Here is a 53,179-nt window from a genome sequence, read left to right as displayed (position 1 = left end):
AGGCGAAAGCTCGAACATATGAAGACCTTTGGAAGGCCGTCGGACATGTCTGCAGCCTGTTCACACCGCAAGAATGCTGGAACTACTTCAGATCAACAGGATGCGTTGCATACTAATCGCCCGCTGCTCTAACCAAACAGATGCGGATAAAGGCCGGTCAGGCCAAAGATGATGAGATAGGCCGCCACGATATAGTTGAGCGTGCGCGGCGCGATCAGAATGATGATCCCGGCGATCAGCGCGACCAGCGGCTGAATGAAAATGACGTTGTCTGCGGTCATGAAACTCTCCTCGAATCAAGGCCGACACGGCCATGGCAGATCATAAGCATGACCTTGGCGATTGGCTGAAGGAAATCTGGAGTATGAGCGATCTCTACTGGAAATACACCAGAATCATTGCGACCAGATAGGAAGGAACAACGCCGATACCGATCACATAGGGAAGTTCCGAAAGACGCGTTTGAGGGAGGGAACGCAGGCGCAGGCGCAACGGGATCTCGATGGAGAAGAGGAAATAGACAAAGCCGCCGAACATGACCGGGCCGTACCAATACACTATCTGTTCCAAGGCCATATCGCTCGAAATCAGCCACATGAGGTAACGAATGATTGCGATGTAGACCAGGCACTGGATAATCGAAGCGACGACGCCAGCCACTGGTCTTCCGATCCACAACAGGGCGGCCGGCAGATAAAACAGAAAGGCGACCAGCAGCGTCGGCCAAAAGCTTCGCGGTTTCGCCTGTTGCCGGGTCATGGTCGGACACTGCGGTTCACAAACAAAAGGCGGGCCACGAGCCCGCCTAGAAAGTCAGCTTCTTTTGCACCGGCCTAGACGGCGTTCTGCAGCGTTTCGAGATGATCGAGGTGCTCGGCGATTCGTGTTTTGTCCGCATCGGTCTTGGCGTCCGCCAGGTCTTCGCGCGTGTCCTGAATGCGCTGCTTCAGGGCTTCATTGTCGATGTCCTCGACCCGCACAGCGGATTCGGCAAGCAGCGTGCAGCCGTCGAGCAGGATGTCGGCGAAACCGCCAAAGACGACGTAGCGCTGGTTCTCTCCGGAATCGGTCGTCACCGAGACGATTCCCGGCTTGATCGTCGTCATCGTCGGCGCGTGATGAGCCATGACGGTCATTTCACCGTCGGTGCCCGGTATTATCACCTGCGACACGGCTTCCGAAAGCAGCAACTGCTCCGGAGATACGAGCTCGAAATTGAAACTGTCAGCCATCGGACGTCATTTCCCGTTCGGTCGTGGCGGCCGGGTCATTGCCGGACCCCGTCGCCGCATCAATCAGGCTGCTTCCGCAGCGAGCTTCTGTGCCTTTTCGACGGCCATGTCGATGCCGCCGACCATGTAGAAGGCAGCTTCCGGCAGATGGTCGTACTCGCCTTCGACGAGGCCCTTGAAGCTCTTGATCGTGTCTTCGATGTCGACGAACTGACCCGGCGAACCGGTGAACACTTCGGCGACGAAGAAGGGCTGCGACAGGAAGCGCTCGATCTTGCGGGCGCGGGCAACCGTCATCTTGTCTTCTTCGGACAGTTCGTCCATGCCCAGGATGGCGATGATGTCCTGAAGCGACTTGTAGCGCTGCAGGATCGACTGCACCTGGCGGGCAATGTCATAGTGTTCCTGGCCAACGATCATCGGGTCGAGCATGCGCGACGTGGAGTCGAGCGGATCCACGGCCGGATAGATGCCCTTTTCCGAGATCGCACGGTTGAGAACCGTCGTTGCGTCCAGGTGGGCAAAGGAGGTCGCAGGCGCCGGGTCGGTCAAGTCGTCGGCCGGAACGTATACGGCCTGCACGGAGGTGATCGATCCCTTGTGGGTGGTGGTGATGCGCTCCTGCATAACGCCCATGTCGGTCGCCAGCGTGGGCTGGTAACCCACGGCCGAAGGAATACGGCCGAGAAGCGCGGACACTTCGGAACCCGCCTGGGTGAAGCGGAAGATGTTGTCGACGAAGAACAGCACGTCCTGACCTTCGTCACGGAAATGTTCAGCGATTGTCAGACCCGAAAGCGCAACGCGGGCGCGGGCGCCGGGCGGCTCGTTCATCTGGCCGAAGACCAGGGCGCATTTCGAACCCTCGACGGATCCGTCGTTTTCCTTCGGATCCTTGTTCACGCCGGATTCAATCATTTCCCAGTAAAGGTCGTTGCCTTCACGGGTGCGCTCGCCAACGCCTGCGAAGACGGAGTAACCGCCGTGCGCCTTGGCGACGTTGTTGATCAGTTCCTGGATGAGAACCGTCTTGCCCACGCCGGCGCCGCCGAACAGGCCGATCTTTCCGCCCCTTGCGTAAGGCGCCAGCAGATCAACGACCTTGATGCCGGTGACCAGGATTTCAGCTTCCGTCGACTGATCGACATAGGCCGGAGCTTCCTGGTGGATGGCGCGGGTGTCGGAGGTCTTGACCGGGCCTGCCTCGTCAATCGGCTCGCCGATGACGTTCATGATGCGGCCGAGTGTCTCGGGACCAACCGGAACAGCGATCGGCTGACCCAGGTCCACGACCTGCTGACCGCGGACCAGACCTTCGGTGGAGTCCATCGCGATGGTGCGGACGGTGTTCTCGCCGAGATGCTGCGCGACCTCGAGGACCAGGCGAACGCCGTGGTTGTCGGTTTCCAGTGCGTTCAGGATCGCCGGAAGATGGTCTTCGAACGCGACGTCGACGACAGCGCCGATCACCTGCGTCACGGTGCCGGTTACACCGGCTTTTGTGGTTGCCTTGGCCATAATCGTACTACCTCATTCAAGAGTCTCAGAGCGCCTCGGCGCCCGAAATGATTTCAATCAGTTCCTTGGTGATCTGCGCCTGGCGCTGGCGGTTGTAGCTCAGCGTCAGCTTGTCGATCATCTCACCGGCGTTGCGGGTCGCATTGTCCATGGCGGACATGCGCGCGCCCTGCTCGGACGCATTGTTTTCCAGCAACGCGCCGAAAATCTGCACGGCGATGTTGCGCGGTATCAGATCATTGAGGATCGATCCGGCGTCCGGCTCGTAGTCGTAGACAGCCGACGCGTCCTGATCCGCATCGTCGCTCTCGCCGGCGGGGCTCGCCGGAATGAGCTGCTGGGCGGTCGGTATCTGGCTGATGACCGACTTGAACTCGGAATAGAAAAGGGTGCAGACATCGAACGCGCCTTCGTCGAACAGCCCGATCACCTTGCGGGCGATCTCGTCTGCGTTGACAAAGCCGATATTCTTGACTTCGCGCAGATCGACGCGGTCGATGATATGCGAACCAAGGTCGCGGCGCAGAATGTCGTAGCCCTTCTTGCCGACACAGAGGATCTTGACCTCCTTGCCGTCGGCAATCAGGGAGCGGGCGTGCTCGCGCGCCAGTCTCGCGATCTGCGAGTTGAAGCCTCCGCAGAGGCCGCGTTCGGCCGTGCAAACCACCAGGAGATGGGTCTGGTCGCTTCCGGTTCCCGTCATCAGCCGCGGCGTGTCATCCCCGTCCGACACTGCATTCGCGATGTTGGCGAGCACAGAACCCATGCGCTGGGAATAGGGACGCGCGGCTTCGGCCGCTTCCTGGGCGCGACGCAGCTTCGCCGCGGCGACCATCTGCATCGCCTTGGTGATCTTCTGCGTCGCCTTGACCGAGGCTATCCGGTTTCTCAGATCCTTGAGTGAAGGCATCCGTTATCCGTCCGTTCTCGTTGTTCAGCCGTCGGCTATCGTTCAGGCGAAGGATTTGGCAAAATCATCGATTGCTGCCTTGAGCTTTTCGGTGATTTCGTCGGTCAGCGCCTTTTCGGTGCGAATGGCTTCAAGCACGTCCTTGCCGTCGCCACGCATGTGGGACAGAAGACCCTGCTCGAAGCTGCTGACCTGGTTGAGCGGAAGCTTGTCGAGATAGCCTCTCACTCCGGCGAAGATCACAGCCACCTGCTCTTCCGTCTTGAGCGGCGAGAACTGCGGCTGCTTGAGCAGTTCGGTCAGACGCGCGCCGCGATTGAGCAGACGCTGGGTCGCGGCGTCGAGGTCGGAGCCGAACTGGGCGAAGGCCGCCATCTCGCGATACTGCGCCAGTTCGCCCTTGATCGATCCGGCGACCTGTTTCATCGCCTTGATCTGCGCGGACGAACCCACGCGGGACACGGACAGACCGACGTTCACCGCCGGACGGATGCCCTGATAGAACAGGTCCGTTTCCAGGAAGATCTGGCCATCGGTGATGGAGATCACGTTGGTCGGAATAAACGCCGACACGTCGTTGCCCTGGGTTTCGATGACCGGCAGGGCCGTCAGCGAACCGGAGCCGTTGTCGGCGTTGAGCTTCGCGGCGCGTTCGAGCAGGCGCGAATGGAGATAGAAGACGTCGCCCGGATAGGCTTCGCGGCCCGGCGGACGACGGAGCAGCAGTGACATCTGGCGATAGGCGACAGCCTGCTTGGACAAATCATCGTAGCCGATCAGGGCGTGCATACCGTTGTCGCGGAAGTATTCGCCGATCGCGCAGCCGGCGAAAGGCGCCAGGAACTGCATCGGAGCAGGATCGGAAGCGGTCGCGGCGACGATGATCGAATATTCAAGCGCGCCGCGCTCTTCGAGAACCTTCACGAACTGCGCGACGGTGGAGCGCTTCTGGCCGACAGCGACGTAGACGCAGTAGAGCTTGTCTTCTTCCGGACCGTTGTCGTGGATCGGCTTCTGGTTGAGGAAAGTGTCCAGAATGATGGCGGTCTTGCCGGTCTGGCGGTCGCCGATAACGAGCTCGCGCTGGCCGCGGCCGATCGGGATCAGCGCGTCGATGGCTTTCAGTCCGGTCGACATCGGCTCATGCACCGAGCGGCGCGGAATGATGCCAGGCGCCTTGACGTCGACGCGCGAACGCTGGGTCGCCTTGATCGGACCCTTGCCGTCGATCGGGTTGCCGAGGGCGTCGACCACGCGGCCGAGTAATTCCTTGCCGACGGGAACGTCAACGATGGCGCCGGTCCGCTTGACGGTGTCGCCTTCCTTGATGTCGCGGTCGGAACCGAACAGCACGACGCCGACATTGTCGACTTCGAGATTGAGCGCCATGCCGCGAATTCCACCGGGGAATTCCACCATCTCGCCGGCCTGGACGTTGTCCAGACCGTAGACGCGGGCAATGCCGTCGCCGACGGACAGAACCTGTCCGACTTCGGAAACTTCCGCTTCCTGGCCAAAGTTTTTGATTTGATCTTTTAGAATTGCGGAGATTTCCGCGGCGCGGATGTCCATCAGCCGACCTCTTTCAGTGCAAGCTTAAGGGTGGAGAGTTTTGTTCGAATGGATGTGTCAATCTGACGCGACCCGATCTTGACGATCAGACCGCCGAGGATCGACGGGTCGACGGTGACATTGGCTGCCACGTCTTTTCCGGTCACGCTTTTCAGCGCTTCCGCAAGTTCTTTTTCCTGGGCCGCCGTCAGCTTGCGGGCGGAGACGACCTCCGCCGAAACTTCGCCGCGATGCTTTGCGGCAATGGCGCGGTAGGCCCGGATAATGCCCGGAATGGCGAAAAGCCGGCGATTGCGCGCAACGACGCGCAGGAAGTTTCCGACCAGACCCTGGAATTCCGCCTTTTCGGCGATGGCCGAGATGGCCTTGAACTGCTCCTCTGCGGAGAAGACCGGGCTTTCGATCAGCCGGCGAAAGTCCTCGCTCTCGCTAATCATGGTCTCGAGACGGGTCAGTTCGTCACCAACGGCTTGTTCGGATTTTCCTTCCAATGCCAGCTCGAAAAGCGATGATGCATAGCGTTGCGCAACACCGGATATGAGCGAAGTTGTGTCTGCCACGGGCACAATTATCTCTGAACTGAATTCGAAGATATGGAATCAGAATCCTGAGATTCTGCAAATCTTTGAATTTGTTTCGATTTTTTCCGGCGCGAATTGAGTTTCCACAATGCCCCGCCGGAAATTCGAGCCTCGTCTAGCATAGCTATGTGGGAGTCGCAACACGCTTTGACACATGCTTTTGGATGAGCGTGGACAAAAGAGTCGCTCAACGCTGGCAAAAACCGCAAACGCCGGAAATGCGGCGGTTCAGGGCCTTTCAAGGAAAATGGCCGCCGCGGATGCGACAGCCATTGTTTCATACTCTCCGCTTTTGGCTTTGAGCGGTCAATAGACCGGATGTGGAGGCGGAGGGGGCGGGTTATGCGGAGCCTTGACCACGATGACCGTCGGATGACCATGCGGCGGAGGCGGGGGCGGAGGAGCCGGCTGATGCGGCAGGACGACGACCACGGCGCCATGATGCGGCGGAGGGGGAGGCGCTGCATTGGCGCTTGCCAGTGGAACGGCGGTGGCTGCGATCAGCGTGCAGCCGGCGATTGCTGATAGTATTGTTGAGCGTTTCATGACTGAATTCCTCTTTGTTCGAGTTCATCAGGCAGTCGTGTCAGGTCGACAGGCTTGGCATTGGCTGTCTGAATACATTATTGATATGCTGATCGAAATCCGAAAATTCAACAGGCCTTCACGGCGTATTCGACACGCCAGCCATGCAGAATTGCGCAAGCTTAGACGAGCTGGAAGACATAGGCCAGCGGCCCTGCCGCCAGAAGCAGCTCGATCACTGTCTGCAACACCTGGATCCGCGACAAACCCCGGTCTACGACAGCAGTCACGACGCGTCCGAGCACCGTGATCGCCCAGGACGCGCCGAGCACCAGATAGACGAAGGGCTGCGCGAACATGATTGAGCCAATACCGCCAGCCAGCAGAAAACCGGCCATGACCGACCGGATCTCGGCGACCGCGTCATCCCGGCCCGCGACGGTTCCGATTCCCATTGCACGCAACGTAAGCCGCGGCAGAACGAACACCATGAGTCCCAACAGCGCCGTCGCCGCAGCGCTTGCAAAGGCCAGTGCCTCGCCGGTCGATGTGGGATAGGGAAATTCGATCATGGTGACCCTCCTGCCGCGAACGCGAATCGCTCCGTCGCGACAATAGCGCAATTACAGAAAACTCTGCGGATCGATATCGATCTGCACCCGGACCGAGCCGCGCGGCTTTGGTCCGGCTTCGATCATCCGGGCGACATAGGATTGAATATCCGACTGCTTGCGTCCGTGGACAAGCAGCCGGTAGCGATAGCGCCCACGGACCAGCGCCAGCGGCGCTTCGGCCGGACCGAGCACGCGAATGTCGGCCAGGCCAGGCGCGGCGCGGCGCAGGTCCCGCGCATGATTTTCCGCCTCGCTCCGGTGCGCGGCCGAGACAATGAGCGCGGCAAGCCGGCCGAATGGCGGCAGGCCCGCTCTTTCCCGCTCGGCGATCTCGCGTTCATAGAAGGTTTCCGGATCACCGGACACGATGGCGGAGATCACCGGATGCTGTGGCTGATAGGTCTGCAGGAAAGCGCGGCTCGCGAGACCACTGCGGCCCGCGCGCCCCGAGACCTGCGACAGAAGCTGGAAGGTCCGCTCGGCGGCGCGCGGGTCGCCATTGCCGAGACCCAGATCCGCATCGACGATCCCGACCAGCGTCATAAGCGGAAAATTGTGACCCTTGGCGACAAGCTGCGTGCCGATGACGATATCCGCCTCGCCATTGGCGATCGCCTCAAGCTCCAGGCGCAGCCGCTTCACCCCCCCCAGCATGTCGGAGGACAGCACGATGGTGCGGGCGTCCGGAAAATGCCGGTCGACTTCTTCCGCGATCCGCTCGACGCCGGGACCGCAAGCAACCAGATGGTCGAGCGCGCCGCATTCGGGACAGGCCTCGGGCGCCGGTTCGTGATGGCCGCAATGATGACACTGCAGCTGACCGCGAAACCGGTGCTCGACGAGCCAGGCCGAGCAGTTTGGGCATTCAAAACGATGACCGCAAACCCGGCATAGCGTCAGCGGCGCGTAGCCGCGCCGATTGAGGAACAGCAGCGACTGTTCTTCCCGCTCGAGCGTCTGCCGGATTTCACCGATGAGCACGGGCGAGAGAAAACCGCCGCGTTCCGGAGGGTGGCGACGCATGTCGATGCAATCGATATCCGGCAAGGCCGCCCCTCCGAAGCGTTCCGGCAGCCGGATATGATGATATTTGCCCGTATCCGCATTGACCCGGCTTTCGATCGACGGGGTCGCCGAGGCGAGCACCACGGGAAAGCGGCCGAGATGCCCGCGCACCACGGCCATGTCACGGGCGTTGTAGTGAACGCGGTCCTCCTGCTTGTAGGCGGTGTCGTGCTCCTCGTCGACGACGATCAGTCCGAGTTCACGAAACGGCAGAAACAATGCAGAACGGGCGCCGGCCACTGCCCGGATCTCGCCGCTTGCGACCTGTCTCCAGACCTTTTCACGCATGCGGGGGGTCACGTCGGAATGCCATTCGGCCGGACGGCTGCCGAATCGCGCCTCGAAACGTTCGAGGAAGGTGGCGGTCAGGGCTATTTCGGGCAGGAGGATAAGGACCTGACGGTCCGCCGCGAGGCGATCGGCCACCGCCTCGAAATAAACCTCGGTCTTGCCCGATCCGGTGACGCCGTCGATGAGCGTGGTTTTCGGCGGACTAGCTGCGACGAATTCGACGAGCTCTTCGACGGCGGAACGCTGTGCGGGGCTGAGTTTCGGCTCGGCGTAGCCGACATCCGGCTCGGCGACGACCGGCCGGGGCGGAATGAGAACGGTTTCCAGCACGTTCTGCTTCACCAGGCCCTCGACGACGCTGGCGCTTACGCCGGCGGCGTGGGCGAGCCCGGTTTTGGTCCAGGCAAAACCGTCGCCCGCCATTTCGATCACCCGTTCGCGCGCCGCCGTCATCCGCTCCGGCCGGCTCTCTGTCAAACGCAACCCCTTTTCCGGCGGCTCAGGCTCAAGCGCCGCGGGCGCCCGCAGGGCCATGCGCGCGACCATGCCCGGCGGGGACAGCGTGTAGGCTGCAACCCAGTCGATGAAACGGCGCATCTCCTCCGATATCGCCGGACAGTCGAAGACCTGGGTGATCGGCCTCAGCTTTGCAGAGGCCACGCCGTCCGTCTCGCCATGCCAGACAACGCCGGCGACCTGGCGCGGCCCGAGCGGCACCTGCACCACGTCGCCCGGCCGCGCCTGCATGCCTTCCGGCACGGCGTAGCTATAGGGACGAGGGGTCGGAACCGGCACCATGACCGGCACGGTTTCGGTTGCCGGCAGGCCGATCTGCAATTGCCGCGAATCTTTCATTGTACTGGTGACCTTGCCCCGCGATTGGGTTAAAGGGAAGCCATCAAAAAAGTCAAACCGCTTTGTCAGGCGAGGAAACCATGAAATTTTTTGTCGATACGGCCGATGTCAGCGAAATCCGGGAACTGAACGACACCGGACTGCTGGACGGCGTGACCACCAATCCGTCGCTGATCATGAAATCGGGTCGCGACATCGTCGAGGTGACGAAGGAAATCTGCGATATCGTGGACGGACCGGTCTCGGCGGAAGTCACGGCGACGGAATACAGGGAAATGCTGACACAGGCGGCGTTTCTCGCCAAGATCGCCGACAATATCTGCATCAAGCTGCCGCTCACCATGGACGGGCTGAAGGCCTGCAAGGCGCTGACCTCCGACGGTCACAAAACCAATGTCACGCTGTGCTTTTCCGCCAATCAGGCGCTGCTTGCCGCCAAGGCCGGCGCGACCTTCATCTCGCCCTTCCTCGGACGGCTCGACGATATGGGCATCGACGGCATGGAGTTGATTTCGGAGATCCGCACGATCTACGACAATTACGACTTCGACACGGAAATCCTGGCCGCCTCGATCCGCACCGTCAATCACGTCAAGGACGCAGCGCTGATCGGCGCCGATGTCGCGACCGTGCCGCCCGCGATCCTGAAGGCGCTGGTCAAGCATCCGCTCACCGACAAGGGCCTCGACGCCTTCCTGGCGGACTGGGCCAAGACCGGCCAGAACATCGGCTGATCTGACGCTATTCGAACAGGGATTCGCGACGTAGACATTCGCGGATCCTGACGATTCTCCGATATCGAAAGCAGACGCTAATACATAAACAATTGTTTTTATTGAATAATTTATAATATCTGCACTATATGGCCAAATCTGGCTTTGTTTCGGGAATCCGGGGTTTCGAGCTCTTCAAGCAAGTCTGGCTTCGTTTCGGGAATCAGGCTTTTTCATCTCTCGTGCGATTTGGCTTTGTTTCGGGAATCCCGCTTTTCGCTTGAGATCAACCAGTCCCGCCGGCTTTTCACACGATCGCTTGTAAGGTGTATGATAGCACAAAACGCCCTGAACCGCAGCAATAATGTTCTTTTTTTGTTCTGAACACGGTTGATGAACCGCGACAACCCGTCGCCTAATCTTCCTCGTCGCGCATTTCGCCGGTAATCGACAGGCCTTCGATATCCGTTGCGCCGTCACGGCGTATGACTGTCCGCGCACGCGCGCCGCAGCGCTCGGTGATGGCCTCTGCGAGAACGGTCGAATGGGTCACCACCCAGACCTGGCTGTCTGCCGAGGCGCGCCCGATCATGGCGGCGAGCGCCGGCAGCATATCGGGATGAAGGCTCGCCTCCGGTTCGTTCAGCGCAATAAATCTGGGTCGCCGATAGGACAGCAGCGCCGCCGCCAGCGCGAGAAAACGGATCTGGCCGTCCGACAGCTCCCGTGGCTTGAATATCCGGTGCGGGAAATCCGGAACGACAAGTCCGAACTCCGCCGTCTCGTCCGGTTCGGGCACAGACAGGGCTGCGCCGCCGAAGGCGTCGTAGACGGCGCGGTCGAGATCGATCGTGTCCTGCCTTGTGTGGGCGAGCGTTGCGAAGACGGCCGCGAGATTGGCGCCGTCCTCGTCGAGCATCGGCGCGGTCACCGGCCGGCAGGGCTGGCGAAGCGGTGAACCTGCGTCGGTCCTGAATCCGTGGTAGAAGCGCCATTGTCCGAGCGTGTGGCGCACCGTGCTGATTTCCGGATAATGGCCGGCGTCGCCCAGAAGGAACAGCGCCGTTTCCGAGACCAGCGGAGCGTCCGGATAATCTTCCATGCGGCCGTCCGCATTGCGCACTGAAATGTGGGCGCGCTCGCGGCGCATCATCACATGCGGTCGGCGCCCTGTGTCGACGCTGAGCTGCTCCGCCTTGACCTGCGCTTCGTGGGTGAAGCCCGCCGCCGCCTTGGGAGGGCGGAAACCGCATTCGACCTCGTAGGTGTAGACAACGCCGCGTTCCTCATCGACGATTTCGGCCGAAAGCCTGATCCGCGCCTTCTTGTGCTTCGGCGTGTCGCCGCTCCAGTAGGCCGAATAGATTCCGCCCTCTGCGGCGATCTCGTGGGCGAGCTGTCCATCAGCCGCGGCCTTGATCAGTTGCAGGGCGCGATAGAGATTGGACTTTCCGGCGCCGTTCGCCCCGACGAAGAGGTTGACCGGTCCAAGATCCATGCGAATCGCCCGCAACGACCGGTAATGTTCGGCGCGCATCGATCTCAGATACATGGAAATCGGGGGCGTCCGTCAGGATTCGAGTTTGAATCGACGGCCTGCGTCTTCGGGCAGACCGTGTACGCAATGGCGTTCGAGCGCCTTGGTGACTTCCGCCGGATCGCCGTCGAGCTCATCGGGCTGGATGAGGTGACCGATCTTGAAATTGAAGGTCTTGCTCTTCTTGTTGAGCACTTCGTGGAACACGGTCATATCGCGCAGTTCCGTCGACCAGCGCGACAGCCAGTAGAACAGGCCGGAATTGCGGGCCGACATATGCACCGGAAGGATCGGCATGTTGTACTTGCGCGCAAGGCCGACGGCGGACGGTTTCCATGGGCGCTCGTTGAGCTTGCCGTTCTCCCAGTAGGCGATGCGGCCCGACGGGAACAGAACGGTCGCCTTGCCTTCCTTGACCGCATGATTGGTCAGGCGCAGCGTTTCGCGCGCTTTCAGCTTGCTCTTGAATTCGTCGCGCCACTCGACCGGGATGATGATCTCCACGTAACGCGGATTGACGCGAAGCGCGTCGCGATTCGCATAGATCATCATGTCGGGACGGCGTACTTTCAGCAGATCGAACACCGCGACGCCGTCGGCGATGCCGGTCGGGTGATTGCTGACGAGAACAAATCCGCCTTTTTCAGGAATCCGCTCGCCATTCTCAACCTTGATTTCGAGATTGAGCATGTCGCTGGCGAACTGCATCGCGTCATAGCCGGGTAGATTGGCGATGGCGTCGGCGAACTCGATCGCCTGGCGGTAGTGCAGGATCATATAGAGCATCGGCCGCAGAACCGGCCAGAACGGGTTGTTGACGATCTTCTCGCCGCGCTCTGCGATCAACTGATCGACGATATGGCCCGGCTGCCCGTATGAATAAAGGGCGATCCGGTCTGCCAAAGAATCGAGGCCCGTCAGTTGAAACCGCTTCTGTGACATGATGGTTCCCCGCTAGTACGCTATGAGTCTATTACAGCCGAATGTGTACTCATAATGACACGCGCGGGCGCCTCCCCTTACAACTGGATATACTGACGTTGCACAGTCATTTACGCATTAACTTAAATCTAACGCCTCGGCTGGACAATAGTGTCTTCTGAGGGGCCGGATATCATATAATGCCATGAATCGGGCTTGGCTAGTGTAGTAGAATCGAAGATCCATCCATCATTTCAACAGTCTGCTGCAGGAACTTCAGATTCGGGCCGCCAGCCGAATCACCTACTTCACGGAGCGTAAATGATTCCTTTTTCAAATTGAATTCCGGCGCCCATGAAACAAGATGAATTTTTAGTACATGCAAGGCCGGATCTGCTGACGCAGGCGCAGGCCTGGCTTGAGCACCTGTCTTCCGAGCGCCGACTGGCCGGCAACACGCTGGAAGCCTATGAGCGCGATCTGCGCCAGTTCTTCGCCTTCCTGACTGGTCATCTTGGCGGCGCGCCCAACCTTGCCGACCTGTCGGAACTCAGACCCGCCGATATTCGCGCCTTTCTTGCCGCGCGGCGCGGCGACGGCGCGGGAAACCGCACCGTTGCCCGCGGGCTTGCGGCGATCCGGTCTTTCTTACGCTTTTTGCAGAAACGGAGACTGGTCAACGCCGCCGGCGTCAACGCGATGCGCGCGCCGCGCCAGCCCAAATCCCTGCCGCGACCGATGACGGACGCCCAGGCCGTCGCTTTGACCGAGTTCGACAGCCAGCTTGCCGAAGAACCCTGGGTCGCGGCGCGCAACGCAGCCGTAATGACGCTGCTCTATGGCTGCGGCCTGCGCATATCCGAAGCGCTTGCGCTGACGCCGTCCGACCTGACCGCAGACAAAACATCGTTGAGCGTAACCGGCAAAGGCGGCAAAACCCGGATTGTCCCGCTTCTGGAGGTCGCCCGGGAGGCCGTCGCGGACTATAGCAGGCTCTGTCCCTGGACGCTGGAAACCGACGCGCCGCTGTTTCGCGGCGTACGCGGCGGCGCGCTGCAACCCGCAATCATCCAGAAGGAAATGCGGAAAATGCGCAGCGCGCTTGGCCTGCCGGACAGCGCCACCCCGCATGCACTGCGTCATTCCTTCGCCACCCATCTTCTCGCCGGAGGCGGCGATCTGCGCTCGATCCAGGAATTGCTGGGACATGCGAGCCTGTCGACCACGCAGATTTATACAGGAGTCGATACGGCCCGCCTGCTCGACGCCTACAAGAAGGCGCACCCGCGCGCCTGACACGATCTTTTAAGAACATCATGCGATTGGCCATAAAGGTTCGGGCGCAGCCATTGCCGAACATGCATTCAGATCGCCCGACCAACACATTGCGCAGGAGCCTTTCATGAAACCGCTATCAGGCCATTTCGATGCAGAGCCGCGCATGCGGATGCTCCTCAAAACCCTGTCAGCGGCGCATCTGGCGTTTCTTGTCTCCTTTGTCGCAATCCTCGCTTCCGCCGTCGAAACCGCGCGGGCGCAGGAAATCGTCTGTCAGGGCGAAAACCTGATGCCATCGCTCGAAGCAGATCATCCGGAAGCGATTGCAGCGATCGAAGCGGCGGAAGCCGAAACCGTCAACGGCAAAGGCTTGCTCTGGCGGATCGAAAAGGACGGCGTCGAACCGTCCTGGCTGTTTGGAACCATGCATGTCGCAGATCCGCGCATCACGGCGATGACGCCAGCGGCGCGAGAGGCGTTCGACAAGGCGGACGTCATAGCCGTCGAAGTCAAGGAGATCGGCGAGAATCCGGAAAAGCTTGCTGGCGTCCTGTTCGGCAATCCCGAATTTTCCGCGCTTCCCGATGGCCAGACCTTGGGCGACATCCTCGACGAGGAGGAAACGGCCGTGCTCAAGGTTGCCCTGCGCCGAAAAGGCGTGCCCTATATTTCGGTTTCCAAAATGCGGCCCTGGCTTGTGATGAGCATGCTTTCCACGCGCGACTGCGATGCAAAATACATGCAGGCCGGCGCCATGCTGCTGGATATGAAACTCGCCGGAGACGCCGCCGACAGCGGCAAGAAACTGCTGGGGCTTGAAGCCATCGAGGAACAGTTCAGGGCGATCAACGCGGCGCCGCTGGACTCACAGGTCGACATGCTGATAGCCACCGCGGCCCTGGACGATCGTATGGAGGATCTCCACGAAACCATGACGGCGCTCTATCTGGAACGCCGGATAGCAGCCATCATGCCCATGCTCGCCCAGATGTCGAAAATCTATGGCTTTCCGGACGGAGACGCCCAGACCGCGATTTTCGAGGATGAGCTTATCAACAAGCGCAACCGCACGATGGTCGAACGCGCAGGGCCAATTATCGACGAAGGCAACGCTTACCTCGCCATCGGCGCCCTTCACCTGCCGGGCGATGACGGGCTTGTCGAATTGTTGCGCAAGAGCGGCTATACGCTGACGGCCGTGGACTGATCCGGATAACCGCCCGGGCGAGGATCACATGTGGATCGTCTTGTCCCAGGCGCCGAGCGCCGCCTCCTTGACGGATTCCGACATCGTCGGATGAGCGTGACAGGTGCGCGCCAGATCCTCGGCGCTGCCGCCGAACTCCATCGCCACACAGGCCTCATGGATCATCTCTCCGGCGCCGAAGCCGATAATGTGAACGCCGAGGATCCTGTCGGTCCGCTTGTCTGCCAGCACCTTGGCGAAGCCGTCCTGCTGCAGCATGGCGCGCGCCCGGCCATTCGCCGAGAACGGAAACTTTCCGACCTTGTAGTCGACGCCCGCAGCCTTCAGCTCCTCTTCGGTCTTTCCGACGGAAGCGACTTCCGGCTGGGTATAGACGACGCCCGGAATGACATCGTAATTCACGTGTCCCGCCTTGCCGGCGATGATTTCGGCGACCGCGACGCCCTCGTCCTCCGCCTTGTGGGCGAGCATCGGTCCGGCGACCACATCGCCGATCGCGTAGACGCCGGAAACATTGGTGCGATAGTGATTGTCGATTTCGACCCGGCCAACCTTGTCGGTTTCAATGCCGGCTTCGTCGAGACCGAGACCCTCCGCATAGGGTTTGCGTCCTGTCGAAATCAGCACCACGTCGGGCTCGAGCGTCACCGCTTCGCCGCCCTTGACCGGCTCGAACGTGACCCTGGCGCCGTCGCCGGCCTTTTCGACCGCCGTAACCTTGGCGCCAAGCTGGAATTTCAGGCCCTGCTTGGCGAACAGTCTCTGACACTGTTTAGACACCTCCGCGTCCATAGGCCCGAGGATCTTGTCGAGGAACTCCACGACGGTGACTTCGGCGCCCAGCCGCGACCACACGGATCCGAGCTCCAGCCCGATGACGCCGCCGCCGACGACGACCATCTTCGCGGGCACCTTGTCAAGCTCCAGAGCGCCGGTCGAGGAAACGATGACCTTCTCGTCGATCTTGACGTCGAGACCGGGAATGCCGGCAACGTCCGATCCCGTGGCGATCACGATGTTCTTCGTCTCAAGTTCGCTGACCTTGCCCTCGCCATCGGTCACCGACACCTTGCCGGGGCCGGCGATCTTTCCGGAGCCCCGGTGCACGTCGATCTTGTTCTTCTTCATAAGGAAGTTGAGGCCGTCCGTGTTGGATTTCACGGTCGTGGTTTTGTGATCCATCATCTTGCCGAGGTCGAGCTTGAGATCGCCAATGCCGACGCCGAGAGCCTCATAGCTGTGGCCCGCCTCCGCATAGATTTCGGATGCGTGGAGCATCGCCTTGGAGGGTATGCAGCCGACATTCACACAGGTTCCGCCGAGCGTGTCGCGCTTTTCGACGACCGCCGTCTTGAGGCCGAGTTGCGCCGCCTTGATCGCGCACACATAACCACCGGGTCCGGCTCCGATTACGATGACGTCATAAGCCATTATGGCCAATCCTTTCGCTCAGCTATTCCTGACAGGCATAGAGTAACAGATGTTTGAATTCGATTGCCGGCAGACCCGCCTCTTCGAAAAGGGCCGACTGCGTCAGCGCCTCGTCCAGTCCCTGCATGACGACCCGCGGGCTCGCCGGCTGGTCGTGACCGGAGAGCGGCGATGTCGCGCCGTCGGCGTCGGAGGCCAACATGGGCCCCTGCCAGATCCGGCACTGCGACAGATCGTTCCCCGTCACATCGCCTTCCGGGCAGTTGTCGAGAACGACGCCGAGTTCGCCTTCGCCGGCGTCATCGGGAAAGACGTAGCCATCGAGCGCCGTATCGAGGCCGTCAACCACGACGCGGAAACTCCTGGCATTGTCGCCCCGAAACTCCAGCAGGATCGCCTGATCCGCCGCCTGATAGGCGGCGAGCACCAGAGGACAGGTCCGTCCGGTCTTGCCGCCGGCGGATGACGCCGCTCCGGTTTCCCCCACTCCGAAAAAGAGAATGGCGACCGGCGCTATGGCGGCAAGCGGTTTCATCACAGTTCCGTTTCCGTTTTCCGATCCGCGGCCGGATCAGAGATCGAGGACGAGACGTTCCGGATCTTCAAGGCTCTCCTTGACGCGCACCAGGAACGTCACGGCTTCCTTGCCGTCGACGATCCGGTGGTCGTAGGACAGCGCCAGATACATCATCGGGCGGATGACCACCTGGCCGCCGATCGCCATCGGCCGCTCCTGGATCTTGTGCATTCCGAGGATGCCCGACTGCGGCGCATTGAGGATCGGCGAAGACATCAGCGAACCGTAGACACCGCCGTTGGAAATCGTGAAAGTGCCGCCCTGCATGTCCTTCATGTCGAGCTTGCCGTCTCGGGCGGCCAGGCCGAGGCGGGCGATTTCCGCTTCGATTTCGGCGATCGACATGGCGTCCGCGTCGCGCACGACCGGCACCACGAGGCCCTTGTCGGTGCCGACGGCGACGCCGATATGACAGAAATTCTTGTAGATGATCTCAGCGCCGTCGATCTCCGCATTGACCGCCGGAACTTCCTTCAGCGCGTGGCATACGGCCTTCGTGAAGAAACCCATGAAGCCAAGCTTGACGCCGTGCTTCTTCTCGAAGAGGTCCTTGTACTTCTTGCGCAGATCCATGACGGCCGTCATGTCCACCTCGTTGTAGGTGGTGAGCATCGCCGCCGTGTTCTGGGCGTCCTTCAGACGCCGCGCGATGGTCTGGCGCAGGCGGGTCATCTTGACCCGTTCCTCGCGCGTCTCGTCTTCCGACGGCGAAGCCGGGCGGGCGACCGCCGCCGGCGCAGGCTGCGGCGACTGGTCGAAACCCTTTTCGATGGCGTCGATGACGTCGCCCTTGAGGACCTGGCCGCGCTTGCCGGTGCCTTCGACCTGCTCCGGCCTGACGTCCTTTTCTTTCATCATCCGCGCCGCTGACGGCGACGGCGGCATGTCTGTCTTTCCGGCTGCGGCCGGTTTTTCAGCAGACGCCGGCTTAGCCCCGGCCTTCGGTTCTTCCTTGCTTTCCTTTGCCGGTTCGGACTTGGCGGCGGCCGCCGCGCCTTCGGCGATCTGTCCGAGGATGGCGTCGACCTCGACGGTGTCGCCTTCCTTGGCGACGATCTCGGAGAGCGTGCCGGCGGTCGGCGCCGGAACCTCGATCGTCACCTTGTCGGTTTCGAGCTCAAGGAGCGCCTCATCGACGGCGACGGCGTCGCCGACTTTCTTGTACCAGGTTCCGATCGTTGCTTCTGAAACGGATTCTCCCAGAGTGGGAACGCGGATTTCAGTGGCCATGATATTTTTCCGTTATGTCAGTTTCGTTGCTGAGGATCGTCAGTTGCCGAGCGCATCCTCAAGGAACGCTTCGAGTTGCGCCTTGTGCTTCGACATCAGTCCGGTCGCCGGAGAGGCGGCCGCCGGCCGACCCGTATAGCGCACGCGCTGATACTTGGCGTCTATATGCGCCAGCACCCATTCCAGATAGGGATCGATGAACGCCCATGCGCCCATGTTCTTGGGCTCTTCCTGGCACCAGACCATTTCAGCCTGGCGGAAGCGGGACAATTCGTTGATCAGCGCCTTGGCCGGGAACGGATAAAGCTGTTCGAGACGCAGCAGGTAGATGTCGTCGACGCCGCGCTGTTCGCGCTCCTCGTAGAGGTCGTAATAGACCTTGCCGCTGCACATGACGACGCGCCGGATCTTGTTGTCCTTCTGCAGCTTGATCGGCTGATCCTTCAGCGTTTCGGCGTCGTCCCACAGCAAGCGGTGGAACGAGCTTTCGCTGGCCATCTCCGAAAGCTGGGAGACGGCGCGCTTGTGGCGAAGCAGCGATTTCGGCGTCATCAGGATCAGAGGCTTGCGGAAGTCGCGCTTCATCTGCCGCCGCAGGACGTGATAGTAGTTAGCCGGCGTCGTACAGTAGGCGACCTGCATGTTGTCCTCGGCGCAGAGCTGCAGGAACCGCTCGAGACGAGCCGAGGAGTGCTCCGGACCCTGGCCTTCATAGCCGTGCGGCAGGAGGCAGACGAGACCGGACATGCGCAGCCATTTGCGCTCACCGGACGAGATGAACTGGTCGAAGACGACCTGCGCCCCGTTGGCGAAATCGCCGAACTGGGCTTCCCAGAGCGTCAGCGCATTCGGCTCCGAAAGAGAATAGCCGTATTCGAAGCCGAGCACCGCTTCTTCCGAGAGCATCGAGTTGATGACCTCGTAGAGCGCCTGACCGGAACCGAGATTGTTCAGCGGGATGTAACGGTTTTCGTCCTTCTGGTCGTAGAGGACCGAATGACGTTGCGAGAATGTTCCCCGCTCCACGTCCTGACCGGACAGACGCACGGGATTGCCTTCCAGCACCAGCGACCCGAAGGCCAGCGCTTCCGCCGTCGCCCAGTCGATATTCTCGCCGGTCTCGATCATCTGCGCGCGATGATCCATGAACCGCTTGACCGTGCGGTGGACGTTGAAATCGTCCGGAACGGTGGACAGTTTGCGGCCGATGTCCTTGAGCTGCTTGACGGTGAGCGCAGTCTTGCCCCGGCGTTTTTCGTCCTGGTTGTCGGCGACCCGCATACCCGACCAGGCGCCATCCAGCCAGTCAGCCTTGTTGGGCTTGTAGGAATGGCCCGCCTCGAATTCCTCTTCGAGATAGGCGCGCCAGTCGGCGCGCATCGTTTCCAGTTCTTCCTCGGTCAACAGACCTTCGGCCATCAGCTTTTTCGAGTAGATCTCGACCGTGGTCTCGTGCGAGCGGATCCGGTCATACATGATCGGCTGGGTGAACGCCGGCTCGTCGCCCTCATTGTGGCCGAAGCGGCGATAGCAGAACATGTCGATGACCACCGGCTTGTGGAAGGTCATGCGGAATTCGGTCGCGACCTTCGCCGCGTAGGTCACGGCTTCCGGATCGTCGCCGTTGACGTGGAAGATCGGCGCCTCGATCATCTTCGCCACATCCGACGGATAGGGCGAGGACCGCGAGAAGCGGGGATTGGTCGTAAAACCGATCTGGTTGTTGACGATCACATGGATCGTGCCGGCGACCCTGTGCCCGCGCAGACCCGAAAGGCCGAGACACTCGGCGACCACGCCCTGGCCAGCAAAGGCCGCATCGCCGTGCAGCAGCAGCGGAAGGACTTTCACGCGCTCGGAAAGCGGCACGATCTCGCTGCGCCGGGCGCCGGTAAGCAGATCCTGTTTTGCTCGCGCCTTGCCCATGACGACGGGATTGACGATTTCGAGATGCGACGGGTTGGCGGTCAGCGACAGATGCACCTTGTTTCCGTCGAATTCCCGGTCCGAAGAGGCGCCGAGATGGTATTTTACATCGCCGGAACCCTCGACGTCGTCGGGCGTGTAGGAGCCGCCCTTGAATTCGTTGAAGATCGCCCGGTGCGACTTGCCCATGACCTGACTGAGCACATTGAGACGACCGCGATGCGACATGCCGAGGACGATTTCCTTCAGCCCCATGCCGCCGCCGCGCTTGATGATCTGCTCGAGCGCGGGAATGAGCGATTCGCCGCCATCGAGGCCGAAACGCTTGGTTCCCTTGTACTTGACGTCGATGAACTTTTCGAAGCCTTCGGCCTCGACCAGCTTCTGCAGGATCGCCATCTTTCCGCGCTTGGTGAAATCAACGCCCTTGTCGGGACCTTCGATGCGCTGCTGGATCCAGGACTTCTCTTCCGGATTGGAGATGTGCATGAACTCGACGCCGATCGTCGAGCAGTAGGTTCGCTTCAGGATCTCCAGCATCTCGGTGATGGTGGCGTATTCCAGGCCCAGCACATTGTCTAGGAAGATGCGCCGGTCATAGTCCTGCGGGGTGAAGCCGTAATTTTCCGGCGACAGTTCGTTATAGTCTTCCTTGGCCTCGGCGATTCCGAGCGGATCGAGATTAGCGTGCAGGTGGCCGCGCATGCGATAGGCGCGGATCATCATGATGGCGCGCACGGAATCGCGCGTCGCCTGCAGGACGTCGACATCAGCGAGCGCCGCCGATTTGTCGACGGCCTTTTCCTTCAGCCGGCCCTCGATGTGTTTTTCGACCGCGCCCCAGTCGCCGCCGAGCGCGGACACGAGTTCGCCGTTGGCCTGGATGGGCCAGTTCGGCTTCTTCCAGGATGCGCCCCTGGCGGCCTTGTGCACGGCGTCCGCGTCGTCCTGCAAGGCGCCGAAGAACGAGCGCCACTCGTCCGGCACGGAAGACGGGTCGTCCTCGTAGCGGGCATACAGGTCTTCAATGTATGATGCGTTGCTTCCGTAGAGAAAGGATGTCGCCTGGAAGGCTTCGTTGGCTTGCTGTCTTGACATCAGCCTTTTGCGGAGATTTCCGCCTCCTTGAACTTGCCGACGGCCCTGCCAGCCGCCACTCGATTGCCCCTTCCGGGGCCTCGCCTAAACCAAATTGCGGCGCATCCCGGACGCGCCCTACACTAGTCACGTTTCATATCGCAACGGAACCCTTTTTCCCGACAGGAAGGCGGAGATCCGTCACAACTCCGTTAACGGAGCCTCGCCTGCCGGCGTCAACCGCCGCACAGGCGTCTCGGGCGGCTTTCGCCGCCCGTCTTTGTCTTAGCCCTTCAGCACCTCGACGAGCGTGCTGCCGAGTTGCGCCGGAGACGGCGACACCGTGATGCCGGACGCTTCCATGGCCGCGATCTTGTCTTCCGCGCCGCCCTTGCCGCCGGAAATGACGGCGCCGGCGTGTCCCATGGTGCGGCCCGGAGGCGCCGTGCGGCCGGCGATGAAGCCGACGGTCGGTTTCTTGCGGCCCTTCTTCGCCTCGTCGGCCAGGAACTGCGCTGCGTCTTCCTCGGCCGATCCGCCGATCTCGCCGATCATGATGATCGACGTCGTCGCGTCGTCCGCCAGGAACATCTCCAGCACGTCGATGAACTCGGTGCCCTTGACCGGGTCGCCGCCGATGCCGACGGCCGTTGTCTGACCGAGCCCGGCGTTCGACGTCTGGAACACCGCTTCGTAAGTAAGCGTTCCCGAGCGCGAAACAACGCCCACGGATCCCTTTTTGAAGATATTGCCCGGCATGATGCCGATCTTGCATTCCTCGGGGGTCAGAACGCCCGGGCAGTTCGGTCCGATCAGCCGCGAATTCGACTTGTCGAGCCGCGCCTTGACCTTGACCATGTCGAGAACCGGGATGCCCTCGGTGATGCAGACGATGAGCGGGATCTCGGCGTCGATCGCCTCGATGATCGCAGCGGCGGCGCCTGCCGGAGGAACGTAGATGACGGAGGCGTCGGCGCCCGTCGCATCGCGGCCTTCTGCGACAGTTGCGAAGATCGGCAGATCCGCTGATCCGTCACCAACCTTGCCCGTCCAGGTTTCACCGCCCTTTTTCGGGTGAATCCCGCCGACCATCTTCGTGCCGTAATAGGCGAGCGCCTGTTCCGTGTGAAAGGTTCCTGTCTTGCCGGTCAGCCCCTGGACGAGAACCTTGGTTTCCTTGTTGACGAGAATGGACATTATTCTTCCTAAAGTCGGTTGAGTTCTGAAACGGTAAGATCGCTCGCGGCGTTGCCGGTGTTCAGGGTGGTCGCGGGCTCGAACATCAGCACGACAGGTTCGTGCGTCAGCGAACGCGGACGATGCTCCACCGTTTTCGGCGCCACCATGAAATCGCCTTCGCCGAGTTCCACCGAGCCGTCCCTGAAGTCGATTGCAATGCGTCCGCGCAGGACGAGAAAACCCTCGTCTTCCTCGTCATGGGCGTGCCAGTCGAAGATTTCGCCGAACTTGGCGATCTTGACCTGGGAATCGTTGACGTCTCCGACGATGTGGGGCTGGAAAACCCCGCTTATGCCTTCGGCGGCTTCGACGAGATTGATCTTGCGCGGAGGCACCTTGCTCAGGCTCCCTTGACCGCCTTGACGATCTTCTGGGCGGCGTCGTCGAGATCATCGGCGGCGATCACGTTGAGACCGCTCTCGTTGATGATCTTCTTGCCTTTCTCGACATTGGTTCCTTCCAGCCGAACGACCAGCGGAACCTTGAGGCCGACTTCCTTGACCGCGGTGACGACGCCTTCGGCGATCACGTCGCAGCGCATGATGCCGCCGAAGATGTTGACGAGGATGCCTTCCACCGCCGGATCCGCCGTGATGATCTTGAAGGCGGCCGTGACCTTTTCGGTCGTGGCGCCGCCGCCGACGTCGAGAAAGTTAGCCGGCTCTGCGCCGTAAAGCTTGATGATGTCCATGGTCGCCATGGCGAGGCCCGCGCCATTGACCATACAGCCGATATTGCCGTCGAGAGCGACGTAGGCGAGATCGTGCCTTGAGGCTTCGATCTCCTTCTCGTCCTCTTCCGTCACGTCACGCAGTTCGACAATGTCGGGATGGCGGAACAGCGCATTGCCGTCGAAGGACACCTTGGCGTCGAGAACGCGCAGTCTGCCGTTTTCCATAACGATGAGCGGGTTGACCTCGAGCAGGCTCATGTCCTTTTCGGTGAAGGCCTTGTAGAGGATCGGAAACAGCGTCTCGCCGTCCGACCGCGCTTCGCCCTGCAGCTCCAGCGCATCGCTCAGTTTCGCCGAATCCGCCGCCGTGACGCCGGTTTCGGGGTCGATCGCCAGCGTCAGGATCTTCTCCGGCGTTTCCTCGGCCACCGCTTCGATGTCCATGCCGCCTTCCGTGGAGACCACGAAAGCGGGACGGCCAACGGTGCGGTCGACGAGGATCGAAAGATAGAGTTCGCGGTCAATATCGGCGCCGTCCTCGATATAGAGGCGGTTGACCTGCTTGCCGGCGGGACCCGTCTGCTTGGTGACGAGCGTATTGCCGAGCATTTCATTCGTGTTGCCGATGACTTCCTCGACAGAGCCCGCGAGCCTGACGCCGCCCTTGGCGTCGGCGGACAGTTCCTTGAACTTGCCCTTGCCGCGACCGCCCGCATGGATCTGGCTCTTGACCACGTAAAGCGGCCCGGGGAGTTTCTTGGCGGCCGCTTCCGCCTCATCGGCGGCAAATACGGGCACGCCCTCGGCGACGGGAGCGCCAAAGTCCTTCAGAAGGGCCTTGGCCTGATATTCATGTATGTTCATGGAAGATTTCCGACTCGCGTTACGGCTGGACTATTTCAGATTGGGAGCGATGTTCATGCAGGCTTCGCACAATCCCGCAACCGCGGAGACCGAACTGTCGAAAGCCTTCTGCTCGGACTTGTTGAGGTCAATCTCGATGATCCGCTCAACGCCGTCGGAGCCGATGATCACGGGAACGCCGACATACAGGTCCTTGACGCCGTACTGACCGGAAAGATAGGCGGCGCAAGGCAGCACGCGCTTCTTGTCCTTGAGGTAGGATTCGGCCATCGCGATCGCCGACGCGGCCGGAGCGTAATAGGCCGAGCCGGTTTTCAGCAGTCCGACAATCTCGGCGCCGCCGTCGCGGGTGCGCTGGATGATTTCTTCAAGGCGCGCCTTGGTGACCCAGCCCATCTTGACGAGGTCGGTCAGCGGAATGCCTGCGACGGTCGAGTAGCGCGCCAGCGGCACCATGGAGTCGCCGTGTCCGCCCAGCACGAAGGCCGTGACGTCTTCAACCGACACCTTGAATTCTTCGGCGAGGAAGTAGCGGAAGCGCGAACTGTCGAGCACGCCGGCCATGCCGACAACCTTGTTCTTCGGCATACCGGAGAATTTCTGCAGGGCCCAGACCATCGCGTCGAGCGGATTGGTAATGCAGATGACGAAAGCGTCGGGAGCGTATTTCTTGATGCCCGCGCCAACCTGCTCCATTACCTTCAGATTGATTTCGAGAAGATCGTCGCGGCTCATGCCCGGCTTGCGCGGCACGCCGGCGGTCACGATGCAGACATCCGCGCCCTCGATCCCCGCATAGTCGTTGACGCCGGTCATCGCTGCGTCAAAACCGTCGACCGGCGAGGATTCGGCGATATCCAGTCCCTTGCCCTGGGGAATTCCCTCGGCGATGTCGAAAAGAACGACATCCCCCATCTCCTTAAGACCAGCAAGGTGGGCCAAAGTGCCGCCAATCATGCCGGATCCGATCAAAGCGATTTTATTGCGCGCCATACGATGACACCTCCGATTGTCTCAGTCTGCTGGTCATTTGTCCCCGAAGAACGGCCATGTGATTAGACTCCTCTCCAAAATTTGGCAACTTAAACTTTGGATATGAGCAAATTCAAACGGTTATATCTTTCGGGACTTACGTAAACGTAAGAATTTTGCCTATTTCCTGTTCATTCGACCCTGGCTGCGCGGGTCGCGGAAACATAGTCGAGGCTCTGCATCTCGAACAGACGAGAGGCCGTGCGGGCGAATTCGAAACCTTCCGTCCCCGTGCCGGAGCGGAACAGGTTCTCGGGATCAGCGGCCGCCGTCATGTAGATCAGGGTTCCGGAATCGTAAAGCGCGTCGACCAGGTTGATGAACCGCTTCGCCTCATTGCGCATGCTCTGATCGAGCACCGGCACGTTCTCGATGAAGATCGTGTGGTATCTCGCGGTGATGGCGAGATAGTCCCGCGCTCCGAGCGGCTGGCGGCAAAGCTCCTCGAAGCTGAAGCGCGCGACGCCGTCCGCGACGAGCGGCACGGTCAGACGCCGGCCCATGACCTCGATCGTATCCTGGCGGATTTGTTCGCCGGCGATAACCTCTTTCCAGGTCTTCGCAAAGGCGATGCGCGTCTCGTCGTTGAGCGGGTGCAGATAGACGGGCAGCCGGCGCAACTTCTCGAGCCGGTAGTCCGTTCGCGCATCGAGGTTGAATATATCGACCTCGTCCTTCAACAGATCGATGAAGGGCAGGAAGAGCTGCCGGTTGAGCCCGTCGCGATAGAGATCGTCCGGCTCCACATTCGACGTGGCGATGAGGACGCAGCCGCGGGAAAAGAGCTGCTCGAACAAGCGCGACAGGATCATCGCGTCGGTGATGTCGGTGACGGAAAATTCGTCGAAGCACAACACCCAGGCTTCTTCGATGAGCTGTTCGGCGACCGGGGGCATCGGATCGGCTTCCGGCGTTTCACCCCGCTTGTGCGCCTTCCTGTGGGCGTTGATGCGATCATGGACGTCAGCCATGAAGGCGTGGAAATGCACGCGACGCTTTTTATGAGCGGGAACCAGCTTGTAGAAGAGGTCCATGAGCATGGTTTTGCCGCGGCCAACAGACCCGTAGATATAGAGGCCGCGAACCTTGGGGGGTTCGTTCTTCTTGCGCGCGAAAAGCCAGCCCAGCGAGCTCGATTTGGAACGCAGGCGCTTGGCGCTGATTTCGGACAGCACGTGATCGAGCCTGTCAGCGAGCTCGATCTGCGCCTCGTCCTCCTGCAGCGCGTCCCTCGTCACGAGCGCCTTGTAACGCTCGACCACGGTCGTGCGTTCGGCAATATCCTTCATCGAGAGGTCACCAGTGCAAGCGCTGACCAACCGGTCATTCGGATCAGCGGCTCAGGCTGACTGGCTGTCCGGACTTCGTGGTTCCGTTGTAGGCTTCCTCACCGGACTTGTAGAGCCGGGCAAACTGGTTGCCGGAGTTGTCGGATAGCAGGACCTGATTGCCCTGGACGTCCCAGGCCGAGACCAGGGCCGCCTCGTTGCTGCAACCGCGTGTGGCCGCGCGGTAGCCGCCGGTCCATTTGGTCAACGCAAGGAACAGATCGCAATTCGATCCGCTCGCTGAAATCGTCCAGCGGCCGACCAGAGCTTCACGCGTAACCGCCGGAGCGCCTGCTGCGGCCGTCTCGAATTGCTCCTGCGACTGGCCGTCAGCCGGGGCTTCCGGGAAACCGCTGGCGTCGCCGGGCGAAGACAGTTGTCCGCTCTGCACAGTGCCCACAGGCGCCGGAGAAAGCGGTTCAGGCTTGGGCAATGGCCGGTAATTCGTGCGCTGACAGCCGGCTGTCGCGACGACGAGGCCGATGAGCATCAGCACTGCAATATTCCGCATCTTCAAATCCCTGTTCCGTATTACGCGAGACACACGCCCGTCCGGGCGCTTCCTTACCCATAATAGTCGTTAGCTTTCAATATACAATGATGGCGAAATTGTAATAAAAATGGATGAAATCGTATCACGACCCGATTCAGGGACGATCGCGGAAATCATCCGATCAGCCAGTCCCAATAGCGATATGACGCGCCGATACGATGCGCCTCTGATCATCGCCCGGTTACATTTTGCGACAAATTCGGACCCGCGCGCCGGTTGACCTTGGCGAACTTCAGAAGTGTAATCCGGTCATTTCAATTTCAAGACGTAATATTTCATGTATACGAAATCCGGACACTTAATAGTGGATAGATCAAGACGATTCACCATTTTGCTGGGCGGCGCGGCGCTGTTTTCCTCGGCGATTGCAAGCACCGGCGCCCACCAATTGCCACTGGGCGACGGCAAGATCTCGAACCGCCCGAAAATGGATTATATCTTTTCCTGCCAGCAGCGATTCAATCCCAATGCGGGCGGCGCTCACGCAAGCGGAGACTGGCTTGGCAGAACGACTTACGATCCTGATCTCAAGCCTACAGTCCCGGGCTCTGTCTCGTGGCCGGCCGAACTCAGGATATCGCTGGAAGGAGAGAAACGGGTGGTCCGGTCGAACACTTTACCGGAAACGCCGACAGGCCGATTTCCCATTCGTCCGCAGGATGAAGCCTTTGCCTATGACAGGAATCCGGGCAGTATAAGAAAGACAGACATTGCCTACTCCATGCCGGCGCTGCCGGCGACCGCAAGACGCGCGCAGTGCGCGCCGATGGGCATGATCGGGCTCACGGTCACCAACACGGCCATCTTCAATGCCCTGGATGGTCGCGGCAAGGACGCGCCGGCGCATGAAATCATGGATGCGTGCGCCGGACACCCGGAGCGCAATGGCCTGTATCATTTTCACACCATGTCGCCCTGTATCAAAGACACACGCTCGGGACCAGGCGGGCATTCAGATCTCATCGGCTATGCGCTGGACGGGTTCGGTATATACGGAAAATACGGCGAAGGCGGCAAGCGTATGAAAAACGCCGACCTCGACGAGTGCCACGGACACATCGGCAAGGTCATCTGGGATGGCGAGGAGCGGGAAATGTATCACTACCACATGACGGACGAGTATCCGTATACGGTGGGTTGTTTCCGGGGAACGCCGGCCAAATTGCCGGCCAGTCTCTCACCCGGCCGCGGCGGAATGCGCCGGCCGCCGCCCGGCGGTTTTGGCAGTCCCCCGAGACAGCCCTGACAGACCCCGGGTCAGTGCGTTTTCGACAGGCCCCGATGGGCGTCATCGCCCCATAGCCGGTCGAGTCGGGCATCGCGGCGACAGCCAAAACGATAATATTTGTAGCGAACCGGATTCTTCAAATAGTAGTCCTGGTGATAGTCCTCGGCCGGATAGAATCTCTGCGCCGGCGCGATCAACGTGGCGACCGGCGCGTCCAGTTCGGCTGAGATCGTCTTCGCCGAGGCCTCCGCCTGCTTCTGCTGGTCATCGCTTGTCGTGTAGATGGCCGTGGTGTAGCTCTCGCCACGGTCGCAGAACTGACCATCGGCGTCGGTCGGATCGACGCTGTGCCAATAGGCGTCGAGCAATGCCTCGTAACTCACCTTGTCCGGATCATATTCGACCAGCACCGCCTCGCGGTGGCCCGTGGTTTCGGTGACGACATCACGATAGGTCGGATTGTCCAGATGGCCGCCGGTATAGCCGGACGTCGTAGACACAACGCCCGGCACCTTGTCGAAGTCCGATTCCACACACCAGAAACATCCGCCGGCGAAGATCGCCTCCGCGGTATCCGAGGTTGCGGCCGTCTGCGCATGCAAGACAGGCATGGGCGAGAGCCCGTATGCGGCGACAGCGGCCAGTCCGGCGGTCATGAGTCCTGCAATGGTGAATCTGCGCATGGCGTTTCTCCCGTGGAACAGTATTGCTTTCCTGATCCAGTAGAGGCCGCGCCGCGCATTCTTCAAGTCAAAAGCACTCACGTCAGCGTGAGTTGATCGTGTCACGCGGCCGTTCAGCTGTGGCAAGTCTAAGTGGGGTCGCGGCGATCAGACGCGCCGCTCGACCAGCATCTTCTTGATTTCGGCGATCGCCTTGGCCGGATTAAGCCCCTTCGGGCATGTCTGGGCGCAGTTCATGATGGTGTGGCAGCGATAGAGCCGGAAGGGATCTTCGAGCTGGTCCAGACGTTCGCCGGTGGCCTCGTCGCGACTGTCTATCAGCCAGCGATAGGCCTGCAACAATACGGCGGGACCGAGATATCGGTCGCCGTTCCACCAGTAGCTCGGGCAGGAGGTCGAGCAGCAGGCGCACAGAATGCATTCATAGAGACCGTCAAGCTTGACCCGGTCCTCATGCGACTGCAGCCATTCCTTTTCAGGCGCCGGCGAGACTGTCTGCAGCCACGGCTCGATTGACCTGTGCTGGGCGTAGAAATTGTTGAGGTCGGGAACGAGATCCTTGACCACCGGAAGATGCGGCAGCGGATAGATCTTCACCGGACCGTCGATTTCATCCATGCCCTTGGTGCAGGCAAGCGTGTTCGCGCCGTCGATATTCATCGCGCAGGAACCGCAGACGCCTTCGCGGCAGGAGCGGCGCAGCGTCAGCGTCGGGTCTATCTTATTCTTGATGTAGAGCAGACCGTCGAGAACCATCGGTCCACAATCGTCGACATCAATGTAATAGGTGTCGATCGAGGGGTTCTTTCCCTCGTCCGGGGACCAGCGATAGACGCGGAATTCGTGCAGCTTCGACGCGCCGTCTGGCTTCGGCCACGTCTTGCCCTCGGTGATCCGCGAGTTTTTGGGAAGTGTGAATTCAACCATGACGGACCTTCCTAATAGACGCGTTTCTTGGGCGCGATGCGCGCCAACTCGATGCCGCCTTCGCTCTCGGGCGTCAGCGGATCAACATGGACGGGCCGGTATGAGAGGTCGACCTTGCCCTTCTCGTCCATACGGGCCAGCGTATGGACACGCCAGTTCTTGTCGTCACGATCGGGAAAATCTTCCCGCGCATGGGCGCCGCGGCTTTCCTTGCGCGCCTCCGCGCCGTGAACAGTCACAAGGGCGCAGACCGCAAGATTGTCCAGTTCCAGCGTTTCCACCAGATCGGAGTTCCAGATCATGGACCGGTCGGTGACCTTGATATCCGGCAGCGCGGCGTAGATCTCGTCGATGCGCTTGCAGCCTTGCTCCAGCGATTCCTGGGTGCGGAAAACGGCTGCGTCTTCCTGCATGGCGCGCTGCATGCGATCGCGCATCTCCGCCGTCGGAACCGAACCGTTGGCGTGACGCGTGCGGTCGAACCGTTCGAGTATCTTGTCCAGGCTCGCCTGCGGCACATGCGGAATTTCCGAGTTCCGGTCGATCGTCTGACCGGCGCGGATCGCCGCCGCGCGTCCGAAGACCACCAGGTCGATCAGGGAGTTCGATCCCAGCCGGTTGGCGCCGTGAACGGATGCACAGCCTGCCTCGCCAACCGCCATCAGACCCGGTTGAATACGATCGGGATCGTCGTCTGTGGGGTTAAGCACCTCTCCGTGATAGGTGGTTGGAATACCGCCCATGTTGTAATGCACGGTTGGCAGGACGGGTATCGGCTCCTGCGTCACGTCGACGCCGGCAAAAATCCGCGCTGATTCCGAAATGCCGGGCAGCCTTTCGGCCAGCACTGCCGGATCGAGGTGGTCGAGATGCAGGAAGATGTGATCCTTTTCCTTGCCGACGCCGCGTCCCTCGCGAATTTCCATGGTCATGCAGCGCGAAACGACGTCGCGCGAGGCAAGATCCTTGGCGGAAGGCGCATAGCGCTCCATGAAGCGTTCGCCTTCGGAATTGACGAGATAGCCGCCCTCGCCGCGCGCGCCCTCGGTGATCAGCATGCCGGCGCCGTAGATGCCGGTTGGATGAAACTGGACGAACTCCATGTCCTGCAACGGCAGGCCCGCGCGGGCGATCATGCCGTTGCCGTCGCCGGTGCAGGTGTGCGCGGAGGTGGCCGAAAAATACGCGCGTCCGTAACCGCCCGTGGCAAGCACCACCATCTTGGCGCGGAAAACATGCATCGTTCCGTCGTCAAGGTTCCAGGCGACGACGCCGGTGCATACGCCGTCGTCGCTCATCAGCAGGTCAATCGCGAAATACTCGATGAAGAACTGTGCGTGATGGCGCAGCGACTGGCCGTAGAGCGTATGCAGAATGGCGTGGCCTGTCCGGTCGGCCGCGGCGCATGTGCGCTGCACCGGCGGGCCTTCGCCGAAATTCTGCATGTGGCCGCCGAATGGCCGTTGATAGATCTTGCCCTCTTCCGTGCGCGAAAAAGGCACGCCGTAGTGCTCAAGCTCGTAGACGGCTTTCGGCGCCTCGCGGGCAAGATATTCCATGGCGTCGTTGTCGCCAAGCCAGTCCGACCCCTTGATGGTGTCGTACATGTGCCACTGCCAGCTGTCCGGCGTCATGTTGCGCAAGCTTGCTGCAATGCCGCCCTGGGCGGCCACAGTATGCGAGCGCGTCGGGAAAACCTTGGTGATGCAGGCTGTCCGCAAACCCTGTTCGGCCATGCCGAGCGTGGCCCTGAGACCGGCGCCGCCGGCGCCGACTACAACGACGTCAAAAGTGTGTTCGGTCAGCTCGTAGGCTTTGCTGTTACTGCTGTTCATTACCGGTCAGCCTCCGAAACCGAGCTTGAGGACGGCGAAGAGCGAAAGCGCTGCAATGAAGACCGTGAAGCATGTGTTCAGGATAAGGAGCGCAATCTTCATCCCCTCTCCGTGCACGTAGTCCTCGATGATCACCTGCATGCCGAGCCGCATATGGATGAGCGATACGAGGATCACCAGCCCCATGATGACAGCGACAAACGGATTGCCGAGCGCCGCCGTCACGGCCTCATAGGGTTCTCCCTGGTAGGCCATGATGAAAATCACAAAAAACAAGAGCAGCGGAATATTGGCGATCGCCGTCAGTCTTTGGCGCCAGAAGTGGTCAGTGCCCTCCTTGGCGGATCCCAGTCCGCGAACCTTCGCAAGCGGTGTGCGCATATCCATGACGCTGTCTCCCCCTCAACCGAAAATCAGAACGATGGCCCAGACGAGAACCGTCAGGACGCCGGACCCGATGAGAGTCCACTGCGCGACCTTTGTCGCCAGGTGTTTTTCCATGCCATGTCCGGTGTCTGCGACCAGAAACCGGATGCCGTTGAGCGTATGGAACATCAGGGCCCAGGTGAATCCGAAAATCACCAGTCGCCCGATAATCGACCCAAGCACCGCATTGGCGAATGCGAAATAGCCTGGCCCCGCCGCCGCGGCGACGAGCCACCATGCGACGAGAATCGTGCCGAAATACATCGCGGCTCCGGTGATGCGCTGCGCGATCGACACGAACATGGTCGGCGAGAGTTTGTAAATGCCCAGATGCGGAGAAAGCGGTCGGTTATGAGTGGCGTTGGCCATGGGGCCTCCGAATGATTTCAACGAACTGTCCGCGCGGCGACGGTTGCAACCACCCGGCGGGACACTGTCATTAATCGCTTCATTGCATCGCGTCAAAGCCGCCAAAAGCCGCTAAAACGATTAAATCGCTGCGAAAAATCCAGCACCCGTGTTCTAGAACGTTTCCAAATCGATTGAAAGGCGTCAGTCGACGCCAATTCGGAAAAATCGCGTTTAAAGACTTTTTTTCAGAAGCGCCGCGATTTCGACTGTCAGCGGTCGAAACGAATAATGAAGCTGGACCAGTCGGCGGTGGCGGCGATCTTTTCATACAGCTTGCGGCCGAAATCCGGGTTGCGCGGCGTGTTCAATACAAGCTTGCTCCAGCCGCGCGCTTCCGCGTCGTCCGACAGCAGGTCGATCATGGCCTTTGCGATGCCTTTGCCGCGGTGATCGTCACGGACATAGAGGTGGTCGACCTGACCCTGCCGCAGACCGGACACTGGTTCGGGTAGATCATAGAAAATCAGAAAACCGACCAGCTCGCCGTCGAGCCGCGCTCCGAGGATTTCCGCCACGCGATCCTGCAGCAGGCTTTCGGCGTAGAACTCGTCCGGTCGCCGCGGCGCGCCACGCTTCAGCGACTGGGCGTAGGCGGCGATCAAAGGGGCCAGTTCATGCGCGTTGGTCAAGCGCAGCGGTGAAATGTCGATGTCCGGTTCGGTGCTCATGATCCGTCCTGTTTGTGCCAAAGCGAAGGCTGCGTCAAGCCGCTGCAGCGCCGTGTTTGCGCCGGCGAATATCATGTCGTTAACCCTAACAAAAGCTTTACGCGCGGCGCGGTGGCTTGCAACCGGACGCCGCATTATGTTTTCTGCAACAGGATGCGGCACATCCATTTGCGAGAAATTCCATGCCGAAACGGCGTCACCGACACAATCCAACCGTTCAAGCGATCGCCTGCTGCGCAGCGATCGCCCTTTTTGGCTGCGCGGTCGGCGATCCGGCGCTGGCGAAAGACCTCAAGAACGGCAAACCTCCCCAAAACCGGGGAGCCGGGCAGGCCTATGAAGGCTCCGGCGCTGTCGGCCTGCCAACCCGCATACCAGGCATCGGCACCTATGCCGGCGCGCTGGCCGGAGAACGGTTTCGCGGCAACGGCAACTATTTCTACTACCAAGGGGCCTATGGCTACATTCCCGCGCCGCCGGCAGGCAAGGCCAATACCCAACCGCCGCAGGGAATGAAGATCATCGAAGTGGGAAAAGATACGCCGAACGAGGATTGCGACGAAGCAAGCGGCGTCTGCATCATCCGCCCATAAGGATGGAGGCCGCAGCGGCCCTTTGGAGCCGCTGCGAGATTTCTTTTATTTCCAGTCGCGGATATCGACGAACCGACCTGCGACGGCGGCGGCTGCAGCCATCGCCGGCGAAACGAGATGGGTGCGTCCGCGATAGCCCTGCCTGCCCTCGAAATTGCGGTTCGAGGTCGAAGCGCAGCGTTCTTCCGGCTTCAGCCTGTCATCGTTCATGGCAAGGCACATGGAACAGCCCGGTTCACGCCATTCAAATCCGGCCTCGAGGAAAATCTTGTCCAGGCCTTCGGCTTCGGCCTGGGCCTTGACCAGGCCGGAGCCCGGAACGACCATGGCGTTGACGCGCTCATGCACCTTGCGACCCTCGGCCATCCTGGCGGCGGCGCGAAGGTCTTCGATGCGTCCGTTCGTGCACGAACCGATGAAAACACGGTCGATTTCGATGTCGGTGATCTTCGTTCCCGGCTCCAGTCCCATATAGGCAAGCGCCCGCTTCTTCGAGGCGCGCTTTGTTTCTGCCGGAATATCCGCCGGATTGGGAACGACGCCAGTTACGGAAATCACGTCTTCCGGCGAAGAACCCCAGGAGACGATGGGCGGCAGGCTTTGGGCGTCGAGAACGATGGTCTTGTCGAAATGCGCGCCTTCATCCGATTTCAGGGTGCGCCAGTGAGCGACGGCCTGTTCCCAGTGCTCGCCTTTCGGCGACATCGGACGGTCCTTGAGATATTCGAAAGCCTTTTCATCGGGCGCGATCAGTCCGGCGCGGGCGCCGCCCTCGATCGTCATGTTGCAGACCGTCATGCGGCCTTCCATCGTCAGTTCCTTGATCGCCTGCCCGGCGAATTCGATGACGTGGCCGGTGCCGCCGGCCGTGCCGATCTCGCCGATGATCGCCAGAATGATATCCTTGGCCGTCACGCCTTCGGGCAGCGAATTATCCACCCGGACCAGCATGTTCCTGGCCTTTTTCTGGATCAGGGTCTGCGTGGCCAGCACATGCTCGACCTCGGACGTGCCGATGCCGTGCGCCAGGGCGCCGAACGCGCCATGGGTGGAAGTGTGGCTGTCGCCGCATACGATGGTGGTTCCGGGCAGGGTGAACCCCTGCTCGGGGCCGACGATGTGGACGATGCCCTGGCGGATGTCCGCCTCGTTGAAATATTGCAGATCGAACTCGGCTGCGTTCTTGGCCAGCGCCTCGACCTGAATGCGGCTTTCCTCGTTCATGATGCCGTTGACACGGTCTGGCGTCGTCGGAACGTTATGGTCGACGACAGCGAGCGTGCGGGAGGGATGGCGAACGCGCCGTCCGGTGTCGCGCAGGCCTTCGAAAGCCTGCGGGCTGGTGACTTCATGGACAAGATGGCGATCGATATAGAGCAGGCATGTTCCATCATCCTGCTCGTCCACCAGGTGGTCGTCCCAGATCTTGTCGTACAGTGTTCTTGGTTTTGTCATAGGTTCATTCCGAAAATTGCGAGCGTTTCCGAGGTATCCGTCAAGGGCGAACCCTTCTCGTTAGCCTCTGGTGATTTGATTATGACGTTCCTTGATCATTTCAGCGGTCTCATGCGGCAACTTCAAATCCGATTACCACGCCGGCGACACAATCCAGCCGGCGTTCCTATCAAATCGGAAGTTCAGTCCACGGACGCTGCACAGAGCAAGGAACTTCAGATTTGGGGCGCCGATAGGCAGCCGTGCGAATGCTTGAGCCGCGCAAAGAACCGACCAGGCAACCGCTTGTGATCATGCACAGGCAGAAACGCCGTCGACGTACGATGTCGAACGGGTCCGAAAAAGGCCAGGGCTTGTCTGATCAGTACACGCATGGTGGACGTTTCATATCAAGCTTTCTCCGCCTCGGCAATCAGGCATTGCCCTTTGCCCGGCTGGCTTTCCGAAGCCTTCGCTCCAGCGCCCGCAAGGCGAGAGACAGCCCGATCGTCAGGATGAGGTATATATAGGCGACGATGGAATAGGTTTCGAAGAATCGAAAGGAGCCTGACGCATAGACCTTGCCCATCTGGGTGAGGTCGGCGACGCCGAGGACAGAGACCAGCGAGGAATCCTTGACCAGCGCCACGAAATCATTGCCGAGCGGCGGCAGGATGGTGCGCAGGGCCTGTGGCATGACGATCAACCGAAAACGCTGCCAGCGATTGAGGCCGAGCGCCTTCGCCGCCTCCACCTGCCCCTCGTCGACCGCCATAATGCCGGCCCTGAAAACCTCCGATATGAAGGCCGAATAACCGATCATCAGGGAAATGATCGCTCGCCACAGAAGCGAAATGTCCCGCACCAGCAGCGGTTCGACCAGACCCGCGCTCTGCAGCGGCAGGGTGATCCAGTTCCATAAATGCACAAAACCCGGCGCGCCGACGAAAGCGATATAGAACAACAGGACCAGGATCGGCACGCCGCGAATGATCTCGACGTAGAAGCGCGCGGTCTGGCGAAGGACGATCGACTCCGAGAGTCCCATGACAGCGAGCAGCAGGCCGATGGCGGAGGCGAGCGCGAAGGCCACCACCGTCACGAAGATGGTGATCCACACGCCTTTGGAAACGACTGCAAAGACCTGGCGGTAGAGGTCGTCTCCGACGATGACGACCGCGATCGCCACGGCGGCGATTACGGCCGCGACGAGCCAGTAGGGAAAATCACCGTCGCCAGAGCTGCGCCTTGCGCTCATGGTCGAGCAGGGCGGGCGTCAAAGCCGCCTATTTGCCGAGCTCGTAATCCAGGAACCACTTCTTGTTCAGCGCGTCGATCGTGCCGTCTTCCTTCATTGCAGCGACCGCCGCATTGATCGGCTCGACCAGATCCGTGCCCTTGGGGAAGATGAAGCCGAAATCTTCCGTGCCAAGCGGCTCGCCAACCAGCTTGAGGGCGCCGTCGGACGCCTTCACGTAGCCTTCGCCCGCCGTGCCGTCGGTCAGCACGAGATCAATATCGCCGGTGCGCAGCGCCTGAACCTGGGCGCCGAAAGTCTCGAACAACTTGATGCGCGGGTTCTGCTCGTTTCCGTCGAGCACGTCATAGACGGCGACATAGAACGGCGTGGTGCCGGCCTGCGCGCCGACCAGGCCGTCTTCGAAGGCGGCGAACGAGGCGGCGTCGCTGAACCGCTCTTCATCGCCGCGCACCAGCATGAACATCTGCGACCGCATATAGGGATCGGAAAAATCTACCTTTTCCTTACGGTCTTCCTTGATGGTGATGCCGGTCATGCCGATGTCGTACTGACCATCCGAGACCGCCTGGATCATCGCATCCCAGCTTGTGTTCTGGTACGTAACGTTGATATTGAGCCGCTTCGCGATCTCGTTCATCGCATCATATTCCCAGCCGATCTGATCGCCGGTCTTCGGATCGATGAATTGCAGCGGCGGATAGGCGTTTTCCGTCACCACGACGATATTGCGTCCGCCGAAATCCGGAAGATCGGAGGCGAGGGCGGCGGCCGTGGAGACCGCTAGCGCGGCAAGGGCGGTGAAAGCTGTCTTGAGCAGGGTCATGGATGTCTCCCAATGAAACGAACATATCGCAGGTTGCGCCGAACGCGGCCGGCGCCGAATAGCTCATCTTTTCACGAAATCGACGGACTCTACAAGTTATACGAACGGCGCCGGAATATTCGAACCCGCAAAAACAAAACGCGCCCCCGACAGGAGGCGCGTTCGATAATCCCTGAAAGATGATGGAGGCTTATTCGCCGCTGTTTTCAGCCGGCGCTTCTTCCGCAGCTGCTGCTTCGGCGGCCGCCTTTGCGGCTGCTTCCTTTTCAGCGGCTTCCGCGGCTGCCTTCTCGGCCGCCAGCGCTTCAGCGGCTGCGATCTTTTCAGCCTCGATGCGCGCCTTTTCGTCGGCGATCGCCTTGCGCTCGGCTTCGTTCAGTTTGCGCGAGCGCACGTTGGTGTTTTCGGTGATGCGCGCAGACTTGCCGCGGCGTTCACGCAGATAGTAGAGCTTGGCGCGGCGGACCTTGCCGCGGCGCACGACTTCGACGCCTTCAACCAGCGGCGAGTAGACCGGGAAAACGCGCTCGACGCCTTCGCCGTAGGAAATCTTGCGGACAGTGAAGTTCTCGTTGATGCCGCCGCCGGAGCGGGCGATGCAGACGCCTTCATAGGCCTGAACGCGGGTGCGCGTTCCTTCCGTCACGCGAACCAGAACGCGCACGGTGTCGCCGGCGGAAAATTCCGGCAGCGTGCGTTTTGCTTCGATACGCGCGGCTTCCTCAGCCTCGATTTCACGGATGATATCCATGGCCCTTGACCTTTCTTTCTTCTGAAACAGCCAGAGCGCTCTCGAATCTCCTCTTGGTCAAAGCCTCAAGGGGCGCCTTTACGGCAGGAGCGTTTACGCCATTCTTTGCTTGATGGTTCTCGGATTGATCCGAGTTGCGGGGGCTATTACACCATGAACCCCGCCATGTCATCCCTTCTGCTCGTTTTTTTTGCGTTCGCGAAGATCCGGACGGCGACGCATCGTCAACGCCTCCGATTGCTCCCGGCGCCAGCGATCGATCTCCGCATGGTTGCCGGACAACAGCACCTCCGGGATCGACCGACCCTCGAAGGCCGGCGGTTTCGTGTACTGCGGATATTCCAGGAGATCGTCCTCGAAACTTTCCGACTGCCCGGAATGAGCGTTGCCCATGACGCCGGGCAGAAGCCGCACGATCGCATCGAGCACGACGATCGCCGCCGGTTCGCCTCCGGACAGGACATAATCGCCGACCGACAATTCTTCCAGATCGCGGCCGTCGATAACCCGCTGGTCGACGCCCTCGAAACGGCCGCAGACGATGACGACGCCGTGACCCTCTGCCAACGCGCGCACGCGTTCCTGCGTCAAAGGCGCGCCGCGCGGGCTCATGAGAAGTCTTGGCCGCGCATCGCTCTCAGGGCTGGCATGATCGATTGCGCGCGCCAGCACGTCGGCCTTCAGAACCATGCCGGCGCCGCCGCCGGCCGGCGTGTCGTCAACTCTGCGATGCCGGTCGGTCGCAAAGTCGCGGATCTGGACCGTCTCAAGCGACCAGTCGCCACGCTCGAGCGCCCGGCCGGCGAGCGATGCGGACAAGGGTCCCGGAAACATCTGCGGATAGAGGGTGAGAATGCTCGCGCGGAAACTCAACCGCCCTGCTCCGCCTGCTTGCGGCGCGGCGGACGCCGTTTGCGGCTGCCGGGGCCTGGCTCGTCTTCGTCCCCGAGACCGGCCTCGAGCGGCGAAACCGTTATGACGCGGCTTTCCATGTCGATATCGGTGACCGCGTCCCCGTTGAAAGGGATCATCACCGAACGGGCGTCGCCCTTGCGCAGTTCGATAATATCGCCGCCGCCGAAATCATGAATGGCGATCACCTGTCCGTAATCCTTCGCCTCGGCGTCGCGAACGGTCATTCCGACAAGATCGGCCTGGAAATACTCGTCGTCTTCGAGCGCATCATCCGGCAGGCGGGACCGATCGATGAAAAGCTCGGTTCCGTTCAGGGCTTCGGCTTGCTCCCGGCTGTTGACCGCGTCGAAACGCACGACGACGACCGTCTTGGAGGGCCGGATCGCCTTGACTTTATAGGCGTTGCCCTTGTCGTCGAACAGCGGCCCGTAGTCGCCAAGCGCAAGCGGGTCTTCGCCGAAGGGCTTGACCCGCACCTCTCCCCTGACGCCGTGCGGCGCGCCGATCACAGCCATGAGAACCGGTTGTTTGCCGCCCGACATCAGCAGTCAGATCCGAATGGAGCGGGAACCGCCTGGCCCGCCGCCCCGTATCGCCGCCTATTCGGCGGCGGCTTCCTCGGCCGGAGCGTCTGCGGCGGCGGCTGCTTCTTCGGCCTTAGCCTTCTGCTCATCGATACGCTCCTGCGCCTTCTTGCCGGGCAGCGCCTTGTTCGGATTGTTGCGTTCCGTACGCTTTGCAAGGCCAGCTGCGTCGAGGAAGCGCAGAACGCGGTCGGTCGGCTTTGCGCCCTGATCGAGCCAGTGCTTGATGCGCTCCTCGTTCAGTTCGACGCGCTGGGCGTCCTTCGGCAGCATCGGGTTCCACATGCCGAGCTTTTCAATGAAGCGGCCATCGCGCGGCGAACGCACATCGGCGACGACGACATGATAGTAGGGACGCTTTTTGGAGCCGCCACGGGCCAGACGAATTTTCAGTGCCATGAGTTCTATTCCTTCGTTACTCGTTCGTTTCTGTTTACGACCGCCGCGGCGGCCTGTTCCGTTCGCGTCTGCGGGCGGGCTATTTGGCCGCCGCCTCCTCGCGAAAAGCTTCGTGGTGCCGTATGACTTCCTTGATGATGAAGTTCAGGAACGCCTCGGCGAAATCGGTGTCGAGATCGGCTTCCGAGGCAAGACGCCTCAACCGTTCGACCTGTATCTTCTCCCGGTCCGGATCGGCCGGCGGCATATCGAATTCCGCCTTGAGGCGCCCGACGGCCTGGGTGCAGCGGAACCGTTCCGCAAGAATATGAATCAGCGCCGCGTCGAAATTGTCGATCGAGCGGCGCAGCTCGGCGAGCTGCTGTTGCGGATCGGTGCTCATTGTCTTCTCACTTCTTTTTCTGAACGCCGGGCAATCCGGGAAGCCGCGGGCCGCCAAGCCCCGGCAATCCGCCCGCTCCGGGCATTCCTCCTCCAAGACCGGGAAGCCCGCCGCTTCCCTTGCCGAGGCCCGCCGCCTCGGCCTGTTTCTGCAGGGCTTCGAGTTGCTTCGGATCCATCGAGGACAGATCCGGCATGCCGCCCATGCCTCCGAGGCCGCCCATGCCGCCGCCGAGACCGCCCATCATCTTGCCGAGCATGCCGCCCTTCTTGCCCTTGCCGCCCATGGATTTCATCATGTCGCCCATCTGGCGGTGCATCTTGAGCAGCTTGTTGATGTCGGCCGCGCTGGTGCCCGATCCGGCGGCGATACGCTTCTTGCGCGAATGTTTCAGGAGTTCGGGATGCGCGCGTTCGCGGCGCGTCATGGAAGATATTATCGCGAGCTGGCGCTTGAAGATCGAATCGTCGACACCGGCCGCCGCCATCTGGTCCTTCATCTTGCCGACGCCGGGCATCATGCCCATGATGCCGCCGACGCCGCCGAGCTTCTGCATCTGCTTGAGCTGGTCTTCCAGGTCGTTGAGATCGAACTTGCCGGCCTTCATGCGCTCGGCCATGGCCTGCGCTTTTTCCGCGTCGATCGATTCGGCCGCCTTTTCCACCAGCGACACGATATCGCCCATGCCGAGAATGCGGTCGGCGATGCGCTTGGGGTGGAATTCCTCAAGCGCGTCCATCTTCTCGCCGACGCCGATGAGCTTGATCGGCTTGCCGGTGACCGCGCGCATGGAAAGCGCCGCGCCGCCGCGGCCGTCGCCGTCCATGCGGGTGAGCACGAGGCCGGTTATTCCGACGCGATCGTCGAAGTTGCGCGCGAGGTTGACGGCGTCCTGACCGGTCAGGGCGTCGGCCACCAGCAGGATTTCATGCGGGTTGGCCTTTTGCCGGATATTGGCCATCTCGACCATCAGCGGCTCGTCGATATGGGTGCGGCCGGCCGTATCAAGGATGACAACGTCGTGGCCGCCGAGCTTCGCCGCCTGGACGGCGCGTCCGGCGATGTCGGTGGGCGACTGGCCGGGAATGATCGGCAGCGTTTCGACGCCGGTCTGTTCGCCAATCTGGCGCAATTGCTCCTGGGCGGCCGGACGGCGCGTGTCGAGCGAGGCCATCAGCACCTTGCGACGGTCGCGCTGGGTCAGTCGAGCGGCGATCTTGCCGGTGGTCGTGGTCTTGCCCGAGCCCTGCAGACCGACCATCATGACGACAACCGGCGCCGGCGCGTTCAGATCGATCGCAACGCCTTCGGAACCCAGCATTTCGACCAGTTCGTCATGGACGATCTTGACGACCATCTGGCCGGGCTTGATGGATTTGAGGACCTCGGAGCCGACGGCTTTCTCACGCACTTTTTCGGTGAAATCGCGCACGACTTCGAGCGCCACGTCGGCCTCGAGCAGCGCCCGACGCACCTCGCGCAGCGCGGCCGACACATCCTTGTCGGACAGCGCGCCACGGCCGGTCAGTCCGTTGAGAATGGAACCGAGGCGGTCCTGCAGGCTTTCAAACATCCATCAATCCTTCTCTTCCGAGGGTCATTCCCCGAAAGATCGTTCTTCATCCGCGTGATCGCAACCCCGGCTTGCCGATTTAGCCGGAACGGTTTGACCGGCCTCAAAGACCGGCGCAATGCAAAAACGCACCCGGGGGCGCACTGCGCTGCCGGATGTTGGCTTCCGGGATCTCTTTACACCTTTGCGGGTCCCGGTCAGCGGCTCGGAGTTTCAACTCTTCGCGGATAGTGGGCGCGGTAAACAGGATCGCGGCGCAAATGTCAAGACCAGACAGGGTGCCCGTTATTGGTGAGAATGTGTTTCACCACACCTTTCGAGCTTAACTTGTTCACCATCAAAATCTGTGCATGCTTGATCTCCTTCGGGAGGAAGGCATCAAAAGAGCGCCTGCTCCAGCACCCCTTTTGCGACATGGCCGGGATTTATGAGTGACAATGCGACACGACCCACCGATTCCGTTATGGCGGGCATCGGATGGATGGTTCTGACGACGCTGTGCTTTGCATGCGTCACCGGCATCGTGCGCTTTGTCGGTACAAGCGTGTCCGCGCCGGAAGCCGCCTTCCTGCGCTATGCATTCGGCGTCCTCTTCTTTTTGCCCATGCTGATCCGGATGATGAAGCGGCCGCCAAAACCCGCTATCATGAAACTGCACGCGATCCGCGGCACGATCCACGGCATCGCCGTGATCATGTGGTTCTACGCCATGGCCCGCCTCCCGATCGCCGAAGTCACTGCGCTCGGATATGTCGCGCCGCTGTTCGTAACCATTGGCGCCGCCCTGTTCATGAACGAAAAACTGCATGCGCGGCGCATCACCGCCCTCGTGGTGGGTCTGCTCGGCACCATGGTGATCCTCAGGCCGGGCTTGAGCGAATTTTCCAGCGGCCAGATCGCCCAGCTCTGCGCAGCCCCGCTGTTCGCAACCTCCTTTCTGCTCGCCAAGCACCTGACCGAAAAAGCCGACGTTTCCGAAATCGTGCTGATGCTCTCCATTTTCTGCACGCTGATCCTGCTGCCCTTCGCTATCTTCACATGGACGACCCCGTCGCTCTCCGACACGCTCTGGCTGGCCATTACGGCGGCGGTGGCGACCCTGGGTCATTTTACGATGACGCGCGCGTTTCGCGCCGCGCCCATCACCATCACCCAGCCGATCCAGTTTCTTCAACTGGTATGGGCGGCGCTTATCGGCATCATCCTGTTCGGCGAACCACTCGATCCCTTTGTGATGCTCGGCGGTGGCATCGTTGTCGCCGCCGCGACCTTCATTTCACATCGCGAGGCGGTCGCCGCGCGGCGCTTGGTGACGCCGCCTTCGATGGCGACGAAAGACTGATCGGATTTAAGGCATCCGTTAACCAAAACCGGTTTATCCTGGCGCTTAATTTCCGGTTGCATCAATTCAATATCACACGACCAGATCAGGACGTGACAAGCGATGGCAGAGCCGCAGCACAGTTCCGACCCGTCAGACGGCCTCGCCGCCGCCGCCGACAGGATCGGCCGCGCTCTGATGAAGCATCCGTTGTGGTTCAGCCTGTTCGTCATCATCGCCCTGGCAGCCCTGCCTGTTGCCGTATGGCTGGATCTGAGAGACCTGTCGAACACCTCGCTGAACCGGCAGGCCGGCCAGCTCAACTCGATGATCTCAGAAATTCGCGGCTACTATTCCTCCAACGTCGTCGGTCGGGTGCTGGCAAACCATGGCGAAACCACGCCGGCGCAGAATTATCGCGAAATCGACGGCGGCATCCCGATACCGGCGACGCTTTCCATTGAGCTCGGCCAAGTGATCGATGTGGTCGGCAACAGCATTCGCTATCGATTCGTTTCGGATGAGCCCTTCAAGAGCCGCGCTCCCCACAATCTGGACAGCTTCGAGACGTTGGCGCTGCAACAACTCAGGGCGGAGGGCGATCCCGACGCGAGCGTGACGGAAATATCCGGTTCGACGCTCAGCCGGCAGATCCGCATGGCGGTTCCCATTGTCATGGGAAAGGCCTGCGTCGCCTGCCACAACAGCCATCCGCTGAGCCCCCGCCAGGACTGGAAGGCGGGCGACATACGCGGCATCCAGTCGATTACGCTGGAGCAGCCGATCGCCGCGAACATCTTCTCGTTCAAATATTTGCTGCTCTATCTGCTGGCTGCAGGCTCTTTCGGACTGGCCTTCGCCTTCCTGCAATGGCGTCAGGCCGTCCAGTTCGGCCGGATGAACGACGAACTCGAAGAGGCGAACTCCTTCCTCGCCTCCGTCTCCATGAAAATATCAAAGTATCTGTCGCCGCAGGTCTACAAGTCGATTTTCAGCGGCGCCCGCGACGCCGTCATTTCGACGGAGCGCAAGAAGCTCACTATCTTCTTCTCGGACATCAAGGATTTCACGGTCACCTCCGAGCGGCTGCAGCCAGAGGAACTGACGAGCCTTCTGAACGAGTATTTCACGGAGATGGCGAAGATCGCCCATGAATACGGCGCCACCGTCGACAAATTCATCGGCGACGCCATTCTCGTCTTCTTCGGCGACCCGGAAACGAAGGGCGCCGCCGGCGACGCCCAGGCCTGCCTCGAAATGGCGATCGCCATGCAGCGACGCATGGTCGAGCTCAACCGGGAATGGCGGCGGCAGGGCATAGAAGCGCCCTTCCAGTCGCGCATGGGCATCAACACCGGTTACTGCAATGTCGGCAATTTCGGCAGCGCCGACCGGATGGACTACACGATCATCGGCGCCGAGGCCAATCTGGCGGCGCGGCTGGAATCGATCGCCGAACCGGGCGGCATCGTCATCAGCTACGAAACCTATGCGCTGGTGCAGAACACCATCAAGGCGCGCGCCCTGGAGCCGATCTCCCTGAAAGGCATCAGCCGCGAGGTCGTGCCCTATGTCGTGGAAGGCATTCACGACCTTGTAGACAAGGAAGCAGGCGACGTGATCGACCGCAATTCCAATCATTTCCATCTTCACGTGGATCTCGCCGGTCTTGATCGCGATGACAGCGAGCATATCGAAAACGCCTTGGAGGCCGCCCTTTTCGAAGTCAGGCAACGCCGGCAGGCGAAGTAGAAACGAGATCCAATTCTCACCCGCGCAAAAGCGCGGGAGACGGCGATATCAGATCAGCGTTTTAGGAATCTCGCGCTCGTGCGGGAATTCTCCCGCTGCTATGTAAGCCTCCTCATCCGCAGTCGAGACGCGCCCGAGTATGGCGTTGCGATGCGGATGCCGCCCGAAGCGTTCGATAACGCCGGTGACGATGTCGTTCTGTTCGAGCGAACGGCGGTAGGACGGGATCAGATGTTTTGGCGCCTCTTCGAGGATGGCGAGCGCGTAGGGCCTGAGCATCCGCATGCGCTTGAGGTGATCCAGCCCCTCGCAATGTCCGATGGAAATAAGATAAAACTGCTTTTCCCAGGGGTGCTTCAGCGCCCCGAAATGGCCGTTCTCGAAGGCTTCGAGCACAAGACGCGCCGCCTTGATGTCCTGGGCGTAGGCGCCGGGCGTTCCGCGCCATAGCGAACGTGGAAACTGGTCGAGCGCGATGACGAGTGCGAGCCGGCCATAGGGCGTCTGCGCCCAGTGATCGAGCAGGCCGCGCGCCGCCGCCTCGGTCAGCTCTGCAAAATCGGAGCAGATCGCTTCATCGGCCCCGCCGCGCATGCGCCAGACCCAGAAATCCCTGTGCGTTTCCAACGACGCCTCGTGCCCGTTATCCGGAAACCAGAAATCGAGAATGATGTCGGGGGATGCCTCTTTCCAGTTGACGGTCGTCATGGCGCGCCTTTTCGGGTTTCGCGCCATGTTGCGCATTCACTCTCAGGACACAACAGGCAATGGCCATGTGCATCACGCCACTGGGCGGTGGGCGCTCCTGCGCAGAAAGCCCGACACGGGAGCATTGATGAGAGCGACGCCCAAAACCGCAGCCGCCAGCCCGATGGCGACGACGGCGTCCATACGTTCCCCGAGAAACGCAACACCCAGAAGCACACCAATGCCGGCGCGCAAATAGGACTGACTGGCGACGCCCAGAGAGCCGAGCGTGCGGACGAGACGGAAATAGATCAACAGAGCAAGGCCGGTGCTGAACACGCCCAGGGTCACGGCGGACACGATTGCAGCAGTCGAGGGATCAAGCGTCCATGGCCGGTCCACGATCACGCTGACCGGTACGAGAACCGCCGTCGCCGCGACCATGGTTCCGGCCGCAATGACCGGCGACGACATATGCGCGAACCGGCCGCCATAAATGGCCGCGCATGCATAGAGAATGGCGCCGGTGACGGCCGCAAGCTGACCTGCAACCTGTTGACCGAGGCCCTGCAAGGCGTCGACGCCGACGATCAGTACAACGCCGGCGAGGCCGAGGCAGGCGCCGGTAAACCGCAGCAAACCGACGCTTTCATGTCGCGTGACAATCAGCGTTATGAAGAAGACAAAAATGGGGGACGTGGAATTGAGAACGCTGGCGAGGCTGCTCTCGACATATTGCGCTCCCCAGGCCAAGATCGTCCAGGCTCCGATACTGGTGAAGAAAGATTGGACAAAAAGCATTCGCCAAGTCGCGATGTCGCGCGGCAACCTCTCCCCCCGAACAGCCAGCACCGTCATGAGCACGAGCGCCGCGATTGAGACCCGAATCGCAATCACCGTGAGTGGCGGGATTTCCGTCACAGCGATCTTGAGGAAAAGATAGGACGATCCCCAGAGCATGGCCAGCAGAGCAAGGAGTGCAAGTTCCCGCCCGCGTCCGGCTCGCGCGCTCATTCAGCGTCGAACATGCGGCTGTCCCCATGCGGCGCGGAGGCGAGCTTCAGGAAGGTCCGGTCCTCGCGCAGGATGAATTTCTCTCGCTGAGCGAATTCATAATTCTCTCTGCCGAGCGGATCTTCGGCTAGCCGCCGGCGGTAGTCTTCATACGCCGCCAGACTCTCAATATTGTAAACGCCATAGGCCAGCGTCGCCGATCCCTCATGCGGGGCGAAATATCCGATGAGGTCCGCGCCGCACCGCGGTATCGCCTCGCCCCAGTTCCGGGCGTATTCGATGAATTGCTGTTTCTTCGTGGGGTCTATGTGATAGCGAATGAAGCAGGTGATCATGGTTCCGGTTTCTCGTTGATTCCGGAACCACTCTGGCACGATTGTTTCCGCCAATGCTTCGACGAAGATCGAACTATGCGGCTTCTTTGACGAGGTCTTCCTCACGGCCCTTCTTCGTCAGGTTGGCCCACCACAGGAGACTGTCGAGCATGGCGGTTGCGCCAGGCGTCAGAACCTGCTCGATCTCGCTCATCGGCTTGTTCTCGCCCATCGGATGGACCTTCATGAACTCGCCGCCGCCAATATGCACCGCGCCGCGCACCGGGACCATCTGCAGCTCGATCGCGATGGTGCGAAGATGATCGGTCGCAAACGCTCCGCCGACGCCGCCATAGGCGACAATCGCCGCAGGCTTCTTCATCCATTCCTTGTATGCCTGGTCGAGCGCATTCTTGAGAGAGGCCGGTATTGACCGGTTATATTCGGACGTAACGAAGATGTATCCGTCGAATTCGCCGATCTTGTTCTGCCAGCGCACGGCGTTCGGATCACTGGACGACATCCAGAAATTGGAGGCGGCTTCGTTGAAGAAAGGCAGGTCGAAGTCCTTGATATCGACGAGCTCCACTTCCATGTCGCCGCGAGATTTGGCAAAATCGGCGATCCATTGAGCCGGCTTTTCGGCGAAACGGGTGTCGCGGGTTGAGCCGATGATGACGGCTATTCGAGGCATGCTAGTCTCCTTTGGATAGGTGGTATATAATTTATACCAGCACTATTAAGGTGCGCTAAAGCGAATTGGCAAGGAGGCACTTTTTTGAAACCTGATAACCATCTCGAAACTGCCGAATGCCGCGCCATCTCGCAGATGCTTTCCCGCGTCGGCGACAAGTGGACCATGATGGTCGTGACCTTTCTCGGAAGCGAAACCCTGCGCTTCAGTGAATTGCGACGACGCATCGGCGGAATATCGCAGAAGATGCTGACGACGACCCTGCGCAATCTGGAGCGGGACGGATTCGTAAATCGGACCGTCGAACCGACCAGCCCGCCGAGCGTCAGCTATGAACTGACCGAGCTCGGCCACGAACTGCTCGAGCCGGTTTCCCGCCTCGCAGACTGGACGCGGGACAACACGCACCGCATCGAGCAGGCGCGGTCGCATTACGACCGCCTCACCGGAAAATAACCCGGCGTTCAGAGCACGTCGTAGAACCGCAGCAACAGCAGCGCCGTCAGGAGCACGAGCAGCGCGAACCAGATCGCGGCGTTGACGCGCACGGCCCGCTGGGCGTTTTTCTTCTCGAACCAGGTCCGCGGGCGCACGCCGCGCAACACGAAAGTGAGCTGGGCGGACAGATTAAGACACACGATATTGACGGCGAGCAGGGTCAGCGCGCCGAGCGCCAGATCGAGGTGACCGGCGCCCAGCATCAGCCCGACGGTCGCGGCCGGCGGCAGAAGCGCCACCGCGACCATCACGCCGACCAGCGCCGAAGAAAGCCCCGTCGACAAGGAGAGCGCCGCGGCCGCGCCGGACGCCAGGGCCAGGGCGATGCCGTCGAAACCGGTCTCAGTGCGCGCGACCAGCTCGTGACTTCCAAGATTCACCGGCAGGAGCAGCCCGAGCACAATGCAGATCGCCAGCGTGAAGGCGATGCCGGCGGCGTTGGTGAGGACGGCTCGCCCCATCAGCTTCTGATCGCCGAGTGCAACGCCCAGCGCAAAGGCGAGATTGGGCCCGAGCAAGGGCGCGATCACCATGGCGCCGATGACGACGGCCACATTGTCCTGGAGCAGGCCAATCGCCGCAACGACAGTCGACAGAGCGGCGAAAACGAAGAAATTCATATCCAGCTTCGCGCCGCGTGAAACGTCGTTGTAGAGCTCCTCGCGGCTTTCTCCGGAGGTTCCTTCCAGCGCCTTGCGGCTTTCCTCGTCCGTAATCTCCTCACGCGGCAAGCTGGCTTCCACGGGAAGGATCGTAATGCGCCAATCGCCGTTCGAAGCGACGGCGCTTTGCAACTGGTCCAGAACTTCCTGCCGGTTCCGGTCGCCGACGAGCAGGTGCACGACCTGCTGGCCGTCGTTCCCGTCGATGGCGTAGATACGGCAGTCGAGCACCTGCGCCTCTTCAGCAATCTTGAGAATGCGCTCGCGGCTGCTCTCATCCGCCGTCACGATGATCAGACGTTTGGTCATCCGGCGACCTTACCGCGTCAGGGCAAAACCCGCCATCTCCAGTGACCCCTCAAGCGCGCTCGATTAGGAACTGATAGCAATTGTTGGTCGCTGACCGCACGTGCACGAAGGCGACCGCCTCATCGGCGAAGATCGATTCCGCCTGCGCGACGATCTCCGCGGTCGGCGTTACGGCTCCTGTTCCATAGATGATCTGTTCTTCGGCATTGTAGCCGCGAACGATGTAGTTCGGGCTCTCGAGCATCTCCGGCGCCAATGCGGACGGGGCGGCTGACTCGCAGGCTTCGGCGCACAGGAACAGCGGTCCCGTCTCGGCATAGGGCTGGACAGTTTTGAACGGTCGGTAGGCGACAACGAGATAGGGTTTGCCCGCGGCGACTTGCTTCAGGCAATGTCGGCAGGGTGTGCCCACCCCCTCCGAGACACGGCGCTCTGGCGGTTTGCCGTAGGCGTCCGGACCTCCGGCCTGCAGGGCGCGTGCAGCATCTGTGGGAAGCGGTTTGAAAATAACGGGCATCGGAACCTCCTGTGAATGAGGCGCCTATGCAACGGGCGACAATCCGTCACACTCCGCTTCTTGCTGTTGAAATCCAGCTTTCGCCGGAAACCTCAGGCCTTGTAGTCGAGATCAACCGCGTCGACCCATTTCATGATCGACTTGTGCAGCCAGTCAGCCTTTTTGTGCGCTGTTTCGTGGTCGTGCGTCTGGGATTCGACTTCCGACTTCAACTCGCTCCAGCGGGAATGCAATTCCTTTTCAGTGATCTCGTGATCCTTGGCGAACAGGCCATGCAGCTCGAGTTTCTCGCGATGCGCCTTGATCCGGTCGCCAAGCGCTTTGATTCGGCTGTCAATATCGTTGCTGTCTCCACTCATGGATATACTCTCCCACTCGGACAATCTTTGCTGACATTCCCGGCGACCGCGCTGCGAACGCCTTGACGGACTGGCGGGACGGACAGCATCATCCACCCGGCCGGTTAACCCTGCTCTACAGCGACACTCTCCGCGCGACAAGAAGGAATCCGATGTTTTCGCATGTTACCGTCGGCGTGTCCGATTTCGAAAGGGCTTTCGCCTTTTACAACCCTATCCTGTCGTTGCTCGGTTTCGAACTGAAGTTCCGCGAGGACGACCAGCCCTGGGCTGGCTGGAAGGCGCAAGACGCTGACCGACCGCTCTTCGTTATCACCACACCTTTGGACGGCAAAGCAGCGACCGTCGGCAACGGCTCCATGACGGCATTCCTTGCCTCGTCGCGAACACAGGTCGACGTCGCCTACAACGCTGCCATTGCGGCAGGAGCCATTTCAGAAGGCGAACCGGGGCTCAGGCCAGAATACCATGCCAACTACTACGGCGCCTATTTCCGCGACCCGGACGGCAACAAGCTATGCGTCTGCACACATGGGCCAGAATAACCAGCGAGATATTGTCGATAACCCAGAAACAGAGTTCGTAATACGACTTTCATCAATGAACCGATCATGAGTTTCTTATGCGCATTGGGTGGTCCGGATTGCGCTCAATGAAATCGGCAACCTCCCGCAACGTCTCGGGATAGGCTTCCGCGTCCTTGAAGCTGTGAAAACTGGCGAACAGAAAGCCGGCCATGCGGAGCTTTTCAACTTTCATCCATTGCTTGAGGTCCGTTCTTCGCGGTGGTTTGAACGCACGCCCCATCCAGTGAAGATCACCCCCGCATTGCGGACACCGCGCGGTCTTGTCCCGCGGAGGAATTTTGACGGATCGGCGACATTCGAAACAGGCGTATGGAACAAGATAGTTCGGGAACCGTGGCTTGACGCCCTCAATCGATTTCGGACGAGAGCGGAAACCTTTCTTCCGCAGCAGTTCCGCCCTGCGGGCTTTTTCGTGTTTGTCGACCATGCGGATGCGCCGCGAATATCAGTTCACCTGACGCGCGCGGCCTTCCCAGTAGGGTTTGCGCAATTCCCGCTTCAGGAGCTTTCCCGTCGCATTGCGTGGCATTTGCGCGACCAAGTCAACCGACTTCGGGCACTTGAAGTGGGCGAGCCTCTGTCTCGCCCAGGCAATCACGCTTTGCGGGTCGACCGTATGGCCGGGCCGGGCCGTGACGATCGCCTTGACGGCCTCGCCCCAGTCATCGTCGGGAATGCCGATGACGGCGACCTCGCCGACATCAGGATGGCCGAAAATGGCGTTCTCAACCTCTGCAGGATAGACGTTCTCGGCGCCGGAAACGATCATGTCCTTGATGCGGTCGTGGATGAAGACGTAGCCGTCTTCGTCGATATAGCCGGCGTCGCCCGAACGCAGCCAGCCGTCGCCGCTCTTGACCGCCCGCGTGGCGTCGTCATTGTTCCAGTAGCCCGGCATGACGGTGGCGCCGCGGATCGCCACCTCGCCGATTGCGCCCGGCGGGAGCTTGTTGCCCTCGGGGTCCATGATGCAGATTTCGGCGCCCGGCATCGCCTTGCCGGCCGACAGCATGCGCGGCGAACCAGCCGGATCATGATCTTCCGGCATGAGGATCGAGACGGTCCCCGTTGTTTCGGTCATGCCGTAAACCTGCGCGAACTCGCAACCGATCAGCGCCATCGCCTCACGCAGCAGTTCGAGCGGCATCGGGGCGGCGCCATAGAAAATCGAACGCACGGCGGAAAAATCTGCGGTTTTTGCGCGCGGATGACGGACCACCAACTGCACGGCCGCCGGCACCAGGAACATTCTGCTCGCCCGATCCTCTTCAATGGCGTCGATCGCCGACTCGGCGCTGAACTCGCGGGTGATCACCGCAGCGCAGGCATTGGCGAAACCGAGATTCCATGAACCAACGCCGCCGATATGGGCGACCGGCATAGCGACGAGATTGACGTCGTCATCCTGCCAGTTGTCGTAGGAAAAATTGGCCGCGGCGGCCGCTACCCGCTGACTGAGCAGATTGAAATGGGTGAGCGTCACGCCCTTCGGCAACCCCGTCGTGCCCGAGGTAAACAGCACCAGCGTCGGCTTGTCCGGTTCGGCGCAGTCAATGCAATGCGCCGCGCGCCCGGCTTCCCGCCACTCTTCATAGGACGGCCAGGCCTCATGCCCGCCTTCCATGGCCACGAAACCCAGACTGTCTGGAAGCTGACCGGAGATTTCCCTGACGACGTCATGAAACTCGGGGCCGACGAACAGCAAGTCCGGCTCGAAGGTTTCGATGATCTGCGCAACCTCGCGTGGCGCGAGACGCCAGTTGATGGGCGCGAAAACGCCGCCGGCCCGGCCGGCGCCGATATATAGCTCGAAAGCCCAATCACTGTTTTTTCCGAGATAGGCGATCCTGACGGCGCCAGAGTATTCCAGCGCCCCGGCGACGGCGCTGACATTGGCGTCGAATTCGGCGAAGGTGGTGTCCCGGCCCTCAAACCTGTTTGCAAGCTGGTCCGGCGCCCTTTTGGCATTGGCGCGCGCAAGCGCAGACAGCGTGGTCAATGCGTCGACTTCGATCATTGACTCCTCCCAAAGCTGACCGTTTCGCATTCACCGGGAGATTAGCTTCACGCAGGTCGCGTGTCACCCGTAATCGAAACACCCCGGTTCAGCAGAACCGGGTTGGATCAAAGGGCGTGTCGCCCAGATCGCGGACCGACATGGCGCGCAAATCGGGATGGGAGAGCGGGTCGCATCTCCAACTGACGTCCGGCGCCCTGCAAACGCGCCGGACCGGCATAAGCCGTCGGATGAGATTTCGAATACTGTTTAGCATAGCTCAACCAATATCGGATCGATTTGGCCAATTACCATCGACTTTTTCTGGTCACTGTTTTAGAAAAACTGAATGAAGAATCTGAATCGCGTCCATCTTTCCGGATTGCGGGCGATCGAGGCTGTCGGGCGGCTCGGCAACTTGCGACTTGCCGCTGAGGAACTCGGCGTGACCCCGGGCGCGGTGAGCCAGCAGGTGCAGAAGACAGAGCTTCAACTTGGTCAGACGTTGTTCGACAGAAAGGCGAAAGGTCTGGAAGTGACGCCGCGTGGCCGCGAGGTGATGCGCCATCTCACAGCCGCGATGGCCGAACTTTCAACGGCGGTTTCCCTTGCCGAACAGGCAAGCAGCGACACGCTGACCGTATCGGTCGCGCCCGTCTTCGCCGGCAAGTGGCTGGTATGGCGCTTGACGGATTTCTACAAGGAACATCCTGACATCCGCGTCCGGGTCGACGCTTCCATTGCGCTCGTCAATCCTGAATTGTCGGACGTCGACGTCTGTATTCGCGTCGGCAAGGGCGGCTGGACGGACGTGCAGGCCGAAACGC

Annotated in this window: 56 protein-coding genes (1 of these 56 only partly in view); 10 read left to right on the top strand and 46 right to left on the bottom strand. The window is 60.8% G+C overall.

From position 1 onward, the window contains the following. Positions 1-128: 128 nt before the first annotated feature. The 10 genes from AAFN47_RS19575 to AAFN47_RS19530 form a co-directional block, all read right to left on the bottom strand. Positions 129-281 carry a DUF3096 domain-containing protein gene (locus AAFN47_RS19575; RefSeq protein ID WP_499810933.1) on the bottom strand — a complete coding sequence of 51 codons (153 nt, stop codon included), beginning with the start codon at positions 279-281 and terminating at the stop codon, positions 129-131. A gap of 94 nt (positions 282-375) precedes the next feature. Further along, positions 376-759 (bottom strand): hypothetical protein, encoded by a 384-nt coding sequence (locus AAFN47_RS19570; RefSeq protein ID WP_499810932.1) that lies wholly within the window; start codon positions 757-759, stop codon positions 376-378. A 74-nt stretch (positions 760-833) separates the two neighbouring features. Further along, positions 834-1,232 (bottom strand): F0F1 ATP synthase subunit epsilon, encoded by a 399-nt coding sequence (locus AAFN47_RS19565; RefSeq protein ID WP_499810931.1) that lies wholly within the window; start codon positions 1,230-1,232, stop codon positions 834-836. A gap of 63 nt (positions 1,233-1,295) precedes the next feature. Beyond that, complete coding sequence (gene atpD / locus AAFN47_RS19560) at positions 1,296-2,750, bottom strand: F0F1 ATP synthase subunit beta (protein WP_499810930.1); 1,455 nt, start codon at positions 2,748-2,750, stop codon at positions 1,296-1,298. Positions 2,751-2,775: 25 nt separating this feature from the next. After that, complete coding sequence (locus AAFN47_RS19555; protein WP_499810929.1) at positions 2,776-3,660, bottom strand: F0F1 ATP synthase subunit gamma; 885 nt, start codon at positions 3,658-3,660, stop codon at positions 2,776-2,778. 42 nt (positions 3,661-3,702) lie between these two features. Further along, complete coding sequence (atpA, locus tag AAFN47_RS19550; protein WP_499810928.1) at positions 3,703-5,232, bottom strand: F0F1 ATP synthase subunit alpha; 1,530 nt, start codon at positions 5,230-5,232, stop codon at positions 3,703-3,705. Then, positions 5,232-5,792, bottom strand: coding sequence for a F0F1 ATP synthase subunit delta (locus AAFN47_RS19545; protein WP_499810927.1), 561 nt, complete (start codon positions 5,790-5,792; stop codon positions 5,232-5,234). Before AAFN47_RS19545 ends, atpA begins: the two co-directional genes overlap by 1 nt. Positions 5,793-6,119: 327 nt before the next feature. Next, the gene (locus AAFN47_RS19540; protein ID WP_499810926.1) at positions 6,120-6,359 is read right to left on the bottom strand and encodes a hypothetical protein; all 240 of its coding nucleotides are present in this window, start codon (positions 6,357-6,359) and stop codon (positions 6,120-6,122) included. Positions 6,360-6,520: 161 nt separating this feature from the next. Next, entirely contained in the window at positions 6,521-6,910 is a 390-nt protein-coding gene (locus AAFN47_RS19535) for an AGROH133_08824 family phage infection protein (RefSeq protein ID WP_499810925.1), read from the bottom strand. Between the two features lie 51 nt (positions 6,911-6,961). Continuing rightward, entirely contained in the window at positions 6,962-9,106 is a 2,145-nt protein-coding gene (locus AAFN47_RS19530) for a primosomal protein N' (RefSeq protein WP_499810944.1), read from the bottom strand. A 137-nt stretch (positions 9,107-9,243) separates the two neighbouring features. On the opposite strand from AAFN47_RS19530, the gene fsa reads away from it, so the two are divergent. Further along, positions 9,244-9,897, top strand: a complete 654-nt coding sequence (gene fsa, locus AAFN47_RS19525) for a fructose-6-phosphate aldolase (protein WP_499810924.1) — start codon at positions 9,244-9,246, stop codon at positions 9,895-9,897. A 394-nt stretch (positions 9,898-10,291) separates the two neighbouring features. Here fsa and AAFN47_RS19520 read toward each other — a convergent pair whose 3' ends face one another. Continuing rightward, positions 10,292-11,428: an AAA family ATPase gene (locus tag AAFN47_RS19520; protein WP_499810923.1), complete on the bottom strand. Its 1,137-nt coding sequence runs from the start codon at positions 11,426-11,428 to the stop codon at positions 10,292-10,294. A gap of 18 nt (positions 11,429-11,446) precedes the next feature. Beyond that, positions 11,447-12,355 (bottom strand): GNAT family N-acetyltransferase, encoded by a 909-nt coding sequence (locus tag AAFN47_RS19515; protein ID WP_499810922.1) that lies wholly within the window; start codon positions 12,353-12,355, stop codon positions 11,447-11,449. A 333-nt stretch (positions 12,356-12,688) separates the two neighbouring features. Between AAFN47_RS19515 and AAFN47_RS19510 the strand changes: the two genes are divergently transcribed. Further along, a complete protein-coding gene (locus tag AAFN47_RS19510; protein ID WP_499810921.1) occupies positions 12,689-13,630 on the top strand; it encodes a tyrosine recombinase XerC in 942 nt (313 codons plus the stop codon). 106 nt (positions 13,631-13,736) lie between these two features. Beyond that, the gene (locus tag AAFN47_RS19505) at positions 13,737-14,819 is read left to right on the top strand and encodes a TraB/GumN family protein (RefSeq protein WP_499810920.1); all 1,083 of its coding nucleotides are present in this window, start codon (positions 13,737-13,739) and stop codon (positions 14,817-14,819) included. A 24-nt stretch (positions 14,820-14,843) separates the two neighbouring features. On the opposite strand, the gene lpdA is transcribed toward AAFN47_RS19505, so the two are convergent. The 10 genes from lpdA to AAFN47_RS19455 all read right to left on the bottom strand — a co-directional run bounded on the left by lpdA (position 14,844) and on the right by AAFN47_RS19455 (position 26,707). Next, positions 14,844-16,250, bottom strand: a complete 1,407-nt coding sequence (gene lpdA, locus AAFN47_RS19500; protein ID WP_499810919.1) for a dihydrolipoyl dehydrogenase — start codon at positions 16,248-16,250, stop codon at positions 14,844-14,846. A gap of 22 nt (positions 16,251-16,272) precedes the next feature. After that, a complete protein-coding gene (locus tag AAFN47_RS19495) occupies positions 16,273-16,785 on the bottom strand; it encodes a hypothetical protein (RefSeq protein WP_499810918.1) in 513 nt (170 codons plus the stop codon). A gap of 36 nt (positions 16,786-16,821) precedes the next feature. Then, the gene (gene odhB, locus AAFN47_RS19490; RefSeq protein ID WP_499810917.1) at positions 16,822-18,057 is read right to left on the bottom strand and encodes a 2-oxoglutarate dehydrogenase complex dihydrolipoyllysine-residue succinyltransferase; all 1,236 of its coding nucleotides are present in this window, start codon (positions 18,055-18,057) and stop codon (positions 16,822-16,824) included. A gap of 39 nt (positions 18,058-18,096) precedes the next feature. Next, entirely contained in the window at positions 18,097-21,081 is a 2,985-nt protein-coding gene (locus tag AAFN47_RS19485) for a 2-oxoglutarate dehydrogenase E1 component (RefSeq protein WP_499810916.1), read from the bottom strand. A gap of 264 nt (positions 21,082-21,345) precedes the next feature. Then, a complete protein-coding gene (gene sucD, locus AAFN47_RS19480; protein ID WP_499810915.1) occupies positions 21,346-22,257 on the bottom strand; it encodes a succinate--CoA ligase subunit alpha in 912 nt (303 codons plus the stop codon). Positions 22,258-22,265: 8 nt separating this feature from the next. Then, positions 22,266-22,634: a cupin domain-containing protein gene (locus AAFN47_RS19475; RefSeq protein ID WP_499810914.1), complete on the bottom strand. Its 369-nt coding sequence runs from the start codon at positions 22,632-22,634 to the stop codon at positions 22,266-22,268. A gap of 5 nt (positions 22,635-22,639) precedes the next feature. Next, a complete protein-coding gene (gene sucC / locus AAFN47_RS19470) occupies positions 22,640-23,836 on the bottom strand; it encodes an ADP-forming succinate--CoA ligase subunit beta (protein ID WP_499810913.1) in 1,197 nt (398 codons plus the stop codon). Between the two features lie 30 nt (positions 23,837-23,866). Further along, on the bottom strand, positions 23,867-24,829 hold the full coding sequence (mdh, locus tag AAFN47_RS19465) for a malate dehydrogenase (protein ID WP_499810912.1): 963 nt from the start codon (positions 24,827-24,829) through the stop codon (positions 23,867-23,869). A 170-nt stretch (positions 24,830-24,999) separates the two neighbouring features. Next, complete coding sequence (zapE, locus tag AAFN47_RS19460) at positions 25,000-26,157, bottom strand: cell division protein ZapE (protein WP_499810911.1); 1,158 nt, start codon at positions 26,155-26,157, stop codon at positions 25,000-25,002. Between the two features lie 43 nt (positions 26,158-26,200). Continuing rightward, positions 26,201-26,707, bottom strand: a complete 507-nt coding sequence (locus AAFN47_RS19455) for a protease inhibitor Inh/omp19 family protein (RefSeq protein WP_499810910.1) — start codon at positions 26,705-26,707, stop codon at positions 26,201-26,203. Between the two features lie 346 nt (positions 26,708-27,053). Between AAFN47_RS19455 and AAFN47_RS19450 the strand changes: the two genes are divergently transcribed. Continuing rightward, a complete protein-coding gene (locus tag AAFN47_RS19450) occupies positions 27,054-27,995 on the top strand; it encodes a YHYH protein (protein ID WP_499810909.1) in 942 nt (313 codons plus the stop codon). An 11-nt stretch (positions 27,996-28,006) separates the two neighbouring features. On the opposite strand, the gene msrA is transcribed toward AAFN47_RS19450, so the two are convergent. From msrA to AAFN47_RS19420, 6 genes are all read right to left on the bottom strand, one after another. Continuing rightward, a complete protein-coding gene (msrA, locus tag AAFN47_RS19445) occupies positions 28,007-28,660 on the bottom strand; it encodes a peptide-methionine (S)-S-oxide reductase MsrA (protein ID WP_499810908.1) in 654 nt (217 codons plus the stop codon). 147 nt (positions 28,661-28,807) lie between these two features. Next, a complete protein-coding gene (locus tag AAFN47_RS19440) occupies positions 28,808-29,587 on the bottom strand; it encodes a succinate dehydrogenase iron-sulfur subunit (RefSeq protein ID WP_499810907.1) in 780 nt (259 codons plus the stop codon). Positions 29,588-29,598: 11 nt separating this feature from the next. Next, complete coding sequence (sdhA, locus tag AAFN47_RS19435; RefSeq protein WP_499810906.1) at positions 29,599-31,422, bottom strand: succinate dehydrogenase flavoprotein subunit; 1,824 nt, start codon at positions 31,420-31,422, stop codon at positions 29,599-29,601. A 6-nt stretch (positions 31,423-31,428) separates the two neighbouring features. After that, the gene (sdhD, locus tag AAFN47_RS19430) at positions 31,429-31,809 is read right to left on the bottom strand and encodes a succinate dehydrogenase, hydrophobic membrane anchor protein (RefSeq protein ID WP_499810905.1); all 381 of its coding nucleotides are present in this window, start codon (positions 31,807-31,809) and stop codon (positions 31,429-31,431) included. Positions 31,810-31,824: 15 nt separating this feature from the next. Next, positions 31,825-32,217, bottom strand: a complete 393-nt coding sequence (sdhC, locus tag AAFN47_RS19425) for a succinate dehydrogenase, cytochrome b556 subunit (RefSeq protein ID WP_499810904.1) — start codon at positions 32,215-32,217, stop codon at positions 31,825-31,827. Between the two features lie 251 nt (positions 32,218-32,468). Beyond that, complete coding sequence (locus AAFN47_RS19420) at positions 32,469-32,927, bottom strand: GNAT family N-acetyltransferase (protein ID WP_499810903.1); 459 nt, start codon at positions 32,925-32,927, stop codon at positions 32,469-32,471. A 182-nt stretch (positions 32,928-33,109) separates the two neighbouring features. On the opposite strand from AAFN47_RS19420, the gene AAFN47_RS19415 reads away from it, so the two are divergent. Then, positions 33,110-33,520: a hypothetical protein gene (locus tag AAFN47_RS19415; RefSeq protein ID WP_499810902.1), complete on the top strand. Its 411-nt coding sequence runs from the start codon at positions 33,110-33,112 to the stop codon at positions 33,518-33,520. 45 nt (positions 33,521-33,565) lie between these two features. Here the strand turns inward: AAFN47_RS19415 and leuC are convergent, their stop codons facing one another. From leuC to ffh, 9 genes are all read right to left on the bottom strand, one after another. Beyond that, positions 33,566-34,975 (bottom strand): 3-isopropylmalate dehydratase large subunit, encoded by a 1,410-nt coding sequence (gene leuC / locus AAFN47_RS19410; protein WP_499810901.1) that lies wholly within the window; start codon positions 34,973-34,975, stop codon positions 33,566-33,568. A 412-nt stretch (positions 34,976-35,387) separates the two neighbouring features. Next, positions 35,388-36,212 carry an amino acid ABC transporter permease gene (locus AAFN47_RS19405; protein ID WP_499810900.1) on the bottom strand — a complete coding sequence of 275 codons (825 nt, stop codon included), beginning with the start codon at positions 36,210-36,212 and terminating at the stop codon, positions 35,388-35,390. A 28-nt stretch (positions 36,213-36,240) separates the two neighbouring features. Further along, entirely contained in the window at positions 36,241-37,038 is a 798-nt protein-coding gene (locus tag AAFN47_RS19400) for a transporter substrate-binding domain-containing protein (protein WP_499810899.1), read from the bottom strand. Positions 37,039-37,228: 190 nt separating this feature from the next. Continuing rightward, positions 37,229-37,789, bottom strand: coding sequence for a 50S ribosomal protein L19 (rplS, locus tag AAFN47_RS19395; protein WP_499810898.1), 561 nt, complete (start codon positions 37,787-37,789; stop codon positions 37,229-37,231). Between the two features lie 168 nt (positions 37,790-37,957). Continuing rightward, the gene (gene trmD, locus AAFN47_RS19390; protein WP_499810897.1) at positions 37,958-38,662 is read right to left on the bottom strand and encodes a tRNA (guanosine(37)-N1)-methyltransferase TrmD; all 705 of its coding nucleotides are present in this window, start codon (positions 38,660-38,662) and stop codon (positions 37,958-37,960) included. After that, the gene (gene rimM / locus AAFN47_RS19385) at positions 38,659-39,246 is read right to left on the bottom strand and encodes a ribosome maturation factor RimM (protein WP_499810896.1); all 588 of its coding nucleotides are present in this window, start codon (positions 39,244-39,246) and stop codon (positions 38,659-38,661) included. Before rimM ends, trmD begins: the two co-directional genes overlap by 4 nt. Positions 39,247-39,303: 57 nt before the next feature. Continuing rightward, positions 39,304-39,687 carry a 30S ribosomal protein S16 gene (rpsP, locus tag AAFN47_RS19380; protein WP_499810895.1) on the bottom strand — a complete coding sequence of 128 codons (384 nt, stop codon included), beginning with the start codon at positions 39,685-39,687 and terminating at the stop codon, positions 39,304-39,306. A gap of 79 nt (positions 39,688-39,766) precedes the next feature. Continuing rightward, positions 39,767-40,069 (bottom strand): chorismate mutase, encoded by a 303-nt coding sequence (locus AAFN47_RS19375; RefSeq protein ID WP_499810894.1) that lies wholly within the window; start codon positions 40,067-40,069, stop codon positions 39,767-39,769. Positions 40,070-40,076: 7 nt separating this feature from the next. Continuing rightward, positions 40,077-41,642: a signal recognition particle protein gene (gene ffh, locus AAFN47_RS19370; protein WP_499810893.1), complete on the bottom strand. Its 1,566-nt coding sequence runs from the start codon at positions 41,640-41,642 to the stop codon at positions 40,077-40,079. A 427-nt stretch (positions 41,643-42,069) separates the two neighbouring features. Here ffh and AAFN47_RS19365 point away from each other — a divergent pair, with 427 nt between their 5' ends. Together AAFN47_RS19365 and AAFN47_RS19360 are read left to right on the top strand one after the other, a co-directional pair. After that, positions 42,070-42,984, top strand: coding sequence for a DMT family transporter (locus tag AAFN47_RS19365; protein ID WP_499810892.1), 915 nt, complete (start codon positions 42,070-42,072; stop codon positions 42,982-42,984). 177 nt (positions 42,985-43,161) lie between these two features. Continuing rightward, complete coding sequence (locus tag AAFN47_RS19360; protein ID WP_499810942.1) at positions 43,162-44,715, top strand: adenylate/guanylate cyclase domain-containing protein; 1,554 nt, start codon at positions 43,162-43,164, stop codon at positions 44,713-44,715. Positions 44,716-44,763: 48 nt separating this feature from the next. Here AAFN47_RS19360 and AAFN47_RS19355 read toward each other — a convergent pair whose 3' ends face one another. The 4 genes from AAFN47_RS19355 to AAFN47_RS19340 form a co-directional block, all read right to left on the bottom strand. Next, positions 44,764-45,459: a DUF924 family protein gene (locus AAFN47_RS19355; protein ID WP_499810891.1), complete on the bottom strand. Its 696-nt coding sequence runs from the start codon at positions 45,457-45,459 to the stop codon at positions 44,764-44,766. Positions 45,460-45,495: 36 nt separating this feature from the next. Next, positions 45,496-46,416 (bottom strand): DMT family transporter, encoded by a 921-nt coding sequence (locus AAFN47_RS19350; protein ID WP_499810890.1) that lies wholly within the window; start codon positions 46,414-46,416, stop codon positions 45,496-45,498. Continuing rightward, on the bottom strand, positions 46,413-46,751 hold the full coding sequence (locus AAFN47_RS19345; protein WP_499810889.1) for an NIPSNAP family protein: 339 nt from the start codon (positions 46,749-46,751) through the stop codon (positions 46,413-46,415). Before AAFN47_RS19345 ends, AAFN47_RS19350 begins: the two co-directional genes overlap by 4 nt. Before the next feature lie 73 nt (positions 46,752-46,824). Further along, positions 46,825-47,424 (bottom strand): NADPH-dependent FMN reductase, encoded by a 600-nt coding sequence (locus tag AAFN47_RS19340; protein WP_499810888.1) that lies wholly within the window; start codon positions 47,422-47,424, stop codon positions 46,825-46,827. 84 nt (positions 47,425-47,508) lie between these two features. On the opposite strand from AAFN47_RS19340, the gene AAFN47_RS19335 reads away from it, so the two are divergent. Further along, on the top strand, positions 47,509-47,880 hold the full coding sequence (locus AAFN47_RS19335; protein WP_499810887.1) for a winged helix-turn-helix transcriptional regulator: 372 nt from the start codon (positions 47,509-47,511) through the stop codon (positions 47,878-47,880). Between the two features lie 8 nt (positions 47,881-47,888). Here the strand turns inward: AAFN47_RS19335 and AAFN47_RS19330 are convergent, their stop codons facing one another. The 3 genes from AAFN47_RS19330 to AAFN47_RS19320 form a co-directional block, all read right to left on the bottom strand. Next, positions 47,889-48,893: a TIGR00341 family protein gene (locus AAFN47_RS19330; protein WP_499810886.1), complete on the bottom strand. Its 1,005-nt coding sequence runs from the start codon at positions 48,891-48,893 to the stop codon at positions 47,889-47,891. Positions 48,894-48,942: 49 nt separating this feature from the next. Next, the gene (locus AAFN47_RS19325; RefSeq protein WP_499810885.1) at positions 48,943-49,410 is read right to left on the bottom strand and encodes a DUF1203 domain-containing protein; all 468 of its coding nucleotides are present in this window, start codon (positions 49,408-49,410) and stop codon (positions 48,943-48,945) included. Between the two features lie 92 nt (positions 49,411-49,502). Continuing rightward, positions 49,503-49,769 carry a hypothetical protein gene (locus tag AAFN47_RS19320; RefSeq protein WP_499810884.1) on the bottom strand — a complete coding sequence of 89 codons (267 nt, stop codon included), beginning with the start codon at positions 49,767-49,769 and terminating at the stop codon, positions 49,503-49,505. A gap of 152 nt (positions 49,770-49,921) precedes the next feature. Between AAFN47_RS19320 and AAFN47_RS19315 the strand changes: the two genes are divergently transcribed. After that, the gene (locus AAFN47_RS19315; protein ID WP_499810883.1) at positions 49,922-50,314 is read left to right on the top strand and encodes a VOC family protein; all 393 of its coding nucleotides are present in this window, start codon (positions 49,922-49,924) and stop codon (positions 50,312-50,314) included. A 64-nt stretch (positions 50,315-50,378) separates the two neighbouring features. Here AAFN47_RS19315 and AAFN47_RS19310 read toward each other — a convergent pair whose 3' ends face one another. Together AAFN47_RS19310 and AAFN47_RS19305 are read right to left on the bottom strand one after the other, a co-directional pair. Then, on the bottom strand, positions 50,379-50,528 hold the full coding sequence (locus tag AAFN47_RS19310; RefSeq protein ID WP_499810882.1) for a hypothetical protein: 150 nt from the start codon (positions 50,526-50,528) through the stop codon (positions 50,379-50,381). Positions 50,529-50,801: 273 nt separating this feature from the next. Next, positions 50,802-52,373, bottom strand: coding sequence for a long-chain-fatty-acid--CoA ligase (locus AAFN47_RS19305; RefSeq protein ID WP_499810881.1), 1,572 nt, complete (start codon positions 52,371-52,373; stop codon positions 50,802-50,804). A gap of 328 nt (positions 52,374-52,701) precedes the next feature. On the opposite strand from AAFN47_RS19305, the gene AAFN47_RS19300 reads away from it, so the two are divergent. Then, a protein-coding gene (locus tag AAFN47_RS19300) for a LysR substrate-binding domain-containing protein (protein WP_499810880.1) crosses the window boundary here: on the top strand, positions 52,702-53,179 show its 5' portion. The gene runs 449 nt beyond the window's last position; only the first 478 of its 927 coding nucleotides appear in the window; its start codon is at positions 52,702-52,704; the stop codon falls past the right edge of the window.

It is taken from the genome of Hoeflea sp. CAU 1731, from assembly GCF_039888615.1.
Classification (GTDB): domain Bacteria; phylum Pseudomonadota; class Alphaproteobacteria; order Rhizobiales; family Rhizobiaceae; genus Flavimaribacter.
The sequence above is the reverse complement of the archived record's forward strand: the minus strand, read 5'-3'. Positions and strand labels throughout refer to the sequence as shown.

What these genes read in the sequence shown, in the direction of transcription:
- AAFN47_RS19360 (WP_499810942.1), top strand. Translation starts at nt 43,162, where the DNA reads ATGAAGCATCCGTTGTGGTTCAGCCTGTTCGTCATCATCGCCCTGGCA.
- sucC (WP_499810913.1), bottom strand. Translation starts at nt 23,836, where the DNA reads ATGAACATACATGAATATCAGGCCAAGGCCCTTCTGAAGGACTTTGGC.
- rplS (WP_499810898.1), bottom strand. Translation starts at nt 37,789, where the DNA reads ATGGATATCATCCGTGAAATCGAGGCTGAGGAAGCCGCGCGTATCGAA.
- AAFN47_RS19415 (WP_499810902.1), top strand. Translation starts at nt 33,110, where the DNA reads ATGCCGAAACGGCGTCACCGACACAATCCAACCGTTCAAGCGATCGCC.
- AAFN47_RS19350 (WP_499810890.1), bottom strand. Translation starts at nt 46,416, where the DNA reads ATGAGCGCGCGAGCCGGACGCGGGCGGGAACTTGCACTCCTTGCTCTG.
- AAFN47_RS19570 (WP_499810932.1), bottom strand. Translation starts at nt 759, where the DNA reads ATGACCCGGCAACAGGCGAAACCGCGAAGCTTTTGGCCGACGCTGCTG.
- fsa (WP_499810924.1), top strand. Translation starts at nt 9,244, where the DNA reads ATGAAATTTTTTGTCGATACGGCCGATGTCAGCGAAATCCGGGAACTG.
- AAFN47_RS19305 (WP_499810881.1), bottom strand. Translation starts at nt 52,373, where the DNA reads ATGATCGAAGTCGACGCATTGACCACGCTGTCTGCGCTTGCGCGCGCC.
- AAFN47_RS19520 (WP_499810923.1), bottom strand. Translation starts at nt 11,428, where the DNA reads ATGTATCTGAGATCGATGCGCGCCGAACATTACCGGTCGTTGCGGGCG.
- AAFN47_RS19555 (WP_499810929.1), bottom strand. Translation starts at nt 3,660, where the DNA reads ATGCCTTCACTCAAGGATCTGAGAAACCGGATAGCCTCGGTCAAGGCG.
- zapE (WP_499810911.1), bottom strand. Translation starts at nt 26,157, where the DNA reads ATGAAGGATATTGCCGAACGCACGACCGTGGTCGAGCGTTACAAGGCG.
- lpdA (WP_499810919.1), bottom strand. Translation starts at nt 16,250, where the DNA reads ATGGCTTATGACGTCATCGTAATCGGAGCCGGACCCGGTGGTTATGTG.
- ffh (WP_499810893.1), bottom strand. Translation starts at nt 41,642, where the DNA reads ATGTTTGAAAGCCTGCAGGACCGCCTCGGTTCCATTCTCAACGGACTG.
- sucD (WP_499810915.1), bottom strand. Translation starts at nt 22,257, where the DNA reads ATGTCCATTCTCGTCAACAAGGAAACCAAGGTTCTCGTCCAGGGGCTG.
- AAFN47_RS19565 (WP_499810931.1), bottom strand. Translation starts at nt 1,232, where the DNA reads ATGGCTGACAGTTTCAATTTCGAGCTCGTATCTCCGGAGCAGTTGCTG.
- leuC (WP_499810901.1), bottom strand. Translation starts at nt 34,975, where the DNA reads ATGACAAAACCAAGAACACTGTACGACAAGATCTGGGACGACCACCTG.
- AAFN47_RS19405 (WP_499810900.1), bottom strand. Translation starts at nt 36,212, where the DNA reads ATGAGCGCAAGGCGCAGCTCTGGCGACGGTGATTTTCCCTACTGGCTC.
- AAFN47_RS19440 (WP_499810907.1), bottom strand. Translation starts at nt 29,587, where the DNA reads ATGGTTGAATTCACACTTCCCAAAAACTCGCGGATCACCGAGGGCAAG.
- AAFN47_RS19505 (WP_499810920.1), top strand. Translation starts at nt 13,737, where the DNA reads ATGAAACCGCTATCAGGCCATTTCGATGCAGAGCCGCGCATGCGGATG.
- AAFN47_RS19515 (WP_499810922.1), bottom strand. Translation starts at nt 12,355, where the DNA reads ATGTCACAGAAGCGGTTTCAACTGACGGGCCTCGATTCTTTGGCAGAC.
- sdhA (WP_499810906.1), bottom strand. Translation starts at nt 31,422, where the DNA reads ATGAACAGCAGTAACAGCAAAGCCTACGAGCTGACCGAACACACTTTT.
- AAFN47_RS19400 (WP_499810899.1), bottom strand. Translation starts at nt 37,038, where the DNA reads ATGACCCTGCTCAAGACAGCTTTCACCGCCCTTGCCGCGCTAGCGGTC.
- AAFN47_RS19315 (WP_499810883.1), top strand. Translation starts at nt 49,922, where the DNA reads ATGTTTTCGCATGTTACCGTCGGCGTGTCCGATTTCGAAAGGGCTTTC.
- AAFN47_RS19420 (WP_499810903.1), bottom strand. Translation starts at nt 32,927, where the DNA reads ATGAGCACCGAACCGGACATCGACATTTCACCGCTGCGCTTGACCAAC.
- sdhD (WP_499810905.1), bottom strand. Translation starts at nt 31,809, where the DNA reads ATGGATATGCGCACACCGCTTGCGAAGGTTCGCGGACTGGGATCCGCC.
- AAFN47_RS19330 (WP_499810886.1), bottom strand. Translation starts at nt 48,893, where the DNA reads ATGACCAAACGTCTGATCATCGTGACGGCGGATGAGAGCAGCCGCGAG.
- odhB (WP_499810917.1), bottom strand. Translation starts at nt 18,057, where the DNA reads ATGGCCACTGAAATCCGCGTTCCCACTCTGGGAGAATCCGTTTCAGAA.
- AAFN47_RS19495 (WP_499810918.1), bottom strand. Translation starts at nt 16,785, where the DNA reads ATGAAACCGCTTGCCGCCATAGCGCCGGTCGCCATTCTCTTTTTCGGA.
- sdhC (WP_499810904.1), bottom strand. Translation starts at nt 32,217, where the DNA reads ATGGCCAACGCCACTCATAACCGACCGCTTTCTCCGCATCTGGGCATT.
- atpD (WP_499810930.1), bottom strand. Translation starts at nt 2,750, where the DNA reads ATGGCCAAGGCAACCACAAAAGCCGGTGTAACCGGCACCGTGACGCAG.
- AAFN47_RS19340 (WP_499810888.1), bottom strand. Translation starts at nt 47,424, where the DNA reads ATGCCTCGAATAGCCGTCATCATCGGCTCAACCCGCGACACCCGTTTC.
- AAFN47_RS19310 (WP_499810882.1), bottom strand. Translation starts at nt 50,528, where the DNA reads ATGAAAGTTGAAAAGCTCCGCATGGCCGGCTTTCTGTTCGCCAGTTTT.
- AAFN47_RS19510 (WP_499810921.1), top strand. Translation starts at nt 12,689, where the DNA reads ATGAAACAAGATGAATTTTTAGTACATGCAAGGCCGGATCTGCTGACG.
- atpA (WP_499810928.1), bottom strand. Translation starts at nt 5,232, where the DNA reads ATGGACATCCGCGCCGCGGAAATCTCCGCAATTCTAAAAGATCAAATC.
- rpsP (WP_499810895.1), bottom strand. Translation starts at nt 39,687, where the DNA reads ATGGCACTGAAAATTCGTCTGGCCCGTGGCGGCTCCAAAAAGCGTCCC.
- AAFN47_RS19540 (WP_499810926.1), bottom strand. Translation starts at nt 6,359, where the DNA reads ATGAAACGCTCAACAATACTATCAGCAATCGCCGGCTGCACGCTGATC.
- AAFN47_RS19325 (WP_499810885.1), bottom strand. Translation starts at nt 49,410, where the DNA reads ATGCCCGTTATTTTCAAACCGCTTCCCACAGATGCTGCACGCGCCCTG.
- AAFN47_RS19535 (WP_499810925.1), bottom strand. Translation starts at nt 6,910, where the DNA reads ATGATCGAATTTCCCTATCCCACATCGACCGGCGAGGCACTGGCCTTT.
- AAFN47_RS19530 (WP_499810944.1), bottom strand. Translation starts at nt 9,106, where the DNA reads ATGGTGCCGGTTCCGACCCCTCGTCCCTATAGCTACGCCGTGCCGGAA.
- rimM (WP_499810896.1), bottom strand. Translation starts at nt 39,246, where the DNA reads ATGTCGGGCGGCAAACAACCGGTTCTCATGGCTGTGATCGGCGCGCCG.
- msrA (WP_499810908.1), bottom strand. Translation starts at nt 28,660, where the DNA reads ATGCGCAGATTCACCATTGCAGGACTCATGACCGCCGGACTGGCCGCT.
- AAFN47_RS19455 (WP_499810910.1), bottom strand. Translation starts at nt 26,707, where the DNA reads ATGCGGAATATTGCAGTGCTGATGCTCATCGGCCTCGTCGTCGCGACA.
- AAFN47_RS19320 (WP_499810884.1), bottom strand. Translation starts at nt 49,769, where the DNA reads ATGAGTGGAGACAGCAACGATATTGACAGCCGAATCAAAGCGCTTGGC.
- AAFN47_RS19365 (WP_499810892.1), top strand. Translation starts at nt 42,070, where the DNA reads ATGAGTGACAATGCGACACGACCCACCGATTCCGTTATGGCGGGCATC.
- mdh (WP_499810912.1), bottom strand. Translation starts at nt 24,829, where the DNA reads ATGGCGCGCAATAAAATCGCTTTGATCGGATCCGGCATGATTGGCGGC.
- AAFN47_RS19355 (WP_499810891.1), bottom strand. Translation starts at nt 45,459, where the DNA reads ATGCGCAACATGGCGCGAAACCCGAAAAGGCGCGCCATGACGACCGTC.
- AAFN47_RS19485 (WP_499810916.1), bottom strand. Translation starts at nt 21,081, where the DNA reads ATGTCAAGACAGCAAGCCAACGAAGCCTTCCAGGCGACATCCTTTCTC.
- AAFN47_RS19345 (WP_499810889.1), bottom strand. Translation starts at nt 46,751, where the DNA reads ATGATCACCTGCTTCATTCGCTATCACATAGACCCCACGAAGAAACAG.
- AAFN47_RS19375 (WP_499810894.1), bottom strand. Translation starts at nt 40,069, where the DNA reads ATGAGCACCGATCCGCAACAGCAGCTCGCCGAGCTGCGCCGCTCGATC.
- AAFN47_RS19575 (WP_499810933.1), bottom strand. Translation starts at nt 281, where the DNA reads ATGACCGCAGACAACGTCATTTTCATTCAGCCGCTGGTCGCGCTGATC.